Origin of the sequence: Mycobacterium sp. NPDC050551, assembly GCF_040674075.1 — a bacterium.
Lineage (GTDB): Bacteria > Actinomycetota > Actinomycetes > Mycobacteriales > Mycobacteriaceae > Mycobacterium.
Map to the genome: position 1 here is coordinate 1,306,764 of NZ_JBFARC010000001.1, position 44,664 is coordinate 1,351,427.

Sequence of the window (44,664 nt, forward strand, 5' to 3'; positions counted from 1 at the left end):
GACGACGTGCCGCTCGACATCCATCCGCACCGGGCCCGCCTCCAACACGCCGTCGGCGATGCCCGAGTCGTCGGCGTCGGTGCCGCGGCGCAGCACCGCGCGGATGCGCGCGATCAGCTCGCGGGCCGAATACGGCTTGGTGACGTAGTCGTCGGCGCCGAGTTCGAGGCCGACCACCTTGTCGATCTCGCTGTCCCGCGCCGTCACCATGATCACCGGCACACTCGACCGTGACCGCAGTTGCTTGCACACATCGGTGCCGCTCATGCCGGGCAACATCAGATCGAGCAGCACTATGTCGGCCCCCGATCGGTCGAACTCGGCGAGTGCCGAGGGGCCGTCCACCACCACCGTCGTCTCGAAGCCCTCCTTGCGCAACAGGAAGGCCAGCGGATCGGCCAGCGACTCTTCGTCTTCCACGATCAACACACTGGTCATGGTCCGGCGGGGTCCTCTCGTTCATCCATCTGGTGAGCGGTGTCGCCGTCGACACCGAAGTAGGCGGGGATCGACAACGTGAAGGTCGACCCCGTGCCCGGCTGACTCCACAGCCGGATCGATCCGTTGTGGTTCGCTGCCACGTGTTTGACGATCGCGAGCCCGAGGCCCGTGCCGCCGGTCGCCCGCGAGCGCGCCTGGTCGACCCGGAAGAAGCGCTCGAACACCCGCTCCTGGTCGGCCTTGGCGATGCCGATGCCGCGGTCGGTCACCGCGATCTCGATGTTGTTGCCCCGCCGGCGCCTGCTGATCGTCACCGACGATCCGTGTGGTGAGTAGGCGATCGCATTGGAGATCAGATTCGCCAGCGCCGTGACCAGCAGCGCCTGATCGCCGTGCACGCGGAAGCCGGTGGGCGCGTCGGTGGTGATCGCGATGTCGGCGTTGTCGGCGGCCACCTTGTGCCGCGACAGCGCCTCGGAGACCACGCTGTCCACCTCCACGACCTCCAGGTCGGGCAGCCGTTCGCCACCCTGCAGCCGGGACAGTTCGATCAGCTCACCGACCATGTCGGCCAACCGGTGCGCCTCGGCCACCATCTTCTCGGAGAAGTGCCGCACGGTGTCGGGGTCGTCCGCCGAGGCGAGAAGCGCCTCGGCCAGCACGCCCATCGCGCCGACCGGGGTCTTCAGCTCGTGGCTCACGTTGGCCACGAAGTCCCGGCGGGTGGCTTCCATGCGGGCGTGTTCGGACTGGTCGGCGACGTAGATGACGGCGAACCGGCGATCGACCTGGGTCAGCAGCCGCACGTGGCCGCGCACCGACAGGCCCGACCGGCCGGGGTGCTGCAGCTTGCGCGGGGTCAGGTCGACGTCGACGTCCTCGCCGGTCGACAGGGTGTGCTCGGCGGCGGCCCATGCCCGGTCGTCGAGCAGGCGCTCCCGGACCAGGCCCAGCTCGATGGCCCGCTCGTTGGAGTAGACGACGTCACGGAAGGTGTCGACCACGACGATCCCCGTCGGCGACGCCGACACGATGTGCGCGAGCATCTGGGAGACGGTGATACCGGCCTGCTCGACGGCCCGGCGCTGCCTCGCCTCGACGATCCGGGGCGTCAGCAAGACACCTACCCCGGCCCCGAGGGCCAGGGCGAGTAACGCCACCACTGCGGTCAGCAGCAGCGCGGAAACCACGCTCACGCGAAAAGCGTACGCATCCGGTGAACGTCATCCCAGCAGCGTGCGGCCAAAACGAGACATGTCACAGAGCCAGGAGCAGGTGTTCGGGCCCCGTTCACCCACTGTTTTCCCGGGTGGCGGTCCGCGACGGCTACTTGGCGCCCTGCGAGGCGACGGCTGCCGCGCCGGCCTCGGCCGCCTCGGGATCCAGGTAGGTTCCCCCCACCACCAGCGGCTTGAGGTCGGAGTCCAGGTCGTAGCGCAGCGGGATGCCGGTGGGGATGTTCAGCCCGACGACGTCGTCGTCGGACATCTTGTCCAGGTACTTCACCAGCGCGCGCAACGAGTTGCCGTGCGCGGCGATGAGCACGGTCCGGCCTGCCCGCAGGTCGGGGACAATCGTCTGTTCGAAGTACGGGACGAACCGGGCCACCACGTCGGCCAGGCACTCGGTGAGCGGGCCGCCGTCGATGTCCGCGTAGCGCGGGTCGGTGTCCTGGCTGAACTCGCTGCCGGCCTCGATCGGCGGTGGCGGGGTGTCGTAGCTCCGCCGCCACGTCATGAACTGCTCGTCGCCGTACTTCTCCTTGGTCTCGGCCTTGTTGAGGCCCTGGAGCGCGCCGTAGTGACGTTCGTTGAGCCGCCAGTCGCGGTGCACCGGGATCCAGTGCCGGTCGGCCTTGTCCAGCGCCAGGTTGGCCGTCGTGATCGCCCGCCGCAGCAGCGAGGTGTAGACGACGTCGGGCAGCCGGTCCAGTTCGGCCATCAGCTCGCCGGCCCGCGCCGCTTCCGCGCGGCCCTTGTCGGTGAGGTCGACGTCGACCCAGCCGGTGAACAGATTCTTCGCGTTCCATTCGCTCTCGCCGTGGCGGAGCAGGATCAGCGTGGATTCTCCGGAATCAGCCATGGCTGGCATCCTCTCACGCCTGTGCGGCACCGTCCTGGTCGCTCGCATCGTCTATGAGGTGCTCGAACGCGCGCAGGTTCTTCAGCGATTCGCCCCGCTTGACCCGCCACTCCCACTCCCGCTGGATCGACGATTTGAAGCCGAGTTCGAGCAGCGTGTTGAAGTCGTTGTCGACGGCCTCGAGCACCTGGCCGAGCACACTGTCGAGCTCGTCGGCGGTCACGGCGGGCAGCGCGATCCGGCCGACGAGATAGATGTCGCCGATGTTGTCCAGCGTGTAGGCCACCCCGTAGAGGCGGCGGTTCCGCTTGAGCAGGAAGCGGTAGACGCCCTCGTGGTTCTCGTCGGGCTTGCGGCAGACGAACGCCTCGACCCGCACCGAGTGCTCGCCGACGGTGAGGATCGTGTTGGTGGTCAACCGGCGCTCGCCGGGCAGCGCGACCACGATGCCGGGCAGCCCGCCGCGCGCGCCCTCGTGCAGGGTGTAGTCCAGCGCGTGCTCGACGAGCGTGTCGACGATGATCTTCTGGACGCGTTCGGTCATGCCCTGACCCCGCGGCGCATCGAGAACCGCCTGCCGCCGCGGCGGGTGGTCGCCTCCTGGCGCGGATGGCGGGCGCGGTAGTCCGAGATGGCTCGCCCGTAGCCGGCCAACAGTGCGTCGACGGTGTGCGCCCAGGAGAACGACGCGGCGTGCGCGACGGCCGCATCGCGCATGGTGTCCGGTCCGCGTTCGAGCAGGGCTTTCATCGCGTGCGCCCAGTCGTCGGCGTCGTGGCCGTCCACCAGGGTGCCGGTGACGCCGTCACGCACGGCGACGGGCAGGCCGCCGACGGCCGCGGCCACCACCGGTGTCCCACAGGCCTGGGCCTCGACGGCGACCAGGCCGAAGGATTCCGAGTAGCTGGGCACCGCGACGAGGTCGGCGGCGCGGTAGACCGTCACGAGGTCTTCGCGGGACTGCGGGGGCAGGAACGTCACGCGGTGTGCGATACCCAGTTCGTCGGCCAGCCGAACCAGCCCGTCGGGTGCGGCCATTCCGCTGCCGGAGGGTCCGCCCGCGATCACCACCCTCACGCCGGGGAGCTTGGCGGCCGCCCGCAGCAGCACGTCGGGCGCCTTCAGCGGCTGGATCCGGCCGACGAAGGCCAGCACGTCCTCGTCGGCGGCCAGGCCGAGGCGGGCCCTGGCCTCACGTTTGTCGCCCGGGGTGAACACGTCGAGGTCGACCCCGGGATGCACGACGTCGATGCGCGACGGGTCGGCGTGGTGCAGCGAGACGAGTTCGCGCGCTTCGTGTTCGGTGTTGACGATCAGCCGGTCGGCCTCGTCGACCACCTGCTGCTCACCGACCGCGCGCAGCGGCGGTTCCGGCGCATCGCCCTCGGCGAGTGCGGCGTTCTTCACCGCGGCCAGGGTGTGCGCGGTGTGCACCAGCGGCACCGCCCAGCGGTCGCGGGCCAGCCAGCCGACCTGACCCGACAGCCAGTAGTGCGAGTGCACGATGTCGTAGTAGCCCGGTTCGTGGGTGGCCTCGGCGCGCAGCACCCCCGCGGTGAACGCGCACAGCTGGGTCGGCAGGTCGTACTTGTCGAGGCCCTCGAACGGTCCGGCGACGACGTTGCGCACCAGCACTCCTGGCGCCACCCGCACCACCGGCGGGTCGGCCGACGACGTGGCGCGGGTGAAGATCTCGACCTCGACGCCGCGGCGCGCCATGTGCAGCGCGGTCTGCAGTACGTAGACGTTCATGCCGCCCGCGTCGCCCGTGCCGGGCTGCGCCAGCGGCGAGGTGTGCACCGACAGCACCGCGACGCGGCGCGCTGAGACGTCCGGCTGATCCGCTGCTAGGCGCACACCGTCATGTCTACACCTCGGCTACGCGGTGGCTTCGGGGCGGCGGGCCTGCGCACGGCGCATCGCCGCGATCGGGTCTGCGTACAGTCCGCCGAGCGACACGATGCCCGCGCCGGCCTCCTGCACCCGGTTGCCGAACGCCGTCAGCCGGATGTCGCGCGGCGCCAGCACCGACCGCTCGGCGAACGCGGCCTCGACGGTCGCCATGGCCTCCGGGTACTCGGTGAACGCTTGTCCGCCGACGACGAGGTCGTCGGGGTTGAGCAGGTCGCGCAGCAGGGCGATCGACTCGCCGAGCACACGGGCCCGCTCGGTGAGCAGCTCCCTGGCCGCCGCGTTGCCCTGCCGTGCCGCGCGCAGCACGTTCCCCAGGGTCGACGACGGGCCGTCGGCGGGAACGACACCCTGGCGCCTGGAGGCCGCGAGCACCGCCTCGTCGCTGACGGTGGACTCCAATTGCCCTGTGCCGCCCAGCAATTGCGACTGTGCGGGCAGGGCGGCGATGGTGCCCGGCCCGCTGCCCGGCGAATGCACCCGGCCGTCGATCGACAGGGCGTAGCCGACGGTCTCGCGGGCGTAGACGTACAGGCTCGTCGAGTGGGACAGCGCCGACGCGGCGGGGGGCGTCGCGGCGCGGCGGACGCCGAGCAGCAGCTCCGCGCCGGCCATCGCATCGACGTGCGAGGCCACCGACACCGGGAGGCCGAGCGATTCGGCGAGCACCGGGCCGACGGGCGCGTCCGACCAGCCCAGCCGCGGGTGGTCGAGGTGTCCGGTGCCGCTGTCGACGATGCCGCCTGCGGCGACGCCGATCCACAGCGGGCGGCGCCGGTGCCAGCGGCTCAGGTACCGGCGGGCGCTGTCGGCCAGCGTCACCAAGGCGGCGGCCTGGGCGCTGCGCGGGGTCGGCGTCTCGACGACGTCGAGGGTCCGGCCGAACAGGTCGGTCGCCACGATGCTGGTGGTGCGGGCGCCGATGTGCACGCCGAGCGTCAGGAACGGCTCGTGGTTGACCTCGACGGGCACCCGCGGCCTGCCGATCGCCCCCGAGGCGGCGAGGTCGGCGCGCTCCCGCAGCACACCGGCGTCGAGCAGGGCGGTGACCTGGCGGTTGACCGTCGCGATGCTCAGGCCCGTGACCCTGGCGATCGCGTCGCGGGCGATGGGGCCGCGGGTCCGCGCGGCGCTGAACACCTGTGCGGCGGCGGTGTCGGCGACCCGCAGCGACGGGGCGACGATGTGGTGGCGGGCCAGCGGCGCCCGCTTGACGGCCGGCGCGGTGCGCACGTGGGCGCGCCGCGAGATCGGCGAGCTCGCGATGGGAGAAATCGCGGTGGGGGCGGGGGTGGCAGTACGCACGGGATGTCCTCTGTCGGTCGGCTGGTGGGTTCTGGCCACACCTGCGACTCAACGGGACGAAATGTCCTCGGCTCTGTCAGGCGCGGCGGCGTGAGCGACGACAGCAACAACAGTGCTGTGCGGCGCCGACCTGACACGTGCTGGACATGAAGTGAATCTAACACGCTGGCTAGAGTTGTTCAGATGACGACTCCCACTTCCGACCGGCGCGTCGCAGTGGTCACCGGGGCCAGTGCGGGCATCGGTGCAGCGACCGCGAGAACCCTTGCCGCACAAGGCTTTCACGTAGTCTGCGTAGCCCGCCGCGAAGAGTTGGTGCAGGCCGTCGCCGATGAGATCGGCGGCACCGCGGCTGTGGTGGACGTCACAGACGCCGACGCGGTGGCGGCGCTGGCCGAGCGCCTGGACCGGGTCGACGTACTGGTCAACAACGCCGGCGGGGCCAGGGGTCTGGAGCCCGTGGCCGAAGCCGACGTCGACAACTGGCGCTGGATGTGGGAGTCGAACGTCCTGGGCACGCTGCTCGTCACGCGGGCGCTGCTGCCCAAGCTCATCGACTCCGGCGACGGGCTGATCATCACGGTCACCTCGATCGCCGCCGTGGAGATCTACGACAACGGTGGCGGTTACACCTCCGCCAAGCACGCCCAGGGCGTCCTGCACCGCACGCTGCGCAGCGAGCTGCTCGGAAAACCCGTGCGGCTCACCGAAGTCGCCCCGGGCATGGTGCAGACCGAGTTCTCGCTGAACCGGTTCGAGGGCGACGAGGAGCGCGCCGCGAAGGTCTACGAGGGCGTCACCCCGCTGGTCGCCGAGGACATCGCCGAGGTCATCGGTTTCGTCGCCGGCCGGCCCTCACATGTCGACCTGGATCTGATCGTGGTGCGGCCACGCGATCAGGTCAGCGGCGCGGCCGGGTCCCGCTTCAACCGGAGGTGAGTCAGCCGCCGGGGCGGTCGTTCACCGGCTGCGGCGCGCCCGACGGCACGGCCGGTGCGGTGCTGGGGATGCCCGACGGCGGCGCGGCGTCCGACAGCGCCGACATCGACTTCCACTCCTCCCACGGCACGGCCCAGTCCCAGATGTCGCCGTCGGCGTAGGACAGCTGGATCCGGGTGCCGGTCACCTCGACAGGGTCGCCGTACATCGCGGTGTTGAAGTACTGCTGTGCGTCCTCGGTGGACAGGTTGATGCAGCCGTTGGTGACGTTGCTGTTGCCCTGCGCGCCCGAACTCGCCGGGTTGGCGTGGATGAACTCGCCGTTGTTGGAGATCCGGACGGCGAACCGCTCCCGGATGTTGGCGTAGCCGGCGGCCGGATTGGTCATGTAGAAGTCTTCGTACTTCTCGGTGACCACGTGGACGCCGCTGCGGGTGACGTTGCGGTCCAGATCGCCCTCGCCGTAGCTGCACGGCAGGGTCATGATCACCCCGGCGTCGGTGGTGACCTCGATCTGGTGCGACGACGCTTCGGCCTTGACCACCTGGCGGCGGCCGATGGTGAAGTCCAGCGACGAGTCCGCCGCTCCGTAGGCGTCTTGCCCGAACGGCACGCCGTAGAGCCGGGCGTCGACCCGGACCGTGGTGCCGGGGGCGAAGTACTCGCGGGTGCGCCAGTGCGCGCGGGAGCCGCCGACCTCGTCGGGCAGCCATGCCCAGCTGCCCTCGGTGGGCGGATTGGTGGTGACCGACAGCGACCGCTCGACCGTCGGCTTGTCCTTGTCGTCGATCGCCGCGTCGAACTGCAGGATGACGGGCGCCGCGATGCCGACGGTCTGCCCGTCGGCCAGCTGGAACTGTCCGCTGACCTGGGTGGCCGGGTCGATCGTGCTGAACGTGCCCTTGACCGGCACGGCCTTGCCGTCCTCGCCGACCACCGACCCGCCCCACGTGTACGACGCGCCGTAACCCAGCGGCTCGGTGGTGCTGAACGCGGTGCGCTCCCGGTTGAGGACGCCCGCCACGGGCTTGCCCTCGGCGTTCGCCAGCACCACGCGCTGGATGAACCCGCCGCTCACCTCGAGGCTGACCGGGGTGGTCGGCGACACGTCGGTGGCCGCGGCCGCGGGCTCGAACTTCAGCTCGGGAGCGGCGGGCTTGTCCTCGGCCGCCTCCGGTGTGCCCGCCTCGTTGCCGCAGGCCGCCAGGGCAGCGGGCGCGACGACACCGACCGCCAGGGCGGTCAGGGCCTTACGGCGATTCATCAGGGGGCTCACGTCGATCCAGCGTACCTAGAGAGTGCACCCGATCAGAGTCGGCTCGGGTGTGAGTTCGATCCCGAAGGCGGCGGATACCCCATCGCGCACCGTCCTGGCCAGCGACAACAGGTCCGCGGTGGTGGCATCGCCCCGATTGGTCACAGCCAGCGCATGCTTGGTCGACAGCCGCACGGGGGCGCCGGGGCCGGGGTAGCCCTTGCCGAACCCGGCGCGCTCCACCAGCCAGCCTGCCGCCAGCTTCACACCCTCGTCGGCGGGATAGTGCGGCACCGGGCCGTCGACGGCGGCGCGCAGGCGGTCGAAGTCGGCGGCGCTCACCACCGGATTGGTGAAGAACGACCCGACGCTCCAGGTGTCGTGGTCGGTGCCGTCGTCGAGCACCATGCCTTTGCGGCCCCGAAGCTGCAGCACGGCCTCGCGGACGCGCAGCGGGTCGGTCCTGGCGCCCGGTTCCTCCCCCAGCGCCGTCGCCAGTTCGCCGTAGCGCAGCGGCGCGCTGCGCCCGCCCGCGTCGAGGCCGAATTCCACCTCGAGCACGACGGCCGCGGTCGAGTTCTTCAAAATGCTTGTGCGGTAACCGAATCCCAACGCCTCGGGACCCACCCACTGTTCCTCGCCGCTGCGCCGGTCGAGCAGCCGGACGCGGGTGATGGTGTCGGCGACCTCGGCCCCGTAGGCGCCGACGTTCTGCACCGGGGTCGCACCGGCCGAGCCGGGGATGCCCGACAGGCACTCGAGTCCGCCCAGCCCGTAGGCCAACGCGGTGACCACCACGTCGTCCCACGAGGCGCCCGCCTCGGCCCGCACCACGTCGTCGAGCACGGTGATCTCGGTGTTGGCCACCCGCACGACGGTCAGGTCGGTCATGTCGTCGGCGAGCACCACGTTCGACCCGCCCGCCAGCACCAGCGCGTCGGCGTTGTCGGCGCTGCGCAGTGCCGCCACGAGCTCTTCGGTGCTGGTGGCGGTGATCAGCCTGCGGGCCACCGGGCCGATCCGCAGTGTGGTCAACGGCGCCAGCGGCACGTCGCGTTCCTCGGACTGCTGCCCCACGGGCTGTCACGGTAGCCTGGCTGGCTATGCCGCGTTCATTCGACTTGGCCACCGAATACGAGGGCACCGTCGAAGAGGTCCACCGGGCGCTGCGCGACGAGGGGTACTGGCTGTCCCGGCTGACCGATTCCGGCGCCGACGACTATTCGCTGGACGCGCTGACCGCCGGGCCCGACGGCAGCGTCACCGTGAAGACCACGCAGGTGTTGCGCGCCGACCGGCTGCCCGGGATCGTCACCCAGTTCCACCGCGGCGACCTGGCGATCCAGCGCGAGGAGCACTGGGACCCGGTGGCGGACGGCCGGGCGACCGGATTCGTCAACGGGGTGATCCTCGGCGCCCCGGTCACCCTGGACGGTGCGATGACGCTGGCGCCGGAACGGGCGGGCGAGGCGTCGAGGCTGACCTGCAAGGCCACCGTCGAGGTGCGCGTCCCGCTGGTCGGCGGCAAGTTGGAGAACCTGATCGGCGGCCAGCTCGTCGACGTGCTGATCGCCGAGCAGCGCTTCACCACGGCGTGGATCGCCGAGAACGCCTGATCCGGGCCATAGACTCGGCCCGTGGGTGCGCCCCTCGGCCAGCTGACCCGCGGCACCACCGGTTACAACCGGCTCCGCCGCAGCGATAGGTGGCTGGTGCACTCGGCTCGGGTGCGCACCGCCGTCGGTTCCGCCACCGACCCGCTGGTCGTCGACCTCGGCTACGGCGCCCTGCCGGTCACCACGCTCGAACTCGCCTCGCGATTGCGGTCGATCCGGCCGGACGTGCGGGTGGTGGGCCTGGAGATCCATCCCGAACGGGTCGACGCGGCCCGCCCGTCCGCGACGGCAGGGGTGGACTTCGCGCTCGGCGGCTTCGAGCTGGCCGGCCTGCGCCCCGTCCTGGTCCGCGCCTTCAACGTGCTGCGGCAGTATCCCGTCGAGGCCGTCGCCGAGGCATGGTCGACGATGCAGCGCAGGCTCGCGCCGGGCGGGCTGATCCTCGACGGGACCTGCGACGAGTTGGGCAGGCGGTGTGCCTGGGTGCTGCTCGACGCCGAGGCGCCGGTCAGCCTGACGCTGGCCTGCGACCCGTTCGCGATCGAGCGGCCCTCCGACCTCGCCGAACGGCTGCCCAAGGTGCTGATCCACCACAACGTGCCGGGGCAGCCGATCCACGGACTGCTGACGGCCGCCGACCACGCCTGGGCCAGCGTCGCGGGCCACGGCGTCTTCGGGCCGCGGGTGCGCTGGCGCGCGATGCTCGGCCTGCTGCGTGAGGAGGGCGTTCCGGTCGAGCCGCCACGGCGCCGGATCCGCGACGGGGTGCTCACGGTCCCATGGGAAACCGTCGCGCCGTTAGGCTGAGTGCATGCGGATCGCCCTGGCACAGATCGCCGCAGGCACCGACCCGGCCGCCAATCTGGAGACGGTCGAGGACCACACCCGCCGCGCCGCCGACGCCGGCGCGGAGCTGGTGCTGTTCCCGGAGGCCACGATGTGCCGCTTCGGCGTACCGCTGGCGCCCGTCGCCGAACCGCTCGACGGCCCGTGGGCGGACGGTGTCCGCGCCGTCGCCGACCGGTCGGGGATCGTGGTGGTCGCGGGCATGTTCACCCCGAGTGGCGACGGCCGGGTCACCAACACGCTGATCGCCGCGGGTCCCGGTGTGGACGCGCACTACCACAAGATCCACCTCTACGACGCGTTCGGCTTCCGCGAATCACGCACCGTCGCACCGGGTTCCGAGCCGGTGCTGATCACCGTCGGCGGCCTCGACGTCGGGCTGACCACCTGCTACGACATCCGCTTCCCTGAGCTGTACGTCGAGCTGGCCCGCCGGGGCGCCCAGCTGATCACCGTGCACGCCTCCTGGGGGTCCGGACCGGGCAAGGTCGACCAGTGGACGCTGCTGGCGCGGGCCCGCGCGCTCGACACCACCGGATACATCGCGGCCGTCGGCCAGGCATACCCCGGTGACGAGGTGGCCGCCTCCGGACCCACCGGCGTCGGCGCCAGCCTGGTCGCCTCCCCCACCGGCGAAGAGCTGGTCAGCGCGGGTCCCGATCCGCAGCTGCTGCTGGCCGACATCGATCCGGAGATCGCGCAGAAAGCCCGCGACAGCATCGCGGTGTTGCACAACCGCTCGGGCTCGGCTCAGTTCGGTAAGGCAGAATCGCTCGGGTGACCGATGACTGGGCCCGCCCTGCCAACCAGCCGCCCGTCCCGCCACCACACCAACCGCCGCCCAATCTGCCGCCGCCGCCCGGCGGTCAGACCTTCCCGCCGCAGGGCGCGCCGTCGGGTCCGCCGCCCTCCGGCGACGACGAGGGCTCGTCGTTCGGCAGCAAGGTCAAGGGCCTGTTCCGCGATCCGCTGTCGATCGTGCTGGTGGTGGTCATCGTGATCGCGCTGGTGGCCGCCGGCCTGCTCGGCGGCGAGCTCTACGCCCGCAACCGGGCCGACGACGTCGTCTCCCGGGTGGTGTCGTGCATCGTGCAGGACGAGGCGAAGGCGTCGTTCGACCCGCTGCCGCCGTTCCTGCTGCAGCACATGACGGGTCACTACACCAACATCAACATCGAGACGGCGGGCAACCAGATCCGCGAGGCCAAGGGCATGAAGGTGGCCATCGACATCCGCGATGTCCGTCTCGAGGACACCGCCAACTCCGGTGGCTCGGTCGGATCACTCACGGCGAACATCACCTGGGCCGCAGACGGCATCAAACAGACTGTGCAGGATGCCATTCCGCTGTTCGGGAGCTTCCTCACCGGCGTCACCACCAACCCGCAGGGCGGCACGATCGAGCTGGAGGGCGCGCTCGGCACCATCACGGCCAAACCGGCGATCGTCGACGGCGGGATCGGGCTGCAGGTGACGAACCTGACCGGGTTGGGCTTCACGCTGCCGCGCGAGACGGTGCAACCCGCGCTCGACGCGTTCACCGGCGAGCTGACCAAGAACTACCCGATGAACATCACCGCGCGCAGCGTCGAGGTCACCGACACCGGAGTGACGGCGGTGTTCGCCACGGAGAACGCCCAGATGCCCAAGGGCCAGGAAGACCCCTGCTTCGCCGAGCTCTGACCCGGCGGCGCTGAGCGGGTCAGTCGAGCGCGTCGAGCACGGCGCGCGTCCCCGACAGTCCCAGCCGCGTCGCACCGGCGTCGAGCATCGCCACCGCGTCGGCCGCGGTGCGGATGCCGCCGCTGGCCTTGACCTCGAGCCGCGGCCCGACCGTCGCGGCCATCAACTCCACGGCGGCCACCGAGGCGCCGCCGCTGGGGTGGAACCCGGTGGACGTCTTCACGAAGTCGGCGTCGGCGGCCTCGGCGGCCCGGCACGCCTCGACGAGCGCGTGTTCGCCGGCGAACTCCAGCAGCGCCGCAGACTCGAGGATCACCTTGAGGATGACGCCTTCGCCGACGGCCGCACGCACCGCGGCGATGTCGTCGCGCACCGCGTCGAAGTCGCCCGCGACGGCGGCGCCGACGTCGATCACCATGTCGATCTCGACGGCCCCCGCGGCGGTCGCCAGCACCGCCTCGTGCGCCTTGACGGCGGAGAAGTGTTTACCCGAGGGGAATCCCACCACCGCGGCGATCACCGGCCCCGGCGCCTGCGCCGACTTCGCGACGGCCACCATCGTCGGCGACACGCAGGCGGCATACACACCGAGCGCGTCGGCCTCGCGCATCAGCGCGACGACGTCGGCCTCGGTCGCCTGGGGCTTGAGCAGGGTGTGGTCGACGAGTTCGGCCACCGCGTCGCGGGTCCAGGCCATCAGAACGGCTCCAGCGAGCCGCCCGGGTTGCAGCCGGCGGCCATCATCTCCTCGCCGGTCACCTCCGGTCGCCACGGCTCGAGATTCCAGCTCACCTTGCCGGGTTCGGCCATCTCGGCGAACTGCCAGTGGCACAGGAATTGTTCACGCATACCGGGGATCTCGGCATCCGGGGAGAGCGCGAGCACCTCGGCCCACGCCTCGTCCGCCGGCGCGGACGCGGCCTGCCGGGCGGACGGTGTCGGGTACACCCGCAGGCTGGACATGTCACCCCACTTGGCCCACTCGACGTGGTCGACGTAGGGCGGACCCGGAACCGGGTCGGCGGCGGCCGTGGGCAGCACGATGAACGCAGCGGAGACGGTGATGCTGAGGGCCGCCAGCGCGGCGGTGACGACGGGTCGCACGGGTCAGCGCGACTTCCCTTGGATCTCCAGGATCTTGGGCCGCACGTCGACGAGATAGACGCCGGCGGCGCAGGCGCAGATCGCGGCGCCGAACACGTCCTGCAGCAGGAGCAGCAGCAGCACGCTCACGCCCAGGATGGCCAGCCACACCGGCTTGGTGAGCTTGCCCGCGGCCGGGTAGGCGTCGGTCCGCTGGATCGCCGCGTGCACGAACGAGTAGACGCCCACCACCAGGACGACGAGGACCAGGGCGAAAGAGATGACGCCCGCTAGGTCGGCAAGTATCACCTCACCACCCTAAGCGGGCGCCATCCGTGCGTCGAATTACTTCTGTGTGACCTTCTTGGCCGGGGCCTTCTTGGCCGGAGCCTTCTTGGCCGGGGCCTTCTTGGCGGCAGGCGCCGGAGCGGTCTTCTTGGCCGGGGTAGGGGCCGGCGCCTTGACGGCGGCCTTCTTCACCGGCTCCGAGGCGCTCTCGGTGCGCTTCGGCAGCTCGACGCCCACCAGCTTGGCGGCGCGCTCACCGACGGCGCGGGTCTGCGTTGCCACGTTGCCGAGCGCCTCCTGGGTCAGCTCGACGGCCTGGTCGGTGATTCCCTCGACGCGGTTGGCGGCGTCCTCGAGGGCCGGCTGGCTGCGCAGCCGCTCGAGTGCGGCCTCGCCACGCTCGACCAGCTTCACGTAGGTGCTCTGCGCTGCGTCGGCGTACCCCTCGGCCGCCTTGCGCAGCTCCTCGGTGGTCAGCCGCTCGCGCAGCTCGCCGACCTGTGCGGGGATCTCTTCCTGCAGCTTGTTCAGCCGGGCGCGGCGCTCCTCGAGGCGGCTGTTCGCGTCGGTGCGGGCCTCGCCGGCACGGTCACGCAGGCTGGCCACGATCTCGTTGACGGTGGCGAGCGCCAGATCGGCGGCACCCACGGCCGCCAGCAGCGGCGCCTTCAGGTCTTCGATGTCGACGTTCTGCGGTTGATTCTTCTCGGCCATGTCGTACTTCCTTTCAGGATCTGTCTTCACTCAGATGTTGCGGTTCTGCGGGCGGATCTGTTCTCAGTCAGTCGTCGGCTCCCCTTCCGCCGGGAGTTCGGCGGCCTCGTTCTGCTCACAGAACGACGAGTAGATGTCGAGCAGGACCCGCTTCTGCCGCTCGTTGATCGCCGTGTCATTGACGATGGCGTCGCGGACTTCACTGGTCTCGCTCGGCTCGAGGATTCCGGCCCGTACGTAGAGCACTTCGGCTGACACCCGCAACGCCTTCGCGATCTGGTTGAGCACGTCGGCGGACGGTTTGCGCAACCCCCGCTCGATCTGACTGAGGTAGGGATTGCTGACGCCGGCCTTTTCGGCCAGTTGCCGCACCGATACCTGGGCCGCTTCGCGCTGGCTCCGGATGAAGCTGCCGATGTCCTGCGCGGCGGTGGTCACGACCGCGGCAAGATTTTCATCCTGCTGCATGGTCTCAGCCCCCTCCGTGCGTCGGGTATCCGATTGGTGTCGGAATCAACCGTACGACGGAGTGCTAACTTTTGCAAGCACTAGCTAGCGCAGGTCAGAAGAGTAGCTGGGCTATCGAGTAGATCGCTAGGCCCGCCAGCGAGCCCACCACGGTGCCGTTGATGCGGATGAATTGCAGGTCGCGGCCGACGTGCAATTCGATCCGATCGCTGGCCTCCTCGGCGTCCCATCGCTCGATGGTGTCGGTGATGATCGTGGTGATCTCCGCCCCGTATTCGGCGACCAGGTGCTGAGCGCCCCGCACGATCCAGTTGTCGACCTTGCGACGTAGATCGACGTCGTCACGCAGCGACTCGCCGATGCGGATCACCGAATCCGCGATGCGGCTCCGCAACGTCGACGACGGGTCGTCCACCGACTCGAGGATGATCCGCTTGGCCGCCGTCCACGCCGTCTCGGCCGCCCTGGTCACCTCGTCGCGGGCCATGATCTGCTCTTTGACGTTCTCCGCGCGCTGGATCGTCGCCTCGTCGTGCTGCAGGTCGTTGGCGAACTCGAACAGGAACTTGGTCGCCGACCGCCGCAGCTCGTGGTCGGGATTGCGGCGGACCTTGTCGGTGAAGTCCATCAACTCACGGTGGATCCGGTCGCCCACCAGATGGTCGACCCAACGCGGTGACCACTGCGGGGAGTCGCGCTCGATGACACGCTCGATGATCTCGCCGGCGTTGAGCGACCACTGGAACGCCCGGTCGGCCAGCAGCTGGATCAGCGCCTCCTGCCGCCCCGCGACGAGCAGCTCGTTGAGCACCCGGCCGACCGGCGGCCCCCACTGCGGCTCGGCGACACGCTTGACGATCATCTTGTCCAGCACCTGTTGGACGTCCTCGTCGCGCAGCATCTCCACCAGCACCCGCAGCACCGTGGAGGTTTCCCCAGCGACACGGGCGGCGTTGACGGGCTCGGCGAGCCACTTGCCGGTGCGGCTGGCCACGTCGGCGGAGCGCAGCTTGGTCTCGACGTTCTCCGGCGACAGGAAGTTCTCCCGGACGAACATGCCGAGGCCCTCGCCGAGCTGGTCCTTCTTGCGCTTGATGATCGCGGTGTGCGGGATCGGGATGCCCAGCGGGTGCTTGAACAGGGCCGTGACGGCGAACCAGTCGGCCAGCGCACCCACCATGCCGGCCTCCGCGGCGGCCCGCACGTAGCCCACCCACCCGGGCGCGCCCTGAGACTGTGCCCACGTGCACACCAAGAACACGACGGTGGCCCCGAGCAGGAATCCGAGCGCAACGGCCTTCATCCGGCGCAGTGCGCGGCGCCGCTCGGCGTCGGCCGCGGAGTCCGCGCCGGCGAGCGCCTCGGCGAAACTCGCCTTCTGTGCCACCGGTGCCGGTTCGACGTCTGCTCTGTGTGCCACCAATCCATCATGGGCCATGCCGCTCTGTACCCGTCCTGACCGCGCCGATCCCCGACGGCGGGTCGTAGTATCGAGAGGGACTACGGAATGGACTACGGGGATAGTGGCACAGCAGACCCCGCCGGTGGCGGTCAAGACCGATGGACGCAAACGGCGCTGGCATCAGCACAAGGTCGACCGGCGCAATGAACTCGTGGACGGCACCCTCGAGGCGATTCGCCGACGTGGAAGCAATGTCAGCATGGACGAGATCGCCGCGGAGATCGGAGTGTCCAAGACGGTGCTGTACCGCTATTTCGTCGACAAGAACGACCTGACCACCGCGGTGATGATGCGCTTCGCGCAGACCACGCTGATCCCGAACATGGCGGCCGCGCTGACGTCGAACATGGACGGCTTCGACCTCACCCGGGAGATCATCCGGGTGTACGTCGAGACGGTCGCCAACGAGCCGGAGCCCTACCGGTTCGTGATGGCCAACAACTCGGCCAGCAAAAACCAGGCGGTCGCGAACAGCGAGCAGATCATCGCCCGTATGTTGGCGGTCATGCTGCGCCGGCGGATGGCCGAGGTGGGGATGGACACCAGCGGCGTCGAGCCGTGGGCCTTCCACACCGTCGGCGGCGTCCAGCTGGCCACCCACTCGTGGATGTCGCACCCGCGGATGACCTCCGACGAACTGATCGACTACCTCACCATGCTGTCCTGGAACGCGCTCTGCGGAATCGTCGAAGTCGGCGGCTCGCTCGAGGTGTTCCGCGGGCAGGCACACCCGTCGCCGATCCTGCCCATCAATCGATGAGCGCCGAATCCGAGCTTCCGGACGAGTGGACGCACGAGCCGGGCGACATGCTGGCATTCCGCCCCGGCTCCAAGGTCGCCGACATCGACACCGACGCGACGCCCGGTTTCGACGGGTCGAAATCCGACGCGAAATCCCTGCAGTGGGAACGCAATGAGCTGCTGGCCGACCTGCAGGAGCGGTTCTACGCCGGCAGCCGGGGTGGGGACGACGCCCGCTCGGTTCTGCTGGTGCTGCAGGGCATGGACACCGCAGGCAAGGGCGGGATCGTCAAACACGTTGTCGGCGCAGCCAATCCGCAGGGTGTGCGATACACCAGCTTCGGCAAGCCTTCCGAGGAGGAGCTCGCCCACCACTACCTGTGGCGCATCCGCAAGGCGCTGCCGCCCGCGGGTCACATCGGCGTGTTCGACCGCTCGCACTACGAGGACGTGCTGATCGTGCGGGTGCACGATCTCGTCCCGCCGAACGTGTGGGGCACACGCTACGACGAGATCAACGCCTTCGAGCACGAACTCGTGGACGGCGGAGTGACTCTGGTGAAGGTCGCGATGTTCGTCTCACTCGACGAGCAGAAGAAGAGACTGGAGAAGCGTCTCGCACGGCCGGACAAGTATTGGAAGTACAACCCCGCCGACATCGACGAGCGCAAGCTCTGGCCGAAGTACGTGGAGGCCTATCAGGCGATGCTCGACCGCACGTCGACCGACTACGCGCCGTGGCACATCGTGCCCTCCGACCACAAGTGGTACAGCCGCCTCGCGGTCACCGAACTGCTCATCGAAGCGCTGGAGGGCCTCGACTTGTCCTGGCCGCCTGCCGATTTCGATGTCGAGGCGGAGAAGCGCCGCCTCACCGAGGTCTAGTTCGCCGAGACTCGCCGCGAGTGCACGCTTGTTCGCACCCTCACTCGACGTTTGCGTACAACAACCGTGCGCTCGCGATCCAGTTATCCACAGCCGCCGCGATTGCTGCGCGGGATGGTGGGCGACAGGCCAGACGATGAAGGTATGCATCCTCGTCTCATCGTCGCGACCGAGGCGCTGGCCGACGGTGGCCTCACCCGTCGAGATCTCATGCGCAGTTACCGGAAGCAGCATCGCAACGTCTATGTACGGGCCGATGCGGAACTGAGCGCGCTTGACCGCGCCCGCGCCGCCTGGCTGTGGTCCGGGCGCAGGGCAACGCTCGTCGGTCATTCGGCGGCCGCCGCCCTCGGCAGTCGCTGGCTCGACGCCGACGCACCCGTGGAACTCGCCCACTCCAGGCGGCCAGGCGCGCGGGGAATCCTGGTGCACTCCGGCATGATTCGCGAGGACGAGCTCTGCCTGCGCTACGGCATGCGGTGCACGACGCCGGCCCGCACCGCGTACGACCTCGCCAGGCGCCTGCCGCTCGACCAAGGCGTCATCCGGGTAGACGCACTGCTCAACGCCACCGGCGTGACTGTCGCGGACGTCGCTGCCGTCGCACACAGATACCCCGGCGCGCGGGGTGCACGACTCGTGCGTGACGTGCTGGACGTAGCCGACGGTGGCGCGGAGTCCCCGCAGGAGACGCGCCTACGACTACTGATCGTCCGGTCGGGCATCCCCCGGCCGGTGACCCAGATCAAGGAAGGCAACAGACGTATTGACATGGGCTGGCCCGATGCGAAGGTGGGCGCCGAGTATGACGGCAAGCAGCATTGGACCGATCCCGACGAGCACGCCCGGGACATCGAGCGCCTGGAATTTCTTGCCTCGCGCGGCTGGCTGATCGTCCGGGTCAGCGCTCGACAGCTCAATCAGCGACCGGCGAGCGTGGTGCAGCGTGTCCGCACCGCGCTACTCCACCGACAGCACGCTTGTTGACGGGGTCACTCGCTGTTTGCGTACAACTACCGTGCACTCGCGCACAGGAATCAATACGTGTAGAAGCCCCGGCCCGACTTCTTGCCGAGCTGGCCGGCCTCGACCATCCGCTGCAGCAGCGGCGGCGGCCCGTAGAGCGGCTCCTTGAACTCCTCGAACATCGAGTCCGCGATGAGCTTCAGCGTGTCCAGCCCGACGAGGTCCGACAGCTTCAGCGGGCCCATCGGGTGCGACAGCCCGGCGACGACGGCGGTGTCGATGTCCTCGACGGTGGCTACGCCGGCCTCGGCCATCCGGATCGCCGACAGCAGGTACGGCACCAGCAGCGCGTTGACGACGAAGCCCGACCGGTCGGTGCAGCGCACCACCTTCTTGCCGAGCGTCTCACCCGCGAACTGCTCGACGCGCGCCAGCGCCTCGTCGGTCGTGACGAGCGTCGGCACCAGTTCGACCAGCGGCAGCACCGGTACCGGGTTGAAGAAGTGCAGGCCCAGCACGCGGCTGGGGTTCTTGGTGGCCGCGGCGATCTTCATGATCGGGATGCTCGACGTGTTCGACGCCAGCACGGCGTCGGGATCGGTGATGGCCGCGTCGAGCTGCGCGAAGACCTTCGCCTTGACCGCCGCATCCTCGACGATGGCCTCGACCACCAGCTGGCGGTCGGCCAGATCGGCGATGTCGGTGGCGACGCTCAACCGCGCGAGCGCCTCGTCGCGTTCGGATTCGGTCAGCTTGCCCCTGCTGACGCCGCGCTCCAGCGACGAGACGATGCGGCCGCGACCCGCCTCGGCAAGCGCCTCGGTGGGCTCGTAGATACGGACGTCCACACCCGCGCGCAACGACACCTCGGCAATGCCCGCACCCATCTGTCCGGCGCCGACGACGCCTACCCGCTCAATGCTCACTACCACTCCTCACAGCATCAGGCCCCGCCCGAGAACACGGACGGGGCCTGACGCTATCAACTGACTCTTAGTGGAACTGGCCCTCTTCGGTCGAGCCGGTCAGCGCCGTGGTCGAGCTGGTCGGGTCCACGGTGGTGGCGATCCGGTCGAAGTAGCCGGCGCCGACCTCGCGCTGGTGCTTCGTCGCGGTGTAGCCGCGCTCCTCGGCGGCGAACTCGCGCTCCTGGAGCTCGACGTAGGCGCTCATCTGGTTGCGGGCGTAGCCGTAGGCCAGATCGAACATCGAGTAGTTCAGGGCGTGGAAGCCGGCGAGGGTGATGAACTGGAACTTGAAGCCCATCGCACCGAGCTCCTTCTGGAACTTGGCGATGGTCGAGTCGTCAAGGTGCTTCTTCCAGTTGAACGACGGCGAGCAGTTGTACGACAGCATCTGGTCGGGGAACTCCGACTTGACGCCCTCGGCGAACTTGCGGGCCAGCTCGAGGTCCGGCGTGCCGGTCTCCATCCAGATCAGGTCGGAGTACGGCGCGTAGGCCTTGGCGCGGGCGATGCAGGGCTCCAGGCCGTTCTTGACCCGGTAGAAGCCTTCCTTCGTCCGCTCGCCGGTGATGAACGGCTGATCGCGCTCGTCGACGTCGGAGGTGATCAGCGTGGCCGCCTCCGCGTCGGTGCGGGCGATGACCAGGGTCGGCACGTCGGCCACGTCGGCGGCCAGGCGCGCGGAGGTCAGGGTGCGGATGTGCTGCTGGGTGGGGATCAGCACCTTGCCACCGAGGTGGCCGCACTTCTTCTCCGAGGCCAGCTGGTCCTCCCAGTGCGAACCGGCGACACCGGCGGCGATCATGGCCTTCTGCAGCTCGTAGACGTTCAGCGCGCCACCGAAGCCGGCCTCACCGTCGGCGACGATCGGGGCCAGCCAGTTCTCGATCGAGGTGTCACCCTCGACCTTGGCGATCTGGTCGGCGCGCATCAGCGCGTTGTTGATCCGGCGGACCACCTGCGGCACCGAGTTGGCCGGGTAGAGGCTCTGGTCGGGGTAGGTGTGGCCGGACAGGTTGGCGTCACCGGCGACCTGCCACCCCGAGAGGTAGATGGCCTTCAGCCCGGCACGAACCTGCTGGACGGCCATGTTGCCGGTCAGGGCGCCGAGCGCGTTGACGTACTCGAGGTCGTGCAGCTGGCTCCAGAGCACCTCGGCGCCACGGCGGGCGAGGGTGTTCTCCTCGACGACGCTGCCCTGCAGCGCGACGACGTCCTCGGCGCTGTACTCGCGGGTGATGCCCTTCCACCGGGGGTTGGTGTCCCAGTCCTGCTTGATCTGCTCGGGTGACTTCGGGGTGCCAACGGTCGACATCGACTGCTCCTTCGTGAGTACTGAATCGCTGCGGTGTGGCCGACTTTCCCGGCTTGCTAACACTCGAACGACTTCGCGGCTGTGCTCCTACGAGGATGCCTCAAGATATAAGTGCAGGTCCACCCGTTTTGCTTGCCAAGTTTCGCCAACACTCACCCATAACCTGTGAAGATTGCGAAGACGCTTCGCAGCTGTACCGGTTCAGATCCTACTGATCGGTAACCTGTTTTCGCTGGTCAGTACGCCCGTACTGTTAAACGGACGTGACTACAGCGTGAAGAGCGAGGCGACCGCTTTCGTCTCGTCGCCGACCGCGTATGTGAGCGTTGTAACAGTCCGATCCGTCAGCTCCGCACCGAACTTGTCAGTCGAACCGGGCGGGTGGACGTGGGAGATGATCTCCAGTTTGTCGCCGAGGGCCACCGGGAGATCGTGCTCGATGGTGGCCCGCAGCGGCTTCTCCAGCAGCTCGGGGTGACTGAACAAATAGTCCTCGACCACCGACCAGTACACCGAGTTGTTCATGTGGTCGAAGATGTCGATGTCCGAGACGCGAACCGGGTACTCCCGGATCTCGGCGGCGTCCTCGCGGGCGCCCGCGCTCAGATAGGCCTTCCAGCGCAGCCGGTTCACATCGGTGGTGCGCTGCAACCCGGCGATGAAGTCGTCGGAGATGCGCGCCGGGCCCTGCGTCTCCCGGTTGATGTTGATCCAGAACGCCTCGGACTCCATCAACCCGCCCTTGCGCCCGTCGATGCGCACCCGCATCTCGCACCACCGGTTCGACGTGCCCGAGCACCAGCGGCGCAGCCGCATCATGTCCTGGAACTCGATGGGACGGATCAGGTCGATCATGGTGCGACGCACGATCCAAAGCGGGTGGGTCTCCTCGAAGCCCAGTTCGCGCAGATGATCGGAGCCGATGTCCTGGATGTGACGGGTCGCGGCGTCGAATTTCAGCCGGCCGGCGCGGTCGACGTCGGCGACGCGCAGCGGCCACCCGGTGTCGAACACGTCGGGGTGAGGGTCGGGCACCGGCATCATCGTCTTCGCCAGGCCGGCGCCTGCCGCTGCCTGCGTGCCGCTCACGTTCACCCTCCCCGGTCGTGACCCGGCCGAATCAGCCAGGCGACCCGATCCTCCCACAGCGGCCGTCCTGCGAACGCTGCGAAGCGGTTCTTCGCACGTTGTTACGCTGGTCAGCATGGCCAAGACCTTCGTCGGCTCGCGCGTGCGGCAGCTGCGCAGCGAGCGGGGGTACAGCCAGGCGGCGCTGGCGCAGAAGCTCGACATCTCGCCGAGCTACCTGAACCAGATCGAGCACGACGTCCGGCCGCTGACCGTCGCCGTGCTGCTGCGGATCACCGAGGTCTTCGGCGTCGACGCGACCTTCTTCGCCTCGCAGGACGACACCCGGCTCGTCGCCGAACTGCGCGAGCTGACGATGGACCGCGACCTCGGCGTCGAGGTCGACGTCGCCGAGATCGCCGACGTCGTCGCCGCACACCCGACCCTCGCGCGCGCCATGGTCAACCTGCACCGGCGCTACCGGCTGACCACCGCACAGCTCGCCGCGGTGACGGAGGAGCGGTTCGGCAATGCCGGTATGGGAGGCAGCGGGTCCGGCTCGATCACCATGCCCCACGAAGAGGTGCGCGACTACTTCTACGACCGGCAGAACTATCTGGACGAACTCGACACCGCCGCCGAGGACCTCACCATCCGGCTGCGCATGCACCGCGCCGAACTGGCCCGCGAACTGTCCGACCGCCTGACCGCCGTGCACGGGGTGCGGATCGTACGGCGCAACGACCTCGGTGAGAACGTCATGCACCGGTTCGACACCGCGACGAAGACCCTGGAGATCGGCGGGCATCTCTCGTCGGGCCAGGTGGTGTTCAAACTCGCCGCCGAACTCGGCTACCTGGAATTCGGCGACCTCATCGACAAGCTCGTCGAGGAGGGCACGTTCACCAGCGACGAGTCCCGCACGCTGGCCCGCCTCGGGCTCGCCAATTATTTCGCGGCGGCGACGGTGTTGCCGTATCAGCAGTTTCACCATGTGGCGGAGAACTTCCGCTACGACGTCGAACGACTGTCGGCCTTCTACGCGGTCAGCTACGAGACCATCGCGCACCGGCTGTCGACACTGCAGCGGCCGTCGATGCGCGGCGTCCCGCTGTCGTTCGTGCGTGTCGATCGCGCGGGCAACATGTCGAAAAGGCAGTCCGCCACGGGTTTTCACTTCTCCTCGAGCGGCGGCACCTGCCCGCTGTGGAACGTCTACGAGACGTTCGCGAATCCGGGCAAGATCCTGGTGCAGATCGCGCAGATGCCCGACGGGCGCGACTACATGTGGGTGGCCCGCACGGTGGAACGGCGCGCCGCGCGCTACGGGCAGCCCGGCAAGACCTTCGCGATCGGCCTGGGTTGCGAACTGCGGCATGCCCACCGGCTCGTCTACTCCGAGGGGCTCGATCTGTCCGGCGACGCCTCGGTCGCCACGCCGATCGGCGCGGGGTGCCGCGTGTGCGAGCGGGACAACTGTCCCCAGCGGGCCTTCCCGGCTCTCGGCCGTGCGCTGGATCTCGACGAGCACCGCTCGACGGTGACGCCGTATCTGGTGAAGCAGTCGTGATCCGTCACCGGAGGCCGGGTCCCTGCGGTCACAACCTGTGCCAGACTCGATGAGGTGAGTTCCGTAGAGCCTGCGCGCATCGAGCCCGGCGGTTTCCGCGAACTGGGTCCGCTCAACTGGGCCATCGCCAAGGCGGGCGCCCGGTCGATCCGGGCCCCCCGATTCAGCCTCTTCAACGTGCTCGGCCAGCACCGCCTGCTGTTCCTGGCCTGGCTGCCCTACAGCGGTGTGCTGCTCGGCCCTCTCGGCAAGCTCACCCGCCGTGACGCCGAGACGGTGATCCTGCGCGTCGGCCACCTCCGTGACTGCGAGTACGAGCTGCAGCAGCACCGCAGGCTGGCCCGCAGCCGCGGTGTGGACGCCGCGACGCAGGCCCGGATCTTCGACGGCCCGGACGCCGACGGCCTCACCGACCGGCAGCGGGTCCTGATCACCGCCACCGACGAGTTCGTGGTCACCCGCGGCGTCTCACCGGAGACATGGAAGGCGCTGTCCAAGCACCTGACCAAACAGCAGTTGATCGAATTCTGCATGCTCGCAGCGCAATACGACGGGCTGGCGGCGACCATCAGCACGTTGCAGGTGCCACTCGACTTCCCGGACTGACCACTACAGGTAGGTCACGCCGAGCACGATGATCGAGAACAGCACCGGCGCCGCGGGCAGGCACCACAGGAACGCCGCCCACACGTGCGACTTGCGTTGATAGTGGCGCCATCCCAGCACCCCCGCCGCGACGCCGAGCAGCAGCGACACCGCCGCAACCAGCAGCACCCACAAGCTGATGTCGGAGGTGCTGGTGGCCAGCGAGATACCGATCAGCCACAGGACGTGGCCGATCACCAACCCGCCGATACCGGCGACGAGCTCGTTTCTCAAAAGTTGATCATGTGGCCGGTGAGGCCGTGGAAGCACTCCTGCAGCGCCTCCGACATCGTCGGGTGGGTGTGCACGTTGCGGGCGAGCTCGGTGGCCGTCAGGTCCCACTTCTGCGCCAGCGTGAGCTCGGGCAGCAGTTCGGAGACGTCGTGGCCGATGAGGTGGCCGCCGATCAGCTCGCCGTACTTCGCGTCCGCGATCAGCTTGACGAAGCCGCTCGGGTCACCCATCCCGTGCGCCTTGGCGTTGGCGGTGAACGGGAACTTCGCCACGACGACGTCGTAACCCTCGTCGCGGGCCTGCTCCTCGGTGAGCCCGAAGCTGGCCACCTGGGGCTGACAGAACGTCGCGCGCGGCATCATCCGGTAGTCGCCCAGCGGCAGCGTCTCCGCGCCTGCGATGGTCTCGGCCGCCACCACGCCCATCGCCTCGGCGACGTGCGCCAGCTGCAGCTTGCCCGTCACGTCGCCGATCGCGTAGACGTGCGGCTTGTTGGTGCGCATGTAGTCGTCGATGCCGATGCCGCCGCGCTCGGTGAGTTCCACCCCGGCCTTGTCGAGGTCGTAGCCCTCGACGTTCGGGACGAACCCGATGGCCTGCAGCACCTTCTCGGCCTTGATCTCCTGCGACTTGCCGTCCTTGCTGACGGTGACGGTGACCTCTTTGCCGTCGTCGTCGATCGACTCGACCTTGGTGCCGGTGAGGATCTTGACGCCGAGCTTCTTGAACTGCTTCTCGATCTCCTTGGAGACCTCGGCGTCCTCGTTGGGCAGCGCCCGCGGCAGGAACTCGACGATGGTCACCTCGGTGCCGTAGTTCTTCATCACATACGCGAACTCCATGCCGATCGCGCCCGCGCCGGCGATGACGATCGACTTCGGCAGCTCACGGTCCATGATCTGCTCTTCGTAGGTGACGACGTTCTCCGACAGCTTCGTGCCGGGCACCAGCTTGGTGTGCGCGCCGGTGGCGATGATGATGTTGTCGAACGTGACTTCCTCGGTGCCGCCGTCGTTCAGGTCGACCGACAGCGTGTGGTCGTCCTTGAACTTCCCGTAGCCCTGGATCTCGGTGATCTTGTTCTTCTTCATCAGGAAGTGCACACCGGTGACGCGGCCGTCGGCGACCTTGCGGCTGCGGTCGTAGGCGACGCCGTAGTCGAACGTCGCCTCCCCGCTGATGCCGAAGGTCTTGGCCTCCTTGGTGAAGATGTGGGACAGCTCTGCGTTGCGCAGCAACGCTTTCGACGGGATGCAGCCGACGTTGAGGCACACCCCGCCCCAGTACTTGGGTTCGACAACGGCGGTGTTCAGCCCCAGTTGGGCGGCGCGGATTGCCGCGACGTACCCGCCGGGACCGGCTCCGAGGACGACGACGTCATAGTGGGTCACGCCCACCAGCCTAGTGGGCCGACGGCGTGCGCTACCGGGCGATCCAGCCGAACACGTAGCCGCCGTAGAGCACGGCCGCAGCGGCCGTCGACGCGAGCGGCGCCGACATCAGCCCGATGGCCATCGCCGCCACCTTCGGCCGGTGCTGGACCATCGCCGCCAGCAGCCCCGCCACGGTGCACGCCACCAGGTACACCAGCACCGCGAAGACCGGCCACCGCTTGGTCAGGTCGGGATCGGTGTACCACCACTGGTACAGGCCGACGCCGATCCCGGCCGCGAGCACCCAGACCCCCGCCACGACGAGGGCGAACATCCACCGCTTGACGAACTGGTAGGAGCCCGGCACGACGAGGGGCTGAGCGGCGACCACGGCTTCGGGCATCGGCTCGGACGGCACGTCCTCGAACGCGACGGGCGGCGCGTAGTCGGGCGTGGGCGCGAGCACCGGTTCGGGTTCGACGACACGGGGCTTGACCGGGTCACGCAGTGCCTCGAACCCGCCGGTGTCGAATGTCGGCAGGTACGGCGAGGTGTTGTCGCTGGTCCGCTCTTCTGTCTTCTCAGGCACCGCTCACCACCTGGGTCAATGTCAGGACTCCGAACCACCCTGGCGCGATGGCGAGGATGAACGCCCCCATCGTCGTCACCCAGCGCTGGGCCGACAACAGGATGGCGAGCATGCCGATGGTGCCGGGCACGCCGACGACCAGGCCGATCACCAGGTCCGGCCGGACGCTGGCGTCGACGAGCAAGATCGTCGTCACCCCGGCGAGCAGGCCCACCGCGGCGCCGACCAGCATCGCGCCGGTCAGCAGCCAGGCCCTGGGAAGGGGGATCACGATGGGAAACGATAAGCGCCGAAAACCGTGTCAGCGCTGAACCTGCGCGGCGCGCCCAGGTAACGGACATGCATCCGATTCGACACGGCCGGTCTCGGAAACGACGTGGGTGCCGTCCGCCTGCGGGCGCTCGCCGGCCTCGTACCGGGCGCCGGTGATCGGCGGATCGGCGGCGAGCGCCGCGTTCTCCTCGTCGGTGTAGGCCCTGCCCCGGCTGAGGAACCGCTTGCCCTCCGGCGCCTCGAGGCTGAAGCCGCCACCGCGGCCCGGCACCACGTCGATCACCAGCTGGGTGTGCTTCCACGTCTCGAACTGCGGCCCCGAGATCCACACCGGGACGCCCGCCTCGCCGACGTCGAGCACGGCGAGCAGGACGTCGCGGTCGCCGACGATGAAGTCGCCGTCGGGGTAACACATCGGCGACGAGCCGTCGCAGCAGCCGCCGGACTGGTGGAACATCAGCGCGCCATAGCGGGCCTGCAGCGTCTCGAGCAGGTCGGCGGCGGCGCGGGTGATCTGCGCCCTCTGCGGGCGAGCATCCATCAGAAGAAACCCTGGGCTTTGTCGCTGTAGGACACCAGCAGGTTCTTCGTCTGCTGGTAGTGGTCGAGCATCATCTTGTGGTTCTCCCGGCCGATGCCGGACTGCTTGTAGCCGCCGAACGCCGCGTGCGCGGGATAGACGTGATAGCAGTTCGTCCACACCCGGCCGGCCTTGATGTCGCGACCGGCCCGGTAGGCGGTGTTGCCGTCGCGGCTCCACACACCGGCGCCCAGGCCGTAGAGGGTGTCGTTGGCGATGCGGATGGCGTCGTCGTAGCCGTCGAAGGACGTGACCGCGACGACGGGCCCGAAGATCTCCTCCTGGAAGATCCGCATGGCGTTGTCGCCGGCGAAGATCGTCGGCTGCACGTAGTAGCCGCCGTTGAGGTCGCCACCGAGGTCGGCGCGCTCGCCGCCGGTGACCACCCGGGCGCCTTCGGAGCGGCCGATCTCGATGTAGGACAGGATCTTCTCCAGCTGGTCGTTGGACGCCTGGCTGCCGATCATCGTCTCGGTGTCGAGCGGGTCGCCCTGGCGCACGGCCTTGGTTCGGATCGCGGCCAGCTCGAGGAACTCGTCGTAGATGTCGGCCTGCACCAGGCTGCGCGACGGGCAGGTGCACACCTCGCCCTGGTTGAGCGCGAACATCGTGAAGCCCTCGAGCGCCTTGTCCTGGTAGTCGTCGGCGGCGGCCATCACGTCGGAGAAGAAGATGTTCGGGCTCTTGCCGCCGAGCTCGAGCGTCACCGGGATGAGGTTCTGCGACGCGTACTGCATGATCAACCGCCCGGTGGTGGTCTCGCCGGTGAACGCGATCTTCGCGATCCGGTTCGACGACGCCAGCGGCTTGCCCGCCTCGAAGCCGAAGCCGTTGACCACGTTGAGCACCCCGGCGGGCAGCAGGTCGCCGATCAGTGACATCAGGTAGAGGATCGACGCCGGTGTCTGCTCGGCGGGCTTGAGCACGACGGCGTTGCCCGCGGCCAGCGCGGGCGCCAGCTTCCAGGTGGCCATCAGGATCGGGAAGTTCCACGGGATGATCTGGCCGACGACGCCGAGTGGTTCGTGGAAGTGGTACGCGACGGTGTCGTCGTCGATCTGGGACAGCGACCCCTCCTGAGCGCGGATCGCCCCCGCGAAGTACCGGAAGTGGTCGACAGCCAGCGGGATGTCGGCGTTGAGCGTCTCGCGGATCGGCTTGCCGTTGTCCCACGACTCGGCCAGCGCCAGCGACTCCAGATTCGCCTCGATGCGGTCGGCGATCTTGTTCAGGATCACCGCACGCTCGGCGGGCGAGGTCTTGCCCCAGGCCGGTGCGGCGGCGTGCGCGGCGTCGAGGGCCCTCTCGATGTCGGCCTCGGTCGAGCGCGGGATCTCGCAGAACGCCTGCCCGGTGACCGGCGTCGGGTTCTCGAAGTACTCCCCGCCGGCCGGCGCCACCCACTCACCGCCGATGAAGTTGGCGTACCGCGACTCGAACGACATCAGCGCGTCGGCGGTGCCTGGGCGGGCGTAGGTGGTCATGGGTGCCTCCCTCGATCAGCGGTGTAACTGAGGTCACAGTACGCTCGCCGCCACAATGAATTCCATGGCTTCTGAACAGCGCTCGCACGACGAGACCAACCCAGCCGATCCGCATCTGTGGCTCGAAGACGTCACCGGGGACGACGCGCTGGGCTGGGTGCGCGCGCACAATGAGCCCACGCTGGCCGGTCTGGCCGGGGAGCGCTTCGAACAGATGCGCGCCGAGGCGCTGGAGGTGCTCGACACCGACGCCCGCATCCCCTACGTGCGGCGCCGTGGTGAGTACCTGTACAACTTCTGGCGCGACGCGGCCAACCCGCGCGGGCTGTGGCGGCGCACCACCCTGGACAGCTACCGCGGTGAGAACCCCGACTGGGACGTCGTCATCGACGTCGATGAGCTGGCACGCGCCGACGACGAGAACTGGGTGTGGGCGGGCGCCGACGTCATCGAACCCGAGCACACGCTGGCCCTGGTCAGCCTGTCCCGGGGCGGGTCGGACGCCGCGATCGTCCGTGAGTTCGACATGCGCACAAGGACGTTCGTCGACGGCGGGTTCGAACTGCCGGAGGCGAAGACCCAGATCGACTGGGTCGACGAGGACACCGTGCTGGTCGGCACCGACTTCGGCGACGGCTCACTGACCGACTCGGGCTACCCGAGGCTGGTCAAGCGGTGGCGCCGCGGTCAGCCCCTTGCCGACGCCGAGACATTGTTCAGCGGCGAGCCAAGCGATGTCGTGGTGGCCGCATACACGTCTCGCACACCGGGCTTCGAGCGCACGATGCTGCGCCGAGCGGTCGACTTCTACAACGACGAGGTCCACGAACTGCGCGGCGACGAGCTCATCCGGCTCGACGCCCCGACCGACGCCACCGTCTCGGCGCACCGCGAATGGCTGCTCATCGAGTTGCGGACCGACTGGAGCACCGGTGGCGCCGAGTACCGCGCCGGCTCCCTGCTGGCCGCCGATTACGAGCAGTTCCTCTCCGGCACAGCACAACTGCAGGTGGTGTTCGAACCGGACGAGCACACCTGCCTGCACCACTACACGTGGACCCGCGACCGGTTGCTGCTCGTGACGCTGGCCGACGTGGCGAGCCGGGTGCAGGTGGTGACGCCGGGCAGCTGGTCCGCCGAACCGGTGCCCGGGATTCCGGAGAACACCAACACCGTCGTGGTGGCCGCCGACCGCGACGGTGACGAGATCTTCCTGGACTCCAGCGGTTTCGACACGCCGTCGCGGCTGCTGCACGGCACCGCGGGCGGTGAGCCGACCGAGATCAAGCGGGCGCCGTCGTTCTTCGACGCCGCCGACCTCGAGGTCAGCCAGCACTTCGCCACCTCGTACGACGGCACCCGGGTGCCCTACTTCGTCGTCGGGCACCGGCACAGCCAGGCGCCGGGACCGGTGCTGCTGGGCGGTTACGGCGGCTTCGAGGTGTCCCGCACTCCGGGCTACGACGGGGTGCTCGGCCGGTTGTGGCTGTCACGCGGTGGCACCTATGTGCTGGCCAACATCCGCGGCGGCGGAGAGTACGGGCCGGGCTGGCACACACAGGCGATGCGCGAGGGACGCCACCTCGTCTACGAGGACTTCGCGGCGGTGGCCGCGGATCTGGTGGACCGCGGCGTGACCACGGTCGAACAACTGGGCGCCCAGGGCGGCAGCAACGGCGGCCTGCTGATGGGCGTGATGCTGACGAAGTACCCGGAGCTGTTCGGCGCCCTGGTGTGCAGCGTGCCCCTGCTGGACATGAAGCGGTTCCACCTGCTGCTGGCGGGCGCGTCCTGGATGGCCGAGTACGGCGACCCGGACAACCCCGACGACTGGGCGTTCATCTCCGAATACTCGCCCTACCAGAACATCTCGGCCGATCGGCGCTATCCGCCGGTGTTGATCACCACGTCGACACGCGACGACCGGGTGCACCCCGGGCACGCCCGCAAGATGACCGCGGCGCTCGAGGCGGCCGGCCAGCCGGCGCAGTACTACGAGAACATCGAGGGCGGCCACGGCGGAGCGGCCGACAATTCCCAGGCCGCGTTCCGGTCGGCGTTGATCTACGAGTTCCTGCACCGGAAGTTGAACGCGTAGCGGTGTAACGGATGGCGGGTCGCGCGGCACTCAGTCGTATCACCGATCCACCATCGACGTCAGGAGCCGCACATGTCCACCATCCGCCACGGTGCCAGGGGCTTCCTCACCGAAGCCGGACTCGAGCGGGTGGGGGCGGTGCTGATCCGCTACAGCCTCGTCCTCGTGATCGGCTGGCTCGGCCTGATGAAGTTCACCACCTACGAGGCCAAGGGCATCGAACCGCTCGTCGCCAGCAGCCCGCTGATGAGCTGGGTGTACGACATCTTCTCGGTCACGACGTTCTCGGCGCTGCTCGGCGTCGTCGAGGTGACGGCCGCGGTGCTGTTGGCGGTCAAGCCGCTGTGGCCCCGCGCATCGGCCCTCGGCAGTGTGATCGCCATCGGCCTGTTCGTCGCCACCATCAGCTTCCTGTTCACCCTGCCCGACGCGTTCGCGGCCGAGGAGGGCGGCTTCCCGATGCTCACCCTCAGCGGCGGGTTCCTCGTCAAGGACGTCGTCTTGATCGCCGTCTCGGTGTGGACGCTGGCCGATGCGCTGAAGTCGGCCGAGAACGTCCGTCGCGGAGCTACTCTCACGACGAGATGACGACCGCCACCGGCGATGAAGCGGCGCTCGTCGCCTCCCTGCGGGGTGGCGACGAGGCCGCTTTCGCGCGACTGGTGGACCAGCACACGCCTGCCATGCTGCGGGTGGCGCGCGGCTACGTGCACACCCACGAGCAGGCCGAGGACGTGGTGCAGGAGACGTGGATCGCCCTGCTGAAGGGCATCGCGGGATTCGAGGGACGGTCGTCGGTGCGCACCTGGCTGTTCACGGTGCTGATCAACATCGCCAAGTCCAGGGCGGTCCGCGAGCGCCGCGACAGCGACCTGCAGATCATGGCTTTCACCGAGGGCACCGTGGACCCCGCACGGTTCCGCGACGCCGGTGACGAATGGCCGGGCCACTGGCGGGCCGATGCCGCGCCCGCGCCTTTTCCCGACACCCCGGAGGGGTCGGTGCTGGGCGACGAACTGGTGGCGGTGGCCCGCCGCGAACTGGACAAATTGCCGGAGCGGCAGCGACAGGTGGTCACCATGCGCGACCTGCTCGACCTCGACTCGGCCGAGGTGAGCGAACTGCTCGGCATCACGACGGGCAACCAGCGGGTGCTCCTGCACCGCGGCCGCGCGGCCGTCCGGCAGGCACTCGAAGACTATGTGCGCGACGACGCGCTCGACAACGACTATGAGGACCAGCGATGACCGGAGACATGGACTGCAACGAACTCGTCGAGCTGGTGACCGCGTACCTCGACGGCTCGCTGGACCCCGACACCCGGGCCCGCTTCGACGTGCACCTGGTCGAGTGCGACGGCTGCGACCACTACCTGCAGCAGTTCCGCACCACCGTCGACACCCTCGGCCGGATCGGCGACGACGCCATCGAACCGGCGTTCCGGGACCGGCTGCTCGACGCGTTCCGCGACTGGCGGTGAGTCAGGTGCGCAGCGACGACGCCCGCAGCGGCTGAACCGCGAAGTCGAGCGTGAGCTGGTTCAGCGTCATCGGCAACGGATCCCCCGGCGACAGCACCGGCCGTGAGGCAAGCCGGAACTTCAAGGCGCTCAACAGATTCGCCAGCATCGTGCTGGTCGTCAGCAGCACGACGTCACGCCCGGGGCACTCGGCCGGACCCGCGGAGAACGGCACCAGCTGCGGGTACCGCTGCGCGCGGCCGTCCAGCCAGATGTCCGGGGTGAAGTCGTGGGCGAACGGCAGCAGCCGGTCGTCGCGGTGCAACGCAGGGGTCACGATCATCAGCCCCGCGCCCTTCTCGACGGTCATCGCTCCGTCGCGCCACACCGTGTCCTCGGTGGTGTCGCGCAGGATCGTCGGCGTCGTCGGCCAGAGCCGCACCGATTCCAGCACCGCGGCGCGCGTGAACGGCCGCAGCTGCGGACGCGCGGGGTCGGCGGCGTCGTCGAGCGCGCGCGGGTCGGGATGGGTGGCCAGCAGTGCGAGCGCACGCAACGTCGCCATGCCTGCCGCGTCGAACGCGAAGAGCCACTGCGGCATCTGGCCCACGGGGTCGATCGCTCCGCGGGCCGGCGTCTGCGCCACCGCCCACGCCAGCGTGCCGGGCTCGGGGTCCTCGACATAGCCGTAGAGGCGCTCCAGGAACCTCGCCCGCCTGCGGTAGTGCGGCAGCGACAGGAACGACCAGTTGCCCGCCTTGCGGAGACGCAGCAGGTCGTCGGTGATCGCCTCATCGTCACGGGCCCGGTCTCCCAGGGCCACCCGGCGAACGATCCGCCACCACGTCCGCATGAAGATCTCGGAGTCGAGATGCCCGCCGCCGGCCGCCTCCTCGGCCAACCGCGCCGCCTCCTCGGCGATCTTCTCGACGAACGAGCCTGCGCAGGAGTGCATCGCGGAGCCGAACTCGAGCGCCGACTCGTTGACCGCGCGGCGCTCCTGGCGGATCGGGCCGCGCGAGATCAGGACGCCGTGTGGCTGATGCCACTGCAGCGCCTTGCGCTTCTCCTTGTTCGCCGGGTGAAACGGCGTCGGCGCCTGGTCCAGTACCCGCCCGGCGTCCTCCGGGTCGATCACCACCACCATTCGCCGGCCGGGCAGCACCAATTCAACAGGGCCACGGCCGAAGTCGTCACGAAGGAGATTGATCCGCCGCACGGCCCGCGAGTCGGCCTGCATCTTCTCCAGGAGCCGCACCACCGTTCGGCGACGGGCGATCACGCCGGCGGCGATGGACGAGAAGCCGAGGTCGAACAGCGTGGCCCCGGCCCGCAGTCCGGTCAGCCGATTCGTCGAACCGCTCATGATTTCGCGGTTACCCGGCCGGCACCCTGCCAAACTGCAGCCATGCCCGACTTCGAGACCCTGCTCTACACCGTCGCAGCGCCGGTCGCCACGATCACCCTGAACCGGCCCGACCAGCTCAACACGATCGTGCCGCCGATGCCCGACGAGATCGAGACCGCGATCGGCCTGGCCGAACGCGACCCGGCGGTGAAGGTGATCGTGTTGCGCGGCGCGGGACGGGCGTTCTCCGGCGGCTATGACTTCGGCGGCGGCTTCGGTCAGTGGGGCGAGGCGATGAACACTGACGGCCGATGGGATCCGGGCAAGGACTTCGCGATGGTCAGCTCTCGCGAGACCGGCCCGACGCAGAAGTTCATGGCCATCTGGCGGGCGTCCAAGCCGGTGATCGCCCAGGTGCACGGCTGGTGCGTGGGCGGCGCGAGTGACTACGCCCTGTGCGCCGATCTCGTCATCGCGAGTGAGGACGCCGTCATCGGCACTCCCTACAGCCGGATGTGGGGCGCGTACCTCACCGGCATGTGGCTCTACCGCCTGAGCCTGGCGAAGGTGAAGTGGCATTCGCTGACCGGTGAGCCGCTCACCGGCAGGGAGGCCGCGGACGTGGAGCTGATCAACGAGGCGGTGCCGTTCGAGCGGCTCGAGGCCCGCGTCGCCGAGATCGCCGGGCGGCTCGCCGCCATCCCGCTGTCGCAGTTGCAGGCGCAGAAACTCATCGTCAACCAGGCCTACGAAAACATGGGGCTGGCGTCCACCCAGACCCTCGGCGGCATCCTCGACGGGCTGATGCGCAACACCCCCGACGCCCTCGACTTCATCGGCACCGCTTCCGATCAGGGTGTGCGGGCCGCGGTCGAGCGCCGCGACGGGCCATGGGGTGACTACAGCCAGGCGCCGCCGGAGCGCAGGCCGGACCCGTCACACGTGATCGAACCCTGAGCGCCGTTCGCGACCGCGCAGCCCGCCGAGCATCGCCACCAGCACACCCACCACCACCAGCGCACCGCCTGCGGCCAGGGTGAGGTTGAACCAGTGGTGCAGGCTGTCCTCGGCGTGGCCGACCATCGCGTCGGCGATCAGCCGGATGTCGCCGGTGGTGTTGCCAAGCGCGCCGTCGATGCGTCCTCTGGCGACCTCCAGTGCCGCCCAGCCCGCCGCGCCGACCAGCAGCGCCGATACTCCCAGTGCGGCAACGGCTTTGCCGCGCGACCGGGCGGCGGCCAGCGTCAGCAGCGCGAACACCCCGGCCAGCACGGCAGAGCCGACGGCCGCCCACGGCGTCCAGGTGGCCAGCGGCCGCAGTTTGCCCGGCCGCAGCTCCGCGGACGGGACGGTGATCGGCACCTCGAGCGTCTCGGGCACGCCGAGGTTCAGGTCGCCCAGGGTCGCGCGGAACGACGAATCCGAGAGCATCGGCGCGACGTCGATGAGCCACTGGTTCTGCTGATCGCCGGGCTGGGCCGAGTCGGTGAACACGTAGCGGTGTGCGATGCGGTTGGCCTGCGCGAACTGGCCCGGGAATCCGGCGTTGCCGGTGTAGGACGTGGCGACCGTGCGGACGAGGGCGGGGTTGAGATCGCCGTAGCCGTTGTCGCCGGCGAGGTCGAGGATCTGGGTGGTCAACGCGGCGGCGACCGCCTGCTGCAGGGCGGGATCCTCGGCGGCCGAGGCGGCGAATCCGGCGTAGCCGTCCTCGCTGACCACGGTCGTCTGGGCCCACGCGGTCGGCACCGCCACCGCAAGGGCTGCCGTCGTGACGAGCCACAGCAGCACCGTCATGACGAATCGCACGCCTCGGGCCTTCCCACGTCGGTGAGGGACCGCGGGGGATTCAGTCTGTCAGCGCCCGTCCCACGATCAGCGGGTCCGCACGGCCGACCACCTCGTGGTCCTTGTTGTCGTAGTCGAACTTACCGAGCACGTGCCGCATGGCGTTGATCCGGGCGCGCTTCTTGTCGTTGCTCTTCACCACGATCCACGGGGCGACCTCGGTGTCGGTGAGCGCGAACATGTCCTCTTTGGCCTGCGTGTAGTCGTCCCACTTGTCCAGCGACGCCAGGTCCGTCGGCGACAGCTTCCACTGCCGCACCGGGTCGACCTGCCGGATCGTGAAGCGGGTGAGCTGTTCGCTCTGGGTGACCGAGAACCACAGTTTGGTCAGGCTGATGCCGTCGTTCACCAGCATCTGCTCGAAAAGCGGTGCCTGCCTGATGAACTCGGCGTGCTGCTCGGGAGAGCAGTAACCCATCACGCGCTCGACGCCTGCGCGGTTGTACCAGGACCGGTCGAACATCACCATCTCCCCTGCGGCGGGCAGATGGGGCACGTAGCGCTGGAAGTACCACTGCGTCTGTTCGCGCTCGGTCGGCTTCTCCAGCGCCACCACCCGCGCGCCGCGGGGGTTGAGGTGCTCCATGAAGCGCTTGATGGTGCCGCCCTTGCCCGCCGCGTCGCGACCCTCGAACACGATGACGTGCCGGAGACCGTTGGCCTGGCTCCACTTCTGCAGCTTGAGCAGTTCGATCTGCAGCAGCCGCTTCTGCTGCTCGTACTCCTCGCGGCTCATCCGCTCGTCGTACGGGTAGTTCTCCCGCCACGTGTCGACGGGCCGTCCGCCGGGCTGCACGAGCAGCACCGGGTCGTCGTCGTCATCGTCGCGGACGGTGTATCCGTCGGTCACCAGGGTCACGGCGCCGAACGTAACGGCTCAGCGGTACGCGGAGGTGACGCCGAAGTGAACCGGCGGTGGACGACGCCGCGGCTAGCGGGATTCGCGGCGCGGGCGGATGAGCGCCATCTTCGTCATCATCGTGTTCATCCGCTTGAGCGCCTTCTGGGACTGGTTGTAGTAGTTGCCGCCTGCGCCGACGCTGGTGCGCGGCGCCACCACCGCCTCCTGGCGGCAGAACTTGCGCAGCCCGTCCGCGCCGCCGAAGCGGGCACCGATGCCGGAGGTCTTCCACCCGCCCATCGGCGCCGTGGTGCACATCAGGTTGGAGATCACGTCGTTGACGTTGACCGCCCCGCAATCGAGTTGCAGCGCAACGGCTTTACCGCGTTCGACATCCTTGGAGAACACCGATGCGCTCAACCCGTAGGGGCTGTCGTTGGCGAGGCGCACCGCCTCCTCGACGCTCGACACCTTCATGATCGGCAGGGTCGGCCCGAACGTCTCCTCGGTCATGCACATCATCGAGTGGTCGACGTCGACGAGCACGGTGGGCGGGTAGAAGCTGCCCTGCCCTCCGGCCGGCCGTTCGCCGCCGGTCAGCGCGCGGGCGCCCTTGGCCTTGGCGTCCTCGACATGGCGTTCGGTGACGGCGACCTGGCTCTGGTCGATCTGGGCGCCGACGTCGTACCCGTCGCCCGCGCCCACCTTGAGGTCCTCGACGGCGCGCACGACGGCGTCGACGAACTGCTGATAGATCGCGTCGAGGACGTACACCCGTTCCACCGACACACACGTCTGGCCGGCGTTGAACATCGCACCCCAGACCGCGGCGTGCGCGGCCAGGTCGACGTCGGCGTCCTCGAGCACGATCATCGGATCCTTGCCGCCCAGCTCCAGGCTGACCGGGGTGAGCCGGCGGGCGGCGCGCTCCATCACCTTGGCGCCGGTCGCGCTGGACCCGGTGAACTGGATGTAGTCCGAGTTGTCGACGACGGCCTCGACGGCCTCGCGGGCGCCCTGCACGATCGCCATCACCTCGGGGGCGCCGGAGTCCAGCCAGCCGCGCTGCAGCAGCTCGGCGGTCAGCGGCGTCCGCTCCGACGGCTTGAGCAGCACCGCACAGCCGGCGGCCAGCGCGGCGATGCCGTCCATCAGCAGGTTGGCCACGGGATAGTTCCACGGCGCGATGATGCCGACGACCGGGCGCGGCCGGTAGTGCACCGTGACCTTCTTGATCGAGAGGAACGGCAGCGACGCGGGCCGGCTCTCCGGCGCCAGCGCCTTCTCCATGGTCTTGATGTAGTAGGAGGCGATCATGATCAGCAGCGGCACCTCCTGCGCCGCGTCGACCGCGGACTTGCCGGTCTCCTCGATCAGCAGCTCTTCGATCTCGTCGCGGTGCTCACCGAGCCACACGGCGTAGCGGGCGAGGACCTTCGCGCGCCCTTTGGCGCCGCGGGCCTCCCAGTCACGCTGCGCGGCGCGCAGCCCGGTGGCGATGCGTGGCACGTCCGCGGGATCCGTCCAGCGCACGGTCCCGGCGACAGCGCCGGTCGCGGGATTGCGGATGGTGCCGGTCTGGGCCGCGTCGACGTCGGGCGTAGCAGTCATGGACCCATGCTAACCGGCTGCTGTGACGCAGATCGCAGTGGGGTTGACACCTGTCAAGTTCGAGGACGGACCGCGAGGGCGGCCAGGGTCACGATCGCCGAGCCGAGTAGCAGCGCCCCGACCGTGTCGGTGAAGTAGTGGAAGGTCGACCCGACGGCCAGCATGCCGACGAGCACGCTCAGCGCGGCGAGTGCCAGCACCCAGAGCCGCCCGCCGGCAGCCAGCACCGCCAGGCCCGCCACCACCACCAGCGTCGTCACATGGCCGCTCGGATATGCCAGGGCGCCGCCGCTCATCCGGCCGAACAACGGCTTGACGCCCCACACCACCGCGATGCCAAGCGGCGGCGCGACGGCTACGGCGATCGCGAGCCGCCACCGCCCGCGCCACAGCGCGACCGCCAACGTCGCGGCCAGCACGGCGACCATCACCCGCCAGTCGACCACCACCCGCCACCACCCCGGGAACGCGCGATCACGGAACCAGGTGTCCAGACCCGTCGTCCCGCTGCCGACGGCGACACCCAACAGGACCATCGCCGCAACCGCGACCGGCGGCCACCATGCGGCCGCCCTCGTCATCGACACCTCAGCCGGCGATGCCCAGCACGTACGCCGCCTGCCCCAGGTGCTGGGCGCAGTCGTCGACGATGCTGACCAGGCGCGCACTCGCGGTGACCGGTGGGTCCCACCGCTCGTCGACGATCCGGGCCAGGTCGTCCGGGGTCACCGACGCGATGTACTCGAGCGTCACCTTGTGCACGGCGTGGTAGTAGCCGGCCAGCAGCTCGGCCGATGCGCTCACCTTGGCGACGTCGTCGGCGTCGTGGCCGTACCCGGTGTCGTCACGCGGGAGGTCGAGGCCGAACCGGTCGACCCAGCCGTCTCGCGTCCACACCTGCTCGACGCCGGCGATGTCGCACAACTGCGCGTCCTGCACACGGGCGCTGTGCCACAGCAGCCACGCGATGGTGTTGGCCGTCGGGGTCGGCCGGTACAGCGCCACCTCGTCGGACAGGTCGTCGGCGATCGCGTCGACATGCTCGATGAGCCGGGTGAACGAGTCGCGCAGCAGTTCGCGGACCACGGTCGCATCGTCGTCAGACATGGTTCAAACGTACCCGCGGGCGGACGGTGATTGCCGCTCGGAACGCACCGCCGGTGTGCCTACGATCAGCCGATGGCAACGCTGAGCAGAGTCGTTGTGGCCGCGATGATCCCGATGAACATCGCGATGATCCTGTGGGTCTGGGTGGGTCGCGCGATGTTCGGCGGGACGCTCGGCCTGATCGCGTTGGTGTCGACGGTAACGGTCGTTCCCGTGCTGGTGATCATGCTGTCGGCGTCCACCTGGTCGGCCTTGCGGCAGGCTCGTGGGCACGGGCGACTGACGACGGCGCAGACCACGGTGCAGTTGCTGCTGTGGCTGGTGCTGCTCGTCGTCGGCGCGGTGCTGCCCGACGTCGCCGACGACAAGGTCGAACAGTCGGTGCTGACCAGAGCCGTCGGCTGGAGCGGCGAGTTGCTGTCGATCAGCTTCGAGCTGGCGAAGTGGCTCGCGGTGGCGGCGTTGATCTGCTGGATCGCGTTGATGGCGCTGCTGTCGAGGGCACGCGGCGCGGTGCCGATCCCGCCGCACTAACCGGCGGGTCCGCCACCGTGGAAGACGGCTTCGACGTTGTTGCCGTCCGGATCGCGGACGAAGGCGCCGTAGTAGTTCTCGTGGTACTCCGGCCACAGCCGCGGCTCGTGCAGCGGTTCGGCGCCCAGCGCCAGCGCGGTGTGGAAGAACGCCTGCACGCTCTCGGGATCCTTCGCCGCGAACGCGACGTGGGTCTCGCGGTTCGGCCCGGCCGCCCCACCGGAGTTCATGTCGGCGATCCAGAACGCCGGATGTCCGTCGGGGCCGTAGCCGATCGCCACCCCGAAATCCATCTGCCTGCTGTAGCCCAGCACGTGGAGCACTTTGTCGTAGAACTCCTTTGACCGCTCGAAGTCCGCACAGTTGATTCCGAAGTGATCGATCACTCGGTCACCGTACATTCGAGCCATGACATATGAGCTCGTCATTCGCAACGGCACCGTCGTCGACGGCCTCGGCGGTGAACCGTTCACGGCAGACGTCGCGGTGTCCGACGGCGTCATCGCCGCTGTGGGGGTCGTCGACGGGGCGGGCGCCCGGGAGATCGACGCCACCGGCCTGCTCGTCACGCCGGGGTTCGTCGACCTGCACACCCACTACGACGGGCAGGCCATCTGGTCGGACCGGATGACGCCGTCCTCGGCACACGGGGTCACCACGGCGGTGATGGGCAACTGCGGAGTGGGGTTCGCGCCGTGCCGACCGGAGGACCACGACGTGCTGGTGGACGTGATGGCGGGCGTCGAGGACATCCCGGGTGTGGTGATGGTCGACGGCCTGCCGTGGACCTGGGAGACCTTCCCGGAGTTCCTCGACGCCCTGGACGCGCGACACCGGGACATCGACGTCGCCGCCTTCCTGCCGCACTCCCCGCTGCGCGTCTACGTGATGGGACGGCGCGGGGTGGAGCGCGAGCCCGCGACCTCCGAGGACCTGGCGATGATGCGCAAACTCGCCGCCGAGGCCGTTCAGGTCGGCGCGCTGGGCTTCGCGTCGTCACAGCTGACACTGCACAAGAGCGAAAGTGGCCAGCCCATACCGAGTTTCGGCGCGGCGTACGCGGAGTTCGACGCGATCGCCCGCGGCGTCCGCGACGGCGGGGGCGGACTGATCCAGTTCGTGCCCGACCTCGTGGCCGGTGACTACGAGCCTGCGCTGCGGACGGTGTTCGACGTGGCCGAGGACGTCGGCCTGCCCGTCACCTTCACCCTGGCCATCGGCAACGCCGGCGACCCGTTCTTCGTCGACGCGCTCACCATGGTGGAGAAGGCCAATGCGAACGGCGGTGACATCAGCGCACAGGTTTTCCCCCGACCGATCGGTCTGGTGCTCGGCCTCGACTTGTCCGGCCACCCGTTCGTGCTGTATCCGAGCTACCGCGAGCTGGCCGGGCTGCCACTGGCCGAACGCGTCGCCGAGATGCGCAAACCCGAAGTGCGCGAACGCATCCTGCACGATACCGCCGCTAGCGACGGTCATCCGCTGATGTTCGCCGCGCAGGCGTTCGAGTGGATGTTCCCTTTGGGCGACCCGCCGAACTACGAGCCCGACCGGTCGGACAGCATCGCCGCCAGGGCGCGGGCCCGCGGCGTCAGCCCGCTCGAGGAGGCCTACGACCGGGTGCTCGACGACGACGGGCACGCCATGCTGCTGGTCACCCTGGCCAACTTCCGGGACGGCTCCCTGGACACGGTGGCCGAACTGATCCGCCGCGACGACGTGGTGCTCGGCCTCGGCGACGGCGGCGCACACTACGGGATGATCTGCGACGCAAGCTTTCCGACGTACATGCTGACGCACTGGGTGCGTGACCGCGCCGCGGGCCGGCTGTCGGTCGCCGAGGCGGTGCGGGAGCTGACGTCCGCGCCAGCGCGGGTGGCCGGCCTCGCCGACCGCGGCCGCATCGCGGTCGGCTACAAGGCCGACCTGAACGTCATCGATCCCGGCGCACTGCGTCTGCACAAGCCGGTGGTGGCCCACGACCTGCCCGCGGGTGGGCGGCGGCTGGATCAGAGCGCCGACGGGTACGTCGCCACGGTGGTGTCCGGCGAGGTGATCGCCGAGCACGGAGTGCCCACCGCCGCCAGGCCCGGGCGTCTGGTCCGGGGGCGAAGGCCGGCGCCCGTCGCATGAGTCGCGTGCAGCCGCTGGCGCCGCCGTGGAGCGACGCCGACGCCGCCGAGATCAGCAGCTGGGGCCACCCGGATCGCACCTACGAACCACTGCTGCTGGTGCGCTGCCTGCAGCGCCACCCGATGCTGGCTCACCGGCTGCGCAAGATGGGCGAGTCGCTGTACGTGGCCGCCCTCCTGCCCGCCCGGGTGCGCACCATCGCGATCCTGCGCACCTGCGCACTCGTCGGATGCGCCTACGAGTGGGGCGGCCAGGCCGCGTTCTGGGGACCACTCGCCGGCGTGAGCGACGACGAGTGCGACGCGTTGGTCACGGGTGCACCCGCGAACTGGACTGCGGCCGAACACATCCTGATCGACGCCATCGACGAGCTGGAACACACCGGGTCGTGGTCGTCGGACACCTGGGACGCGCTCGGCGGCGAACTCGACGACGAGCAGCGGATGGAACTGCTGATCGCCGTCGGCTGGTACCGCACGGTATGCACGCTGTGCAACGGCCTAGCGCTGCCGGTCGAGGGCTGGATGCGACCCTGGCCGCTGTCAGCGGCGTGAGTTCTTCAGCCCGGGATGCTGTTTGGCGACCAAGGGCAGCAGCACGCGGTGTGGCAGCAGCTGGAACAGCCGGGTGCTGATCTGGCTCGGCAGGCCGGGAATCACGCTGCCGCCGCCGCCTTCGAGCGCCTCGATGCCCTTCTTGGCGACGGCCCGTGACGGCATCCACATGAACTTCGGGAACGCGTTGGCGAATTCGCGCTCGTCGACGCCAGCGGCCTGCAGGAATCCGGTGCGCACCGGGCCGGGGTGCAGGGCCGCGACGGTGACGCCCGTGCCTGCCAGCTCGCCGCGCAGGCCGTCGGTGTAGGTCTTCACGAAGGCCTTCGTCCCGGCGTAGCCGGCTTGTCCTGGGAACGGCTGGAAGCCGGCCGTCGAGCCGACGTTGAGGATGGCGCCTCGGCCGCGGGGCACCATCTGCTGCACCGCACGAGTGGTGAGGTCAATGACGGCCTCGACATTCACGCGCACCTGGGCGATCTCGTCGGCGACGCTCGACTCCGCGACCGGGCCGATGGTGCCGATGCCCGCGTTGTTGACCAGGACGTCCACGGTCAGGCCGCGTCGCTCGATCTCGCCGAAGAGTGCGGCACGCGCGTCGGGATCGGCGACGTCGCAGGCGATCACCTCGACCCGTACGCGGTCGCCGAGCTCCGCGGCCAGCTCGCGGAGGCGGTCCTCGCGGCGGGCGACCAGCGTGACGCCGTGTCCGCGCGCGACGAGCTCGCGGGCCAGATCGGCCCCGATGCCCGACGACGCTCCGGTGACGACGGCGGTGGTGGCCGGTGACGGCTGCGGCAGTGGCATGGGGTTCAACCTAACTCTCAGCGGGTGATGACGATCTTGCCGGTGACCCGGCCCGATTCGACGTCTCGGTGGGCTTCCTTCAATCCGGTCGACGAGAAGTCGTCGATGGTCTTGGTGACGGTGGTGCGCAGGACGCCACGGTCGACGAGGTCGGCGGTACTAGCGAGCAGTAGCTGTTGCTCGATCATGTCCGGCGTCTCGAACATCGCGCGGGTGAACATCAACTCCCAGTGCCAGGCGATGCTCTTCTTCTTCAGCGCAAGGAGATCCAGGCCGGGCGGCTCGTCGATCGCGGTGATGTGCCCGAACGGTTTCACGATGTCGGCGTAGACGTCGATGTTGCCTGCCGAGTGCGGAGAGAAGAGGAAGTCGACGCCATCGGGGGCGACGGCGAGCGTCTCGTCGCGCAGATTGTGGTGGTTGACGACGGCGTCGGCACCCATGCTCGTCGCCCACTCGCGTGATTCGTCACGGCTGGCGGTGCCGATCACCCGCACACCGGTCAGCGCCTTGGCGAGCTGGATCATGATGGAGCCGACGCCACCCGCGGCGCCGAGCACCAGCAGGTCACCGGTGGACTCCTTCGTCAGGCCGAAGCGGTCGAACAGTGACTCCCATGCGGTGATGGTGGTCAGTGGCAGGGCGGCCGCGTCGGCGAAGGACAGGGTGGTCGGCTTGCGGGAGACGATCCGTTCGTCGACGGCCTGGAACTCGGCATTGGTCCCGGGTCGGGTGAGGTCGCCGGCGTACCAGACCTCGTCGCCGACGGCGAGCGTTTCCACTTGCGGTCCAACGGCTTCGACGATTCCCGCCGCGTCGTAACCGAGAATGGTCGGCGTGGCCGACTCCGGGACCACGGCGCGCTGCTTGACGTCGGCCGGGTTCACCGAGACTGCGAGCACACGGACCAGGATGTCGCGCGGACGCAGTTCGGGGACATCGACGGTGACGTCCTGCAGGGTCCGGGGGTCGTCGACGGGGCCGCCGGCGAAGGAACCGATCGCACGCATCGTGGTCATGACAGTCGACAACGCCGGCGGTGTCCGAGACCATCCCCGCTGCGCGGACGCAGTTTCCAATGCGTGTCGGTGGTGGCCGATATACTCGAACACATGTTCGAAGTGCTGCCGCCGGAGATCGATGAGCTGCCCGAGTCGGCCGATTCGGTGGTCTGCGACGCGATCAGCGGTTGGGCGCGCATCGAAGCCGCCGCCTGCGCACGCAAACACGCCGCGATGGCCGAACTGTTCACCCGCCGCACCGGCTGTGACACCGCCGAGGACCGCAACATCTGGTGGGTCGACCCCGACGCGGCCGTCGGCGCCGAGATCGGCGCCGCCCAGAACATCAGCAGCGGCCTGGCCTTGTTCCAGACCCACCGCGCCGTCGCCCTGCGCGACCGCCTCCCCCAGGTCGCCGCCCTCTTCGCCGACGGCCAGATCACCGACCTGCTCGTCCGCACATTGGTGTCACGCACCAATCTGATCACCGACCCCGACGTCATGGCCAAGGTCGACACCGAGCTGGCCGCCCAGGCCCGCCG

At 69.2% G+C, this 44,664-nt stretch carries 51 protein-coding genes (1 of these 51 cut by a window edge); 19 read left to right on the forward strand and 32 right to left on the reverse strand.

The annotated features are described in order from the left end of the window. From regX to AB0K11_RS06390, 6 genes are all read right to left on the reverse strand, one after another. Window positions 1-438 carry the 5' portion of a two-component sensory transduction protein RegX gene (gene regX / locus AB0K11_RS06365; RefSeq protein WP_364973459.1) on the reverse strand. 249 nt of this gene lie to the left of the window's left edge, so 438 of the gene's 687 nt are visible here — the first part of the coding sequence; it begins with the start codon at window positions 436-438; the stop codon falls past the left edge of the window. Continuing rightward, window positions 435-1,637, reverse strand: coding sequence for an ATP-binding protein (locus tag AB0K11_RS06370; RefSeq protein ID WP_364973461.1), 1,203 nt, complete (start codon window positions 1,635-1,637; stop codon window positions 435-437). The genes regX and AB0K11_RS06370 overlap by 4 nt, the downstream gene beginning before the upstream one ends. A gap of 130 nt (window positions 1,638-1,767) precedes the next feature. After that, window positions 1,768-2,523: a phosphoglyceromutase gene (locus tag AB0K11_RS06375; RefSeq protein ID WP_364973464.1), complete on the reverse strand. Its 756-nt coding sequence runs from the start codon at window positions 2,521-2,523 to the stop codon at window positions 1,768-1,770. A gap of 13 nt (window positions 2,524-2,536) precedes the next feature. After that, window positions 2,537-3,067, reverse strand: a complete 531-nt coding sequence (locus AB0K11_RS06380) for a YbjN domain-containing protein (RefSeq protein WP_364973467.1) — start codon at window positions 3,065-3,067, stop codon at window positions 2,537-2,539. Further along, window positions 3,064-4,380 (reverse strand): D-inositol-3-phosphate glycosyltransferase, encoded by a 1,317-nt coding sequence (mshA, locus tag AB0K11_RS06385; RefSeq protein WP_364973470.1) that lies wholly within the window; start codon window positions 4,378-4,380, stop codon window positions 3,064-3,066. Before mshA ends, AB0K11_RS06380 begins: the two co-directional genes overlap by 4 nt. Before the next feature lie 21 nt (window positions 4,381-4,401). Further along, window positions 4,402-5,667 (reverse strand): ROK family protein, encoded by a 1,266-nt coding sequence (locus AB0K11_RS06390; RefSeq protein WP_364973784.1) that lies wholly within the window; start codon window positions 5,665-5,667, stop codon window positions 4,402-4,404. Between the two features lie 255 nt (window positions 5,668-5,922). Between AB0K11_RS06390 and AB0K11_RS06395 the strand changes: the two genes are divergently transcribed. After that, the gene (locus AB0K11_RS06395) at window positions 5,923-6,678 is read left to right on the forward strand and encodes an SDR family oxidoreductase (RefSeq protein ID WP_364973473.1); all 756 of its coding nucleotides are present in this window, start codon (window positions 5,923-5,925) and stop codon (window positions 6,676-6,678) included. Window position 6,679: 1 nt separating this feature from the next. On the opposite strand, the gene AB0K11_RS06400 is transcribed toward AB0K11_RS06395, so the two are convergent. Together AB0K11_RS06400 and AB0K11_RS06405 are read right to left on the reverse strand one after the other, a co-directional pair. Continuing rightward, window positions 6,680-7,942 carry an Ig-like domain-containing protein gene (locus AB0K11_RS06400; RefSeq protein ID WP_364973787.1) on the reverse strand — a complete coding sequence of 421 codons (1,263 nt, stop codon included), beginning with the start codon at window positions 7,940-7,942 and terminating at the stop codon, window positions 6,680-6,682. 27 nt (window positions 7,943-7,969) lie between these two features. After that, window positions 7,970-9,010, reverse strand: coding sequence for a UDP-N-acetylmuramate dehydrogenase (locus AB0K11_RS06405; RefSeq protein WP_364973475.1), 1,041 nt, complete (start codon window positions 9,008-9,010; stop codon window positions 7,970-7,972). Between the two features lie 26 nt (window positions 9,011-9,036). Between AB0K11_RS06405 and AB0K11_RS06410 the strand changes: the two genes are divergently transcribed. From AB0K11_RS06410 to AB0K11_RS06425, 4 genes are read left to right on the forward strand one after another with little or no spacing between them, the layout of a single operon-like run. Next, window positions 9,037-9,549 carry a DUF2505 domain-containing protein gene (locus tag AB0K11_RS06410; protein ID WP_364973477.1) on the forward strand — a complete coding sequence of 171 codons (513 nt, stop codon included), beginning with the start codon at window positions 9,037-9,039 and terminating at the stop codon, window positions 9,547-9,549. A 21-nt stretch (window positions 9,550-9,570) separates the two neighbouring features. Next, the gene (locus AB0K11_RS06415) at window positions 9,571-10,356 is read left to right on the forward strand and encodes a class I SAM-dependent methyltransferase (protein ID WP_364973480.1); all 786 of its coding nucleotides are present in this window, start codon (window positions 9,571-9,573) and stop codon (window positions 10,354-10,356) included. Between the two features lie 4 nt (window positions 10,357-10,360). After that, on the forward strand, window positions 10,361-11,176 hold the full coding sequence (locus AB0K11_RS06420) for a carbon-nitrogen hydrolase family protein (protein ID WP_364973483.1): 816 nt from the start codon (window positions 10,361-10,363) through the stop codon (window positions 11,174-11,176). Next, complete coding sequence (locus AB0K11_RS06425) at window positions 11,173-12,078, forward strand: DUF2993 domain-containing protein (RefSeq protein ID WP_364973486.1); 906 nt, start codon at window positions 11,173-11,175, stop codon at window positions 12,076-12,078. Before AB0K11_RS06420 ends, AB0K11_RS06425 begins: the two co-directional genes overlap by 4 nt. Before the next feature lie 19 nt (window positions 12,079-12,097). On the opposite strand, the gene deoC is transcribed toward AB0K11_RS06425, so the two are convergent. The 6 genes from deoC to AB0K11_RS06455 form a co-directional block, all read right to left on the reverse strand. Further along, a complete protein-coding gene (deoC, locus tag AB0K11_RS06430; RefSeq protein ID WP_364973489.1) occupies window positions 12,098-12,775 on the reverse strand; it encodes a deoxyribose-phosphate aldolase in 678 nt (225 codons plus the stop codon). Beyond that, window positions 12,775-13,182 carry a DUF2599 domain-containing protein gene (locus AB0K11_RS06435; RefSeq protein ID WP_364973492.1) on the reverse strand — a complete coding sequence of 136 codons (408 nt, stop codon included), beginning with the start codon at window positions 13,180-13,182 and terminating at the stop codon, window positions 12,775-12,777. Before AB0K11_RS06435 ends, deoC begins: the two co-directional genes overlap by 1 nt. A gap of 3 nt (window positions 13,183-13,185) precedes the next feature. Beyond that, a complete protein-coding gene (locus AB0K11_RS06440; RefSeq protein ID WP_264013091.1) occupies window positions 13,186-13,470 on the reverse strand; it encodes a DUF2516 family protein in 285 nt (94 codons plus the stop codon). A gap of 36 nt (window positions 13,471-13,506) precedes the next feature. Next, on the reverse strand, window positions 13,507-14,163 hold the full coding sequence (locus AB0K11_RS06445; protein WP_364973495.1) for a heparin-binding hemagglutinin: 657 nt from the start codon (window positions 14,161-14,163) through the stop codon (window positions 13,507-13,509). Between the two features lie 63 nt (window positions 14,164-14,226). Then, entirely contained in the window at window positions 14,227-14,631 is a 405-nt protein-coding gene (locus AB0K11_RS06450) for a helix-turn-helix transcriptional regulator (RefSeq protein WP_364973497.1), read from the reverse strand. 94 nt (window positions 14,632-14,725) lie between these two features. Further along, window positions 14,726-16,069 carry a DUF445 domain-containing protein gene (locus tag AB0K11_RS06455; RefSeq protein ID WP_364973500.1) on the reverse strand — a complete coding sequence of 448 codons (1,344 nt, stop codon included), beginning with the start codon at window positions 16,067-16,069 and terminating at the stop codon, window positions 14,726-14,728. 85 nt (window positions 16,070-16,154) lie between these two features. Here AB0K11_RS06455 and AB0K11_RS06460 point away from each other — a divergent pair, with 85 nt between their 5' ends. From AB0K11_RS06460 to AB0K11_RS06470, 3 genes are all read left to right on the forward strand, one after another. Continuing rightward, on the forward strand, window positions 16,155-16,853 hold the full coding sequence (locus AB0K11_RS06460) for a TetR/AcrR family transcriptional regulator (RefSeq protein WP_364973503.1): 699 nt from the start codon (window positions 16,155-16,157) through the stop codon (window positions 16,851-16,853). Beyond that, window positions 16,850-17,719 (forward strand): polyphosphate kinase 2 family protein, encoded by an 870-nt coding sequence (locus AB0K11_RS06465; RefSeq protein WP_364973505.1) that lies wholly within the window; start codon window positions 16,850-16,852, stop codon window positions 17,717-17,719. Before AB0K11_RS06460 ends, AB0K11_RS06465 begins: the two co-directional genes overlap by 4 nt. A 144-nt stretch (window positions 17,720-17,863) precedes the next feature. Next, the gene (locus tag AB0K11_RS06470) at window positions 17,864-18,706 is read left to right on the forward strand and encodes a DUF559 domain-containing protein (protein ID WP_364973507.1); all 843 of its coding nucleotides are present in this window, start codon (window positions 17,864-17,866) and stop codon (window positions 18,704-18,706) included. Window positions 18,707-18,756: 50 nt separating this feature from the next. Here AB0K11_RS06470 and AB0K11_RS06475 read toward each other — a convergent pair whose 3' ends face one another. The 3 genes from AB0K11_RS06475 to AB0K11_RS06485 all read right to left on the reverse strand — a co-directional run bounded on the left by AB0K11_RS06475 (window position 18,757) and on the right by AB0K11_RS06485 (window position 22,009). Beyond that, complete coding sequence (locus AB0K11_RS06475; protein ID WP_364973509.1) at window positions 18,757-19,617, reverse strand: 3-hydroxybutyryl-CoA dehydrogenase; 861 nt, start codon at window positions 19,615-19,617, stop codon at window positions 18,757-18,759. 61 nt (window positions 19,618-19,678) lie between these two features. Then, window positions 19,679-20,965, reverse strand: coding sequence for an isocitrate lyase (aceA, locus tag AB0K11_RS06480; protein ID WP_264013083.1), 1,287 nt, complete (start codon window positions 20,963-20,965; stop codon window positions 19,679-19,681). A 267-nt stretch (window positions 20,966-21,232) separates the two neighbouring features. Further along, window positions 21,233-22,009, reverse strand: coding sequence for an acyl-[acyl-carrier-protein] thioesterase (locus tag AB0K11_RS06485; protein ID WP_364973790.1), 777 nt, complete (start codon window positions 22,007-22,009; stop codon window positions 21,233-21,235). Between the two features lie 160 nt (window positions 22,010-22,169). On the opposite strand from AB0K11_RS06485, the gene ramB reads away from it, so the two are divergent. Further along, the gene (ramB, locus tag AB0K11_RS06490) at window positions 22,170-23,603 is read left to right on the forward strand and encodes an acetate metabolism transcriptional regulator RamB (protein ID WP_364973513.1); all 1,434 of its coding nucleotides are present in this window, start codon (window positions 22,170-22,172) and stop codon (window positions 23,601-23,603) included. A 54-nt stretch (window positions 23,604-23,657) separates the two neighbouring features. After that, window positions 23,658-24,209: a carboxymuconolactone decarboxylase family protein gene (locus tag AB0K11_RS06495; protein WP_364973516.1), complete on the forward strand. Its 552-nt coding sequence runs from the start codon at window positions 23,658-23,660 to the stop codon at window positions 24,207-24,209. A 3-nt stretch (window positions 24,210-24,212) separates the two neighbouring features. Here the strand turns inward: AB0K11_RS06495 and AB0K11_RS06500 are convergent, their stop codons facing one another. Genes AB0K11_RS06500 through adh form a run of 6 tightly spaced genes read right to left on the reverse strand, consistent with a single transcriptional unit; the run spans window position 24,213 to window position 28,781 of the window. Next, window positions 24,213-24,482 carry a hypothetical protein gene (locus AB0K11_RS06500; protein ID WP_364973518.1) on the reverse strand — a complete coding sequence of 90 codons (270 nt, stop codon included), beginning with the start codon at window positions 24,480-24,482 and terminating at the stop codon, window positions 24,213-24,215. After that, a complete protein-coding gene (gene lpdA / locus AB0K11_RS06505) occupies window positions 24,479-25,873 on the reverse strand; it encodes a dihydrolipoyl dehydrogenase (RefSeq protein ID WP_364973520.1) in 1,395 nt (464 codons plus the stop codon). Before lpdA ends, AB0K11_RS06500 begins: the two co-directional genes overlap by 4 nt. Before the next feature lie 31 nt (window positions 25,874-25,904). After that, entirely contained in the window at window positions 25,905-26,444 is a 540-nt protein-coding gene (locus tag AB0K11_RS06510; RefSeq protein ID WP_364973522.1) for a hypothetical protein, read from the reverse strand. Continuing rightward, window positions 26,437-26,715: a putative holin gene (locus AB0K11_RS06515; RefSeq protein WP_364973524.1), complete on the reverse strand. Its 279-nt coding sequence runs from the start codon at window positions 26,713-26,715 to the stop codon at window positions 26,437-26,439. The genes AB0K11_RS06510 and AB0K11_RS06515 overlap by 8 nt, the downstream gene beginning before the upstream one ends. Window positions 26,716-26,745: 30 nt before the next feature. Beyond that, window positions 26,746-27,258, reverse strand: coding sequence for a DUF779 domain-containing protein (locus AB0K11_RS06520; protein WP_364973526.1), 513 nt, complete (start codon window positions 27,256-27,258; stop codon window positions 26,746-26,748). Beyond that, the gene (gene adh / locus AB0K11_RS06525; RefSeq protein ID WP_364973529.1) at window positions 27,258-28,781 is read right to left on the reverse strand and encodes an aldehyde dehydrogenase; all 1,524 of its coding nucleotides are present in this window, start codon (window positions 28,779-28,781) and stop codon (window positions 27,258-27,260) included. Before adh ends, AB0K11_RS06520 begins: the two co-directional genes overlap by 1 nt. A 64-nt stretch (window positions 28,782-28,845) precedes the next feature. On the opposite strand from adh, the gene AB0K11_RS06530 reads away from it, so the two are divergent. The 4 genes from AB0K11_RS06530 to AB0K11_RS06545 all read left to right on the forward strand — a co-directional run bounded on the left by AB0K11_RS06530 (window position 28,846) and on the right by AB0K11_RS06545 (window position 32,359). Then, window positions 28,846-30,879, forward strand: coding sequence for a prolyl oligopeptidase family serine peptidase (locus tag AB0K11_RS06530; RefSeq protein ID WP_364973532.1), 2,034 nt, complete (start codon window positions 28,846-28,848; stop codon window positions 30,877-30,879). A gap of 141 nt (window positions 30,880-31,020) precedes the next feature. Beyond that, on the forward strand, window positions 31,021-31,467 hold the full coding sequence (locus tag AB0K11_RS06535; protein ID WP_364973792.1) for a DUF417 family protein: 447 nt from the start codon (window positions 31,021-31,023) through the stop codon (window positions 31,465-31,467). Continuing rightward, on the forward strand, window positions 31,464-32,126 hold the full coding sequence (locus AB0K11_RS06540) for an RNA polymerase sigma factor (protein ID WP_364973535.1): 663 nt from the start codon (window positions 31,464-31,466) through the stop codon (window positions 32,124-32,126). The genes AB0K11_RS06535 and AB0K11_RS06540 overlap by 4 nt, the downstream gene beginning before the upstream one ends. After that, window positions 32,123-32,359, forward strand: coding sequence for a zf-HC2 domain-containing protein (locus AB0K11_RS06545; protein WP_364973537.1), 237 nt, complete (start codon window positions 32,123-32,125; stop codon window positions 32,357-32,359). The genes AB0K11_RS06540 and AB0K11_RS06545 overlap by 4 nt, the downstream gene beginning before the upstream one ends. 1 nt (window position 32,360) lies before the next feature. Here AB0K11_RS06545 and AB0K11_RS06550 read toward each other — a convergent pair whose 3' ends face one another. Further along, entirely contained in the window at window positions 32,361-33,704 is a 1,344-nt protein-coding gene (locus AB0K11_RS06550; RefSeq protein ID WP_364973539.1) for a cytochrome P450, read from the reverse strand. Window positions 33,705-33,746: 42 nt separating this feature from the next. Between AB0K11_RS06550 and AB0K11_RS06555 the strand changes: the two genes are divergently transcribed. After that, on the forward strand, window positions 33,747-34,643 hold the full coding sequence (locus AB0K11_RS06555) for a crotonase/enoyl-CoA hydratase family protein (RefSeq protein WP_364973541.1): 897 nt from the start codon (window positions 33,747-33,749) through the stop codon (window positions 34,641-34,643). On the opposite strand, the gene AB0K11_RS06560 is transcribed toward AB0K11_RS06555, so the two are convergent. The 5 genes from AB0K11_RS06560 to AB0K11_RS06580 all read right to left on the reverse strand — a co-directional run bounded on the left by AB0K11_RS06560 (window position 34,623) and on the right by AB0K11_RS06580 (window position 39,093). Then, a complete protein-coding gene (locus tag AB0K11_RS06560) occupies window positions 34,623-35,495 on the reverse strand; it encodes a hypothetical protein (RefSeq protein ID WP_364973544.1) in 873 nt (290 codons plus the stop codon). The genes AB0K11_RS06555 and AB0K11_RS06560 overlap by 21 nt on opposite strands. Window positions 35,496-35,535: 40 nt before the next feature. Next, window positions 35,536-36,393: a polyphosphate kinase 2 gene (gene ppk2, locus AB0K11_RS06565; RefSeq protein ID WP_364973546.1), complete on the reverse strand. Its 858-nt coding sequence runs from the start codon at window positions 36,391-36,393 to the stop codon at window positions 35,536-35,538. Between the two features lie 72 nt (window positions 36,394-36,465). Continuing rightward, the gene (locus AB0K11_RS06570; RefSeq protein ID WP_364973549.1) at window positions 36,466-37,986 is read right to left on the reverse strand and encodes an aldehyde dehydrogenase family protein; all 1,521 of its coding nucleotides are present in this window, start codon (window positions 37,984-37,986) and stop codon (window positions 36,466-36,468) included. Between the two features lie 53 nt (window positions 37,987-38,039). Next, complete coding sequence (locus tag AB0K11_RS06575) at window positions 38,040-38,567, reverse strand: PA-phosphatase (protein WP_364973551.1); 528 nt, start codon at window positions 38,565-38,567, stop codon at window positions 38,040-38,042. Between the two features lie 7 nt (window positions 38,568-38,574). Continuing rightward, window positions 38,575-39,093: a mycothiol transferase gene (locus tag AB0K11_RS06580; protein WP_364973554.1), complete on the reverse strand. Its 519-nt coding sequence runs from the start codon at window positions 39,091-39,093 to the stop codon at window positions 38,575-38,577. A 72-nt stretch (window positions 39,094-39,165) separates the two neighbouring features. On the opposite strand from AB0K11_RS06580, the gene AB0K11_RS06585 reads away from it, so the two are divergent. Continuing rightward, window positions 39,166-39,627, forward strand: a complete 462-nt coding sequence (locus tag AB0K11_RS06585) for a hypothetical protein (RefSeq protein WP_364973556.1) — start codon at window positions 39,166-39,168, stop codon at window positions 39,625-39,627. Here AB0K11_RS06585 and AB0K11_RS06590 read toward each other — a convergent pair. Further along, on the reverse strand, window positions 39,624-40,013 hold the full coding sequence (locus AB0K11_RS06590) for a VOC family protein (protein ID WP_364973559.1): 390 nt from the start codon (window positions 40,011-40,013) through the stop codon (window positions 39,624-39,626). The two genes, AB0K11_RS06585 and AB0K11_RS06590, sit on opposite strands and share 4 nt — an antisense overlap. Before the next feature lie 22 nt (window positions 40,014-40,035). On the opposite strand from AB0K11_RS06590, the gene AB0K11_RS06595 reads away from it, so the two are divergent. Continuing rightward, window positions 40,036-41,760: an amidohydrolase family protein gene (locus AB0K11_RS06595; RefSeq protein WP_364973562.1), complete on the forward strand. Its 1,725-nt coding sequence runs from the start codon at window positions 40,036-40,038 to the stop codon at window positions 41,758-41,760. Further along, window positions 41,757-42,314 (forward strand): carboxymuconolactone decarboxylase family protein, encoded by a 558-nt coding sequence (locus AB0K11_RS06600; RefSeq protein WP_364973564.1) that lies wholly within the window; start codon window positions 41,757-41,759, stop codon window positions 42,312-42,314. Before AB0K11_RS06595 ends, AB0K11_RS06600 begins: the two co-directional genes overlap by 4 nt. Here the strand turns inward: AB0K11_RS06600 and AB0K11_RS06605 are convergent. Both AB0K11_RS06605 and AB0K11_RS06610 read right to left on the reverse strand, forming a co-directional pair. After that, on the reverse strand, window positions 42,303-43,121 hold the full coding sequence (locus tag AB0K11_RS06605; protein WP_364973566.1) for an SDR family oxidoreductase: 819 nt from the start codon (window positions 43,119-43,121) through the stop codon (window positions 42,303-42,305). The genes AB0K11_RS06600 and AB0K11_RS06605 overlap by 12 nt on opposite strands. A 17-nt stretch (window positions 43,122-43,138) precedes the next feature. Continuing rightward, complete coding sequence (locus AB0K11_RS06610) at window positions 43,139-44,140, reverse strand: zinc-binding alcohol dehydrogenase family protein (RefSeq protein WP_364973568.1); 1,002 nt, start codon at window positions 44,138-44,140, stop codon at window positions 43,139-43,141. Between the two features lie 93 nt (window positions 44,141-44,233). On the opposite strand from AB0K11_RS06610, the gene AB0K11_RS06615 reads away from it, so the two are divergent. Further along, window positions 44,234-44,664: DUF222 domain-containing protein (locus AB0K11_RS06615; RefSeq protein ID WP_364973571.1), on the forward strand; the 431-nt coding region annotated here is incomplete at its 3' end.

Bases quoted from the DNA above. Each gene is read 5' to 3' on its own strand.
- AB0K11_RS06485 (WP_364973790.1), bottom strand. From the start codon at position 22,009: ATGATGCCGGTGCCCGACCCTCACCCCGACGTGTTCGACACCGGGTGG.
- AB0K11_RS06600 (WP_364973564.1), top strand. From the start codon at position 41,757: ATGAGTCGCGTGCAGCCGCTGGCGCCGCCGTGGAGCGACGCCGACGCC.
- AB0K11_RS06585 (WP_364973556.1), top strand. From the start codon at position 39,166: ATGGCAACGCTGAGCAGAGTCGTTGTGGCCGCGATGATCCCGATGAAC.
- AB0K11_RS06375 (WP_364973464.1), bottom strand. From the start codon at position 2,523: ATGGCTGATTCCGGAGAATCCACGCTGATCCTGCTCCGCCACGGCGAG.
- AB0K11_RS06420 (WP_364973483.1), top strand. From the start codon at position 10,361: ATGCGGATCGCCCTGGCACAGATCGCCGCAGGCACCGACCCGGCCGCC.
- AB0K11_RS06445 (WP_364973495.1), bottom strand. From the start codon at position 14,163: ATGGCCGAGAAGAATCAACCGCAGAACGTCGACATCGAAGACCTGAAG.
- AB0K11_RS06455 (WP_364973500.1), bottom strand. From the start codon at position 16,069: ATGGCCCATGATGGATTGGTGGCACACAGAGCAGACGTCGAACCGGCA.
- adh (WP_364973529.1), bottom strand. From the start codon at position 28,781: ATGACCACCTACGCCCGCCCAGGCACCGCCGACGCGCTGATGTCGTTC.
- AB0K11_RS06400 (WP_364973787.1), bottom strand. From the start codon at position 7,942: ATGAATCGCCGTAAGGCCCTGACCGCCCTGGCGGTCGGTGTCGTCGCG.
- AB0K11_RS06575 (WP_364973551.1), bottom strand. From the start codon at position 38,567: ATGACGAGGGCGGCCGCATGGTGGCCGCCGGTCGCGGTTGCGGCGATG.
- AB0K11_RS06595 (WP_364973562.1), top strand. From the start codon at position 40,036: ATGACATATGAGCTCGTCATTCGCAACGGCACCGTCGTCGACGGCCTC.
- AB0K11_RS06580 (WP_364973554.1), bottom strand. From the start codon at position 39,093: ATGTCTGACGACGATGCGACCGTGGTCCGCGAACTGCTGCGCGACTCG.
- AB0K11_RS06530 (WP_364973532.1), top strand. From the start codon at position 28,846: ATGGCTTCTGAACAGCGCTCGCACGACGAGACCAACCCAGCCGATCCG.
- AB0K11_RS06520 (WP_364973526.1), bottom strand. From the start codon at position 27,258: ATGGATGCTCGCCCGCAGAGGGCGCAGATCACCCGCGCCGCCGCCGAC.
- AB0K11_RS06380 (WP_364973467.1), bottom strand. From the start codon at position 3,067: ATGACCGAACGCGTCCAGAAGATCATCGTCGACACGCTCGTCGAGCAC.
- aceA (WP_264013083.1), bottom strand. From the start codon at position 20,965: ATGTCGACCGTTGGCACCCCGAAGTCACCCGAGCAGATCAAGCAGGAC.
- AB0K11_RS06395 (WP_364973473.1), top strand. From the start codon at position 5,923: ATGACGACTCCCACTTCCGACCGGCGCGTCGCAGTGGTCACCGGGGCC.
- AB0K11_RS06410 (WP_364973477.1), top strand. From the start codon at position 9,037: ATGCCGCGTTCATTCGACTTGGCCACCGAATACGAGGGCACCGTCGAA.
- AB0K11_RS06570 (WP_364973549.1), bottom strand. From the start codon at position 37,986: ATGACTGCTACGCCCGACGTCGACGCGGCCCAGACCGGCACCATCCGC.
- AB0K11_RS06605 (WP_364973566.1), bottom strand. From the start codon at position 43,121: ATGCCACTGCCGCAGCCGTCACCGGCCACCACCGCCGTCGTCACCGGA.
- AB0K11_RS06540 (WP_364973535.1), top strand. From the start codon at position 31,464: ATGACGACCGCCACCGGCGATGAAGCGGCGCTCGTCGCCTCCCTGCGG.
- AB0K11_RS06470 (WP_364973507.1), top strand. From the start codon at position 17,864: ATGCATCCTCGTCTCATCGTCGCGACCGAGGCGCTGGCCGACGGTGGC.
- AB0K11_RS06555 (WP_364973541.1), top strand. From the start codon at position 33,747: ATGCCCGACTTCGAGACCCTGCTCTACACCGTCGCAGCGCCGGTCGCC.
- AB0K11_RS06610 (WP_364973568.1), bottom strand. From the start codon at position 44,140: ATGACCACGATGCGTGCGATCGGTTCCTTCGCCGGCGGCCCCGTCGAC.
- deoC (WP_364973489.1), bottom strand. From the start codon at position 12,775: ATGGCCTGGACCCGCGACGCGGTGGCCGAACTCGTCGACCACACCCTG.
- ramB (WP_364973513.1), top strand. From the start codon at position 22,170: ATGGCCAAGACCTTCGTCGGCTCGCGCGTGCGGCAGCTGCGCAGCGAG.
- AB0K11_RS06465 (WP_364973505.1), top strand. From the start codon at position 16,850: ATGAGCGCCGAATCCGAGCTTCCGGACGAGTGGACGCACGAGCCGGGC.
- AB0K11_RS06550 (WP_364973539.1), bottom strand. From the start codon at position 33,704: ATGAGCGGTTCGACGAATCGGCTGACCGGACTGCGGGCCGGGGCCACG.
- AB0K11_RS06545 (WP_364973537.1), top strand. From the start codon at position 32,123: ATGACCGGAGACATGGACTGCAACGAACTCGTCGAGCTGGTGACCGCG.
- AB0K11_RS06450 (WP_364973497.1), bottom strand. From the start codon at position 14,631: ATGCAGCAGGATGAAAATCTTGCCGCGGTCGTGACCACCGCCGCGCAG.